Raw genomic sequence first — 57,671 nt, forward strand, 5'->3', positions numbered from 1 at the left:
TGGAATAGAAGATCGACCGCGCCAGTTCCGGAGACTCCAGCAACAGAATGTCGTTTGCCACGGCAATTTCGCGGATTTTCAGCGCGGTAAAGTCGCTGCCCTTAGCCAGCAACATCGGCGCGCCGCCCTTCTCCGGGTCGTACTTGAGCGCCACGGCGTAGTGGGTCGGGTTGGTGATGACCACGTCGGCGTCCGGCACCGCCGCCATCATCTTGCGCTGGGACATTTCCCGCTGCAGTTGGCGAATGCGTTGCTTGACCTCCGGGCGGCCCTCTTGGTCCTTGTGCTCATCGCGCACTTCCTGCTTGGTCATCAGCAGCTTCTTGTGGCTCTCCCACAGCTGGATCGGCGCATCCACAGCGGCAATCAGGATCAGCCCGAGGGCCATCCACAGCGCACTCCAGCCCACCACTTGCACGCTATGAATGATTGCTGACTCCAGCGGCTCATGAGCGATGCGCAGCAGGTCGTCGATGTCGGAGGTCAGCACCACCATGGCCACAAACAGAATCAGGATGAATTTGGCCAGCGCCTTGAGCAATTCCATCAGGGCCTTGGCCGAAAACATGCGCTTGAGGCCGGCGCCCGGGTTCATACGGCTGAATTTGGGCGCCATGCTACCCGCAGCAAACAGCCAGCCGCCAAGGGCGACCGGGCCGATCAGCGCCGCCAGCAGTAAGGTGATCAGGATCGGCTGTACCGCCAGGAGCGCTATTTTCCCCGAATGCAGCAGGTATTGACCCATGGCGTCGGGGTTGAGCAACACCTCACGCGGCAAGGCGAAGTTGTGTTTCATCAACTCCATCAGGTCCAGCGCCAGACCACCGCCATAAATCAGCAAGGCACCGGCACCGGCCATCATGGTCGCGAAGGTATTGAGTTCTTTAGAGCGCGCAATCTCGCCCTTTTCCCTGGAGTCCTTTTTACGTTTCTCCGTGGGGTCTTCTGTTTTGTCCTGACCACTCTCGCTCTCGGCCATGGCTTAGCGCGCCCGTGCCAGATCACGTAAGAACTGCAAGGCGTCGGTCGCCAGCGGTTGATACTGATTGAGAATGTCAGCCAAGCCGACCCAGAAAATCCCCATGCCCAACACCAGGGTCAACGGGAAACCAATCGAAAAAATGTTCAGCTGCGGCGCCGCACGGGTCATCACCCCGAACGCGATATTGACCACCAGCAGCGCGGTGATCGCCGGCAGCACCAGCAACAATGAGGCGCCCATGACCCAACTGAGACGCCCTACCAGTTCCCAGAAATGACTGACCACCAACCCTGAGCCGACCGGCAAGGTGGTGAAGCTTTCGGTCATCACCTCGAACGCCACCAAGTGGCCGTTCATGGCCAGGAACAGCAAGGTCACCAGCATGGTCAGGAATTGCCCGATCACCGCCGCCGACACGCCGTTGGTGGGGTCGACCATAGAGGCGAAGCCCATGCCCATCTGCACCGAGATGATTTGCCCGGCAATCACAAACGCCTGGAAGAACAACGTCAGCGAGAAGCCCAACAGCGCGCCGATCAGGATCTGCTCGGCAATCAGCAGCAATGCACTCAAGTCCAGGGCGTTCACCGGCGGCATCGGCGGCAGCCCGGGCACGATCACCACGGTAATCGCGAAGGCGAAATACAAGCGAATGCGCCGTGGCACCAAGGTTGTACCGAACACCGGCATGGTCATCAGCACCGCCGTGACGCGGAACATCGGCAGGATGAAAGACGCCACCCAGGTACTGATCTGGGTGTCGGTCAACGCCAACAAAGACTGCATCGGCTCAGCCGATCAACTGCGGAATACTGCCGTACAGCTGCAGGATGTATTCCATAAAGGTTTGCACCAGCCACGGGCCAGCGACAATAAGAGTGATCAGCATCACCAGCAAACGCGGAAGGAAGCTCAAGGTCTGTTCGTTGATCTGGGTGGCGGCCTGGAACATCGCCACCAGCAGGCCGACCAACAGGCTCGGCACCACCAGCACGGCGACCATCATGGTGGTCAGCCACAGCGCTTCACGGAACAGGTCGACGGCTACTTCGGGAGTCATGGCGCTACACTCCGCCGAAACTGCTGGCCAGCGTGCCGATAATCAGCGCCCAGCCGTCCACCAGCACAAACAGCATGATCTTGAACGGCAGCGAAATAATCAGCGGCGACAGCATCATCATACCCATGGCCATCAGCACGCTCGCCACCACCAAGTCGATGATCAGGAACGGGATGAAGATCATGAAGCCGATCTGGAACGCGGTCTTCAATTCGGAGGTGACAAACGCCGGCACCAGGGTGGTCAGCGGCGCCTGATCCGGGGTGGCGATGTCGGTGCGCTTGGACAGGCGCATAAACAGCTCAAGGTCGCTGGAACGGGTCTGCGACAGCATGAAGTCCTTGATCGGGCCTTGGGCCTTGTCGATCGCGTCCTGGGCGCTGAGTTTCTCGGCCAGGTACGGTTGCAGGGCTTGCTGGTTCACCTTATCGAACACCGGCGCCATGATGAACAGCGTCAAAAACAAGGCCATGCCAGTCAGGATCTGGTTCGACGGCGTCTGCTGCAGGCCCAAAGCCTGACGCAGAATCGAGAACACGATGATGATCCGCGTAAAGCTGGTCATCAGCATGACAAACGCCGGGATAAAACTCAGCGCGGTCATGATCAGCAGGATCTGCAGACTGACCGAGTATTCCTGAGCGCCGGCAGCGTTGGTACCCAGCGTGATCGCCGGGATCGACAACGGGTCGGCCGCAAACGCCAACGGCGCGGCCAGCAACAGCATGAGCGTCAATAAAACGCGCATTACTTCTTATCCTTCTGATCCTTGCCCAGCAATTCCATCAGGCGCTGAGCGAATTCTGGCGTGGCACCCTCGGTCTTGGCCATCTCCACCGGCGACTTGAGCACGTGCAGCGGGGTGATGCGGCCGGGCGTGATACCCAGCAGAATCTGTTCCTCACCGACTTGCACCAGCACCAGTCGATCACGCGGGCCAAGGGCACGCGAACCGATCATCTCGATGACCTGGCCATCGCCCGGGCCGATGCGCTGCACGCGACGCATCAACCAGGCCAGCACGAAAATCAATCCGACCACCAGCAACAGCCCCAGCACCAGCTGGGTCAGTTGCCCGCCAATGCCACTGCTGACGACAGGCGCCGCAGCCGTCGCTTGCGCAATCGGCTCAGCCGCCAGGGCGCTCAATGGCAGCGCCAGAAAAAGTCCCGCCATCGAATACTTCATATCAGCGCAGCTTCTTGATGCGTTCGCTCGGGCTGATCACGTCCGTCAGGCGGATGCCGAACTTCTCGTTGACCACCACCACCTCGCCATGGGCGATCAGCGTGCCGTTGACCAGCACGTCCAACGGCTCACCCGCCAGGCGATCCAGCTCGATCACCGAGCCTTGGTTGAGCTGCAACAGGTTGCGGATGTTGATGTCGGTGCTGCCCACTTCCATGGAAATCGACACCGGAATGTCGAGGATCACATCCAGGTTCGGGCCGTCGAGGGACACCGGGTCGTTGTTCTTCGGCACGCTGCCGAATTCTTCCATCGGCATGCGGTTACCGGCCGGCGCGGTGGCGGCATCGGCGGCCAACAGCGCGTCAATATCGTCTTGGCCGACATCGCCGGTTTCTTCCAGGGCCGCAGCCCATTCGTCAGCCAGGGCCTGGTCTTCGGCGGAAGTATTTTCGTGTTCGGTAGCCATTACATGTCCTCGGCGAAGCAGCTTTCATAAATAGGGGTGCAACAGTAGCGGCGTTTCAGCGACGGTTAATCGGTTCGATCACTTGCAACGCCAGGTTGCCTTTGTGCGAACCCAGCTTGACCTTGAACGACGGCACGCCGCTGGCACGCATGATCAGTTCTTCCGGCAACTCGACGGGAATGATGTCCCCCGGCTGCATATGCAAAATATCGCGCAAACGCAGCTGGCGACGGGCCACGGTGGCGCTCAGGGGTACGTCGACGTCGAGCAGGTCTTCGCGCAAGGCCTTGACCCAGCGTTCGTCCTGGTCGTCCAGGTCGGACTGGAAACCGGCGTCGAGCATCTCGCGCACCGGCTCGATCATCGAGTACGGCATGGTCACGTGCAGGTCGCCGCCGCCACCATCGAGTTCGATGTGGAAGGTGGACACCACAATGGCTTCGCTGGGGCCAACGATGTTGGCCATGGCCGGGTTCACTTCCGAGTTGATGTACTCGAAATTGACTTCCATGATCGCCTGCCAGGCTTCCTTCAAGTCGATGAAGGCCTGCTCCAGCACCATGCGCACCACCCGCAACTCGGTGGGGGTGAATTCACGGCCTTCGATCTTGGCGTGACGGCCGTCGCCGCCGAAGAAGTTGTCCACCAGCTTGAACACCAGCTTGGCGTCGAGGATGAACAGCGCGGTGCCGCGCAACGGCTTGATCTTGACCAGGTTGAGGCTGGTGGGCACGTACAGCGAGTGCACGTACTCGCCGAACTTCATCACCTGCACACCGCCCACCGCCACGTCCGCCGAGCGGCGCAGCATGTTGAACATGCTGATACGGGTGTAGCGGGCGAAACGTTCGTTGATCATCTCCAGCGTCGGCATGCGTCCACGGACGATGCGATCCTGGCTGGTCAGGTCATAACTTTTGACGCTGCCGGGCTCGGCAGCCATTTCGGTCTGTACCAGACCATCGTCGACACCATGCAACAGCGCGTCGATTTCATCCTGGGACAGCAGGTCTTGCACGGCCATGTCGTGATCCTACTGCAATACGAAGTTAGTGAAGAGCGCCTGCTCGACCACGACTTTGCCGAGCTCTTTCTGGGACACTTCCTGCACGCTGGCAGTGACCTTCTGGCGCAGCATTTCCTGGCCGACCGGGGTGGCCAGGCTGTCGAAGCTCTGCCCGGAGAACAGCATCACCAGGTTGTTGCGAATCACCGGCATGTGCACTTTGAGCGCATCCAGGTCCGCCTGGTTACGCGCCAGCAAGGTGATGCTCACCTGCAGGTAGCGTTGACGCCCATTTTGGTTGAAGTTGGCCACAAAGGCCGGAAGCATCGGCTCGAAGATTGCCGGTTGCTTGACGTTACTGGCGGTTTCGGCGGCGGGTGCCGGTTTGCTCGCGCTGCTGTGCATGATGTACCAGGTGCCGCCAACCGAGGCGCCGATGGCCAGGAGCAGGCCCAGCACAATCAACAGGATAAGCTTGAGCTTGCCCTTGCTTGCGGGTGGTGTTGCTGCGTCGTCGCTCTTCGCCATGCCAATAATCCGTCACTATTCGGGGATTCATAGATCTACGGAAAGGCAAGAGCAAGTGTTATGCCAGAGTTGTCTGGTAATTCGGGAAGAGCGAACACTACAAAACAAATGTGGGAGCTGGCTTGCCTGCGATAGCGGTGGGTCAGTTGGAATTTCTGTGACTGATACACCGGTATCGCAGCATAGGTATCTACGCAACTTTTTGTGTTGCGCTAAGCTTTTGGCGGGGTTTTAGGTAGATATGAGTACATATCCGTTGCTGCGGTAACGGCGGCTATTGGTTCCGCCCTTACGGCGGGTCACTTTGGAAAAGAGCCCCAAAAGTAACCAAAGGGCTCTTGCCCCACCACTCGGTGCCTCGCCTAGGCTCGGCATGCCCTCACTCCGGCTTGAATCCGTGGGCCGCCGCCATGGGCCATCCTTGGCCCATCGCGGCTAACCCGGCGTCCTGCCGGGTTACCCACGGATTCAAGCCTGCGTTCGGCCATCGTGGTTAACGGGGCGCCTAAGATCAAGATCAAGATCAAAAGCAAGAGCACGGCGGCCTAGTAGCCGACCTGAGTGGTAGAAGCAAAAGCAGGGCAAAAGCACAGCAGCACACTCTCTGTCTGATGTACCGAGATCCAACTGTCGGAGCGGGCTTGCTCGCGAAGGCGGTGGGTCAGTTACACATGAGCTGACTGACCCACCGCATTCGCGAGCAAGCCCGCTCCCACAATTTTGACCGAGTTTAGCTGCCAGCACCGCAGTGCTCTGCTTTTCTGTGGGAGCTGGCTTGCCTGCGATGGCATCAACTCGGTGTACTTGATGGACGGAGGTGTCTGCATCGCAGGCAAGCCAGCTCCCACATTAGATTGAGTTCAGTTTCAAATATCAGGTCGGCTGTCAGGCCGCCTCGGCTTTGCTTTTGATTTGCTTCAACCACTCAGGTCGGCTACTAGGCCGCCGTGCTTTTGCTTTTGATCTTGATCTTAGGCGCCCCGTTAAACCACGCTGGCCGAACGCAGGCTTTGGAGCGGGGTAAACCGGCAGGACGCCGGTTTAGCCGCGATGGGCCAAGGATGGCCCATGGCGGCGGCCCCCGCTCCAAAGCCGGAGTGAGGGCACACCGAGCCTAAGCGAGGTGCCGAGTGGTGGGGCAAGAGCCCTTTGGTTACTTTTGGGGCTCTTTTTCCAAAAGTGACCCGCTGTAAGAGCGGAACCCATAGCCGCCGTTACCCAAATAACGGATATGCACCCAGCGCCCCCGCGACAACCAAAGAACTCAACCCATAAAAAGATGTGTAAATACCTAAGGCCATCGCAGTCAAACCAACTCCCACATTTTGATCTTCATAAGGCTGAAATCAGGCGTAGTAATCAACCGCGCTGGAGCCCACGACGGTCTGGGTCACCGGCGCGACGGCCGCCGCCACTTCAGCATGATCACCGCCATCACCCCGCCCACCGCTACCACTCACACCGCGCGCCTGGTTCTGCTGCTGTTGCTCCTGACCTTGCCCCTGCCAGCCACGGGACTGGTCGGAGACGTTAACGTCCACCTGCCCCATGCCTTGCTGGGCAAACATCTCGCGCAGGCGGCCGGACTGGCTTTCCAGCGCTTCACGCACCACGGCGTGGCCACTCATGAAGGTGACCTGGGCCTGTTGGTCCGCCGCCATGTTGACCTTGATATCCAGGCGCCCCAGCTCAGCCGGCTGCAACTGGATCTCTGCCGACTTGAGGTTGGCGCTGGACAGGTACATCACGCGGTTGACCACTTCTTCGGTCCAGCCGCTCTGGTGCATGGCCAACGGCGCATTCGCCACCGGCGGCAAGGCATTCGCGGTTTTCGGCGTGGCGGCCTGTGTCAGCGCAGCCAGGCGGTTGGCGAAATCATCGACGCGGGTGTCACTCCTGGCGTCTTTCAGATCCTTGAGGCCGCCTTCGATCAGCCCGCTGAAGGCCTTGTCGCCGCCCTGGTCAGTACTGTCTTTGGTGGCTTGCTGGTCGACCATATTGGCAAGGCCGGCAGCGAAGCTCTGTGCAGCGGTCGGCTGGTCCTGAGACGTCGGGGCGGCCTTCTGCGGCGTCTGGCTGCTGGCCGAGACGTGACCGCCCTGCTCCATCGCCAGGCGCACGGCTGGCATCGAGTCCAGCGGATCGGCGTCAGGGTCGAAGGCAGGCTGCTTGACCTCATCCGTCGCCACAACAACCGGCAACGCCTTGTCGTCCTTGGCGGCTACAGGCGCCGGCGTTTCCACGGGGACAGGCACGGCAACCGGGGTGACGGTGGCAATCACTGCCGGGTCGACGACGGGGTCAACCGGGGGTTGTTGCGCCAGGGATGGGTCGGTGGGCTTGTCGTCGTCACTGCTGGCGTCGTCGGATTTAGTCGGCGGTTTGGCAGGCAAGGGATTGCCGCTATCGGCAACGGCTGGCTTACTGGCGGCAGGCTTGTCGTTGCTGGAAACGGGCTTGGAGTTGGTGTCCGGCGACTTGTCACGCGTGACTTTGGCCGGGGCGTCGTCGATCTTCAGCGTCGGTTTCGGGCTTTGATTTGCAAACACTTGAGCGAAGCCAGGCCCCTTGTCTCGCGGGCTCGCAGCCGCTACTGGGGGCGTAGAGACAGACGCTTGAGGCTTGGCCGCAGGGGCAGCCTGAAGGAGCGAATTCGGGGCGACTGGCATAGGTAAAGGTCTCCACTGCATTGGGGGTCGGGGATGCAGTATTGGGAGATAGAGCAAGAGTCGGGCCAGATTACACTTTGCAGGCAAATGACTCGCTTAATGTGGGAGCTGGCTTGCCTGCGATTGCGGTGTAACAGTGCCAGATGGGCTGACTGACTCACCGCTATCGCAGGCAAGTCAGCTCCCACAGTTGGGTCGCCATTAATAGCTGTTACGAAGGTGACTCAGAGACTGAACCGCTGCCGTTCCGACTCATACAACGGCCGCACCAAAGCAAACTCATGATCAATCTGATCAACCAACGCCCCAAGGTCCGCCGTCGACTGGCCCGATTCAGCTTCCAAGCGCTGACACAACTGTGCCAACCGCACCGCCCCAAGGTTGCCGCTGCTGCCTTTGAAGCTGTGCGCAATCTGCCCCAACGCCTTGGCATCATCGCGCGCTTTGCGCAACGCCTCGACACGCTTCTGCGAATCGTCCAGAAAGGTATCGAGCAGCTTGGGATACTCGCTCTCCATAACCTCCTGCAAACCCGACAACACATCAGGGTCCAAATGAATCTCTGCCACTTGTTCGCTCCTTGATCAAGAATCGGCGGATTATGCCAGAGCCCCCCAGCAAAACTCCACGCATACGCTACGCCCGCCATCCGACCAGCGTACATTGCTGCTCAACTGCCGCACCAGGCTCAAGCCCCGGCCAGACAGACGGTCGATATCCAGCGGTCGCGCCAACACCTGTTCCACGTCAAACCCAAGACCACTGTCCTCGATACGCAGCGTCATTGTGCCGCCAGTGCCCGTCGGCACGACCTGCACATGCACACGCACATAACCGCTGCTCAATTGCCCCAGCCGCTCATTGCGCTGGCGGTAATAGTCGGCGAACCCCTGTGCATCGCGCTTGAGCCGCGAATCCAACCCCAGTACCCCATGCTCCAGCGCATTGGAATACAACTCGGCCATCACACTGTAAAGCGCCCCGCTCTGCTCACGCATGCCATGAATTTCCAGCAACAATTGCAGCAGATACGGCAACGGGTTGTAGCTTTTGAGGGTCTGCGCGCGGAACTCGAAACTCACCGACCAGTCCAGCGGGCACGACTGCCCGCTGTCGGCATATATCGGCTCGGCCGCCCGCAACGGCTGGCCGGCCTGCAAGGTGATCTCGACCATGCTGACGTCATCCCGCGCCTGGCCACGAAACGCCGCCAGTGCCAGCTCGATATCTTCGAACAAGCGATCAGGCTCACGGTTGGCCGCGAACACCTGCTGCAAGCGCTCGGCGCCGAACAGCTGGTCATTGGCATTAGCGGTGTCCAGCACGCCATCGGAGAGCAAAAACACACGGTCGCCCAAGGCCATGGGCCAGACTTCGGTGCTGTCATCAAACCTCTCGGCCGAGAGCACACCTAACGGCAAGTGCCGCGACACCAACGGCGTACGCTTGCCCGTGGCGACTTCATGCACATAACCTTCGGGCATCCCGCCGTTCCACACCTCCACCACACGCCGCTGGGCACTCAGGCCTATCAGGGTGGCGCAGCAGAACATGTCCACCGGCAGGATGCGCTTGAGCTTGGCGTTCATCTCGCGCAGGGTCTGCGCCAGGCCGTAGCCCTTGGCGGTCATGCCGTAGAACACTTCCGCCAGGGGCATGGCACCGACGGCGGCAGGCAGGCCGTGCCCAGTAAAGTCACCAAGCAGCACGTGCATGTCACCGGAGGGCGTGTATGCCGCTAGCAGCAGGTCGCCGTTAAACAGCGCATAGGGCGATTGCAGGTAGCGAATGTTCGGCGCCGCGTTGATACAGCCCGAATGCGCCACCTTGTCGAACACCGCCTTAGCCGCGCGCTGCTCATGCAGCAGGTAATCGTGGTGCTTAGCGATCAGGTCACGCTGCTGCAACACCGTGGCTTGCAGGCGGCGCAGGCGGTCCATGGCGTTGATCTTCGCCGCCAGGATCACTTGGTTGTAGGGCTTGGGCAGGAAGTCATCGCCGCCGGCATCCAGGCATTGGGCCAGGGCTTCGCTCTCGCGCAGCGAGGTGAGGAAGATGATCGGCACCAGTGCTTCCCCCGCAAGCTGCTTGATGCGCCGCGCGGCTTCAAAGCCGTCCATCACCGGCATCAGCGCGTCCATCAACACCAGTTGCGGGCGCTCGCGGGTAAACACCTCGACGGCCTGCGCGCCGTCGGCGGCGGTGAGCACCTGATGACCCTGGCGCCGAATGATGGTCGACAGCAACAGCAAATCGGCAGCGCTGTCTTCGGCGATCAGGATCGTCAGCGGTTCGAGAACCGGGGCCAGGGTGCTCAACTGATGTCGAACAGTTTGTCGAAGTTAGAGATGGCGAGAATCTTGCGCACATCGGAGTTGCTGTTGATCACCTGCACTTCGGCATTATCGCCACCGGCATGGTCACGCAACAGCAGGAGCATGCCTAAGGCGGAGCTGTCCATGTAGGTGGTGTCTTTCAAGTCCACCACGTAGACCTCGGGCACCTTGTAGAACCGCTCGTAGGCATCACGAAAGGCTTGGTGGCTACCGAAATCGAACCGCCCCGTGACGGTGATCATCAACTTCGTCCCATCCAGGGATACTTCTGATTCGACTGACATACGACTGCTTCCTTGTCATTGGCAATATGCAACAAGGTTTAGCAGGTGAACCGGGTATGGGCAACACAGACGACCAAATGTGGGAGCTGGCTTGCCTGCGATAGCATCACTGCGGTGTGCCTGATCCACCTCGGTGCCTGTATCGCGGGCAAGCCCGACGCCCACAGTGGGCCGGTGGTGGCCGTTAGTACGGTGATTGGCGTGGAAGCCGCTGTGAGAGCTCGTCGAGCAGCTTTTGCTCGCGTTTATCTTCAATCGCCCGCGCTTCGTCGATATAGCGCTGCACCAGCTTGCGCAAGCCTTCGACTCGAGCAAACGCCGCTTGCCAGCTTTCACGGGCTTTATCGAGGTTGTTCTGGTGCCAGGCCAGGCTCTGGCGCTGTTGGCCGACAGCGGTTTCCAGCTGGTTGAGGAAGCCTTGGTAGCCCATCAGCCATTGGCCAGACACACCCTTGCTGCCGCGTTCGATCCACTGCTGCTGGTATTCACCACGAAAGCGCTCCAAGTCGCCGAGCTTGCTTTGCGCCAGGCGCACCTGGCCTTGGAAATAACCCAGGCGCTGGACCGCAGTTTTCTCGGCCTTTTCGGCCATGTCCACCACCGGTGCCAAGCGTGAAGAACGCGTACTGGCCATGGCTTAACCGCCTGGCGCCGGGGCGAAAATCGAACCCAGGTGCGCTTCGCTTTCGCCCATGCTGATCTTGTCGTTGAGGCCCTGGCGCAGGTAGGTCACCAACTGCGGTTGCAGGGCAATCGCCAGGTCGGTCTCGCGATCACCACCGGCCACATAGGCGCCGACGCTGATCAGGTCACGGCTCTGCTGATAACGCGACCACAGCTGCTTGAAATGCTGCGCGCGAGCCATGTGTTCCGGCGTGACCACCGCCGGCATTACCCGGCTGATCGACGCTTCGATGTCGATGGCCGGGTAGTGCCCTTCTTCGGCCAAGCGTCGCGACAGCACGATGTGGCCGTCGAGCACGCCCCGCGCCGAGTCGGCAATTGGGTCTTGCTGGTCATCGCCTTCGGACAACACGGTATAGAACGCGGTGATCGAACCGCCGCCGGCCTCGGCATTACCGGCGCGCTCCACCAGCTTGGGCAGCTTGGCGAACACTGACGGCGGGTAGCCTTTGGTGGCGGGCGGCTCGCCGATGGCCAGGGCGATTTCCCGCTGGGCCTGGGCGAAACGTGTGAGCGAGTCCATCAGCAACAGGACGTTCTTGCCCTTGTCGCGAAAATATTCGGCGATGCGCGTGCAATACATGGCGGCGCGTAAGCGCATCAGTGGCGCGTCATCGGCCGGGGACGCGACGACCACCGAGCGCTTGAGGCCTTCTTCACCGAGGCTGTGCTCGATGAACTCCTTAACCTCACGGCCCCGCTCACCGATCAGCCCGACCACGATGATGTCGGCCTCGGTGAAGCGCGTCATCATGCCCAGCAGCACGGATTTACCCACACCGGTACCGGCAAACAGGCCCAGACGCTGGCCGCGCCCGACCGTCAATAAACCGTTGATGCTGCGAATGCCCACGTCCAGCGGCACGCTGATGGGGTTGCGGTTAAGCGGGTTGATGGTCGGGCCGTCCATCGGCACCCAGTCTTCAGCCTTCATGCCGCCTTTGCCGTCCAGCGCGCGACCGGCACCGTCGAGCACGCGGCCGAGCATGCTCATGCCCATCGGCAGGCGGCCAGTATCGGCCAGCGGCACCACCCGGGCACCGGGCGCGATACCCGCCAGGCTGCCCACCGGCATCAGGAAAATCTTGCTGCCGGAAAAGCCCATCACTTCGGCTTCGACCTGCACCGGATGGTAGCTGTCGTCGTTGATCACCAGGCAACGGCTGCCCATGGCGGCGCGCAGGCCTTCGGCTTCGAGGGTCAGGCCGACCATGCGCAACAGGCGCCCTTCGAGGATGGGCTGGCCGGGCAGCTCAGTGGCCTCGGCGTAGCCGCTCAGGCGCTTGGCAAAGCTGGTGCGATCAAGGCGCATCAGGGGCGTCCAGGTCCACGCTCAGGTCGGGCTCGGCCGGGTGCAGGACTTGTTCGTGGAGCTGGTCAAACAGTTTGGCCATGATCTGGCTGATGCGGGTTTCGACGGTGGCATCGATACGGCTGTGTTCGGTTTCGACGCGGCAACCACCGGGCTGCAGCGCCGCGTCCTCGACGATGCGCCAGGTTTCTTCATGGCGCTCGCGCAGGGCTTTGACCTGTTCGAAATCCTGCGGGTTGATGTACAGCCGCACATTGCCAACGCCCAAAGGCAGCAGCTTGAGGGCTTCGCGCATCACGCTTTCGATATGGCTGGAATCGAGCGCCAGTTCGCGCTGGATCACCTGGCGGGCGATGTGCTCGACCAGGCCGACCATGGATTTTTCCAGTTGCGAATCTTGTTCGGCAATAGGGTCGAACAGGCTGCGCATCAAGCGTTCCAGGCTGCCCAGCTTGAGGCCCAGCGCCGCCTCGGATTCCTGGCGGACCTTGAGGGTGGTGCTGCGAAAACCGTCTTTTTCGCCCGCTGCGAAGCCTTCGTTGTAGGCCTCCTGGCGGATAGCTTCCAATTCTTCGAGGGTCAGTGGCTGGACTTCATCCAGCGGCACTTCTTCCATCTCAGCAGGCGTTTCAACCACCGGCTCAGGCTCAGGCTCCGGCACGTGCGGGTCGAAGCTGGGCAACGACCAGATGTCGAACCCGCCGACATCCCGTGCGCGAATCAGATCGCTGGGCGTCTCATCTTTGTTCGACATGGGCAGCGCCTTAGATCATTTCTTCGCCGCCCTTCCCGCCGAGAACGATTTCTCCGGCTTCGGCCATACGGCGGGCAATGGTGAGGATTTCCTTCTGGGCGGTTTCCACGTCGCTGACGCGCACTGGGCCTTTGGCTTCCAGGTCGTCGCGCAACAGTTCGGAAGCACGCTTGGACATGTTCTTGAAGATCTTTTCCTTGACGCCTTCGTCGGAGCCCTTGAGTGCCAGTACCAGCACATCGGAGGAGACTTCGCGCAACAACGCCTGGATGCCACGGTCGTCGACATCGGAGAGGTTGTTGAACACAAACATGAGGTCTTCGATCTGGCCGGACAGGGTGTCGTCGATCTCGCGGATCGAGTCCATCAACTGGCCTTCGACCGAGCTGTCGAGGAAGTTCATGATATCGGCCGCGCGCTTGATGCCACCCAAGGTGGTGCGCGAGGCGTTGGAATTACCCGAGAACTGCTTCTCGAGAATCGTGTTGAGTTCTTTCAGCGCCGCCGGCTGCACGGTGTTCAGCGACGACACGCGCAGGATGATGTCCAGGCGCACTTTATGGTCAAAGTGGCCGAGCACTTCACCGGCCTGGTCCGGGTCCAGATAAGCGACGACGATGGCCTGGATCTGCGGGTGCTCGTAGCGGATCACGTCGGCGACGGCGCGCGGCTCCATCCATTTCAGGCTGTCGAGGCCGCTGGTGTTGCCGCCCAACAGGATGCGGTCGATCAGGCCGTTGGCTTTGTCTTCGCCCAGGGCCGAGGTGAGCATCTTGCGGATATAGCTGTCGGAGCCGACGCCCAGGCTGGTCTGGTCGCCGACGATCTCGACGAACTCGCTCATCACCTGCTCGACTTGCTCACGGTGCACATTGCGCATTTGCGCCATGGCCACGCCTACGCGTTGAACCTCTTTGGGGCCCATGTGGCGCAGCACTTGTGCGGCGTCGGTCTCACCCAAAGACAGCAGCAACACTGCGGCTTTGTCGACTTTGGTGAGCTTGGCAACAGCGGCTCGATCATTCATCTGCGTTAATCCACTCTTTCACGACCTGGGCCACACGGCCCGGGTCTTCTGCCACCAGACTCTTGATTGCGTTCAACTGAGCGTCATAGCCTTCGCTCGGGCTTGGCAACAGAATGCTTTGCGGGCCGCCGAGGCTGACGCGGTCGTTGGCCAGTTCGCCATCCAGGCCGCCCATGCCACCCAACTCGACGTCGCTGCCGGCCAGGGCCAGCTGTTTCTTGCCATGCCCGGTGATGTTGTTGAGCACCGGGCGCAGCACGCCAAACACCAGCACCAGGATGAACAACACACCCAGCACTTGCTTGACGATGTCCCAGAACCACGGCTGGGTGTAGAACGCCGGGTCGGTGATGACTTCACCACGCTCGACGGAGAACGGCATGTTAATCACGCTGACGCTGTCACCGCGGCTGGCGTCAAAACCGACGGCGTCCTGCACCAGACGCGTGAAACGCGCCAATTCATCGGCGTTCCATGGCGCACGGGTCACTGCACCGTCAGCGGCATTGACCTTGACTTGGTCATCGACCACCACCGACACCGACAGGCGATTGATTTTGCCCTGTTGCTGCTTGGTGTGGCTGATGGAGCGATCGAGCTCGAAGTTCTTGGTCGACTGGTTACGCTTGTCGGCTGGGTACGGCGCGAGCATCGGCTGGCCGGTGGCCGGGTCCATGATCTGCTGACCGTTGGCGTCCAACAGTGGCTGGCCAGGCTGAATCGCGCCTGCGGCCGCGGCGGCGCCACCGGTGGTTTGCGGCGCCGAGGCCGGGGCTGGTGGCTGGTTGCTCAGGGCACCCGGCACACCTTGCGGGCCATTGCTGGCGGTGCGTTGTTCGCTGGTCGACTGTTCGCTGCGCAGGGCCGGCTGGTCCGGGTTGAACTGCTCGGACGTTGACTCGACGGCGCTGAAGTCCACGTCGGCGGACACTTCAGCTTTGTAGCGGTCATTGCCCAATACCGGTTGCAGGATGTTGTGCACGCGCTGGGTGAGCATGCTTTCCATACGGCGGCTGTAGTCGAACTGCTTGCCGGCCTGGGTCAGCGCGGAGTTTTCCGCCATGTCGGACAGCAGGTTGCCCTTCTGGTCGACCACGGTGATTTGCGACTTGCTCAATTCGGGAACGCTGGTGGCCACCAGGTTGATGATCGCCAGGACCTGGCCAGGCTCCAGGGAGCGGCCGGAAAACAGCTCGACCAATACCGAGGCGCTTGGCTTGCGTTCGTCACGCACGAACACCGAGCTTTTCGGAATCGCCAGGTGCACGCGGGCGCCTTTGACGTTATTCAAACTGGAGATGGTGCGCGCCAGTTCGCCTTCCAGGCCACGACGGTAGCGGGTGGCTTCCATGAACTGGCTCGTGCCCAGGCCTTGGTCCTTGTCGAGGATTTCAAAACCGATATTGCTGTCGGACGGCGTTACGCCGGCGGCGGCCAGTTTCATCCGTGCACGGGCCACATCATCGGCCTTGACCAGCAAGGCACCGGAGTTGGGTTCCACGGTGTAGGCGATGTCGGCGGCTGCCAGGGTTTCCATGATCTGCTTGGAATCCATGCCGGCCAGGCTGCCGTACAGCGGGCGGTAATCAGGTTGCTGCGACCACAGCACCACGGCAAAACCAATCGCCACGCTGGCAGCCAGGCCGACCATCAGGCCCACCTGACGCAACATGGTCATTTCGGAAAGGTTTTCCAGGAACGACAGGCCAAACAGCGGCGGCTTGCCGTCTGCCTTGGCGGGTACGTTGTCCACGACTGCTTCTGCCATGACTTAAATCTCGTCCTTAAACCGGCATCTGCATGATGTCTTGATAAGCCTGAACCAGCTTGTTACGCACTTGGGTCAAGGCCTGAAAGGAAACACTGGCCTTTTGCGAGGCCACCATCACATCGGTGAGGTCCACGCCGCTTTTGCCGATCTCGAAGGCGGTGGCCAACTGACTCGAGGCTTGCTGGGTATCACTGACTTTGTTGATTGCCTGACCGAGCATGTCGGCAAAACTGCTTTGGCCCAATTCCGGCGCTGGCGCGACGGATTTCGGTTGAGCCATGGCATCCATTTGCATGGAGCGCATATCCAACATCAACCGATTGAACTCAATACCCTGGCTCATGACCTTCTCTCTCCGACGACCCGCAATTTTTTGACACTACGCAACGATTACTGGGGGTAGTAGCAACAAGGGTGCCAGCTCCATGGCAGCTTGTAAGAAAAGGCGACAAACCCTGTCGGCCTACACATTTTTTAGGTGGCGAAAAGGTAGGCTTCCACATCCATTCCCGCGTCGCGCATCTGCGCCAGCTTGTAGCGCAAGGTGCGCGGACTGATGCCTAAGCGTTCGGCGGCCTCTTTGCGGCGGCCGCGCTCGGCGCGCAGGGTGTCGATGATCATCTGGAATTCGCGGCGGCGCAGGTCGTCGCCCAAGGCGCCAGCGGACTCGGCTTCGGCGACCACCACAGGCGCCGGCGCCAGGCTCGGCAACGGTGCTGCGCCACTGCCAACGGCCAGGCAGAAGTCTTGCGGCTGGATCAGCCCGCCTTGCTGCAAAATCAGCGCGCGCTGGATGGCGTTATCCAATTCACGCACGTTGCCGGGCCATGGGTAGCTGATCAGGCAGGCCTGAGCCTCAGCCGACAGCCGCGCCTGGGCATGCTTCATTTTCTTGACGTGGTTGTTCAACAGGCGCTCGGCCAGCGGGATGATGTCCGCCGGGCGCTCGCGCAAGGGGCGCCAGGCCAGCGGGAACACCGAGAGTCGGTAGAACAAGTCTTCACGGAAGCGCCCCGCCGCCACTTCGCCCGCCAAATCACGGTTGGTGGTGGCGACCACGCGAATGTCCAACTGGATCGGCTTGCGCGCGCCCACGCGCTCGACTTCGCGCTCCTGCAATACCCGCAGCAGCTTGGCTTGCAGGCCCAAGGGCATTTCCGAGATTTCGTCGAGCAGGATGGTGCCGCCGTCGGCCTGTTCGAACTTGCCGGCCTGGGCGGCGATGGCGCCAGTGAACGAGCCTTTTTCATGGCCGAACAGCGTGGCTTCGAGCATGTTGTCGGGAATCGCCGCGCAGTTGATCGCGATAAACGGTTGTTTGGCACGGCCGGATTGCTGGTGGATATACCGCGCCAGCACTTCTTTACCGGTGCCGGACTCGCCGGAAATCAACACAGTGGAATCACTGCGCGCCACACGGGCCGCTAGGTCCAGCAGTTGCGCGCTGGCCGGCTCGAAGGCAATCGGACCCTCGCCTTCGACGCTCGAAATCACGCCGAGTGCGTGACGGGCGACCAGCTCGATCAAGGCTTTGGGCTCGAACGGTTTAACCAGGTAATCCGCCGCCCCTTGGCGCATGGCGTCCACCGCACGCTCCACGGCGCCATGGGCGGTCATCAGCAGCACCGGCAGTTGCGGCTGGCGCGCACGCAGCAGGCTGAGCAACTGATGGCCGTCCATGCCGGGCATGTTCACGTCGCTGACCACCAGGCTGAAGGGCTCCTGCTCCACGGCCTCCAAGGCGTCCTCGGCAGAACCGACCGCCCGGTAGTCATGGCCCGCCAACAGCAGCGTGTCAGCCAATGCTTCACGCAGGGCGCGATCGTCTTCCACCAATAAAACCTTGATAGCCATAGTCGTTTTACTCCGCGCTTGCCGCGCCGAAAAACAGCGGCAAGGTCATCAATGCACAGGTGCCACGCCCCAATCGGGAATGCAGTTGCAATTCTCCCTGATGAGCACGCGCCACTGCCTTGACTACGGTCAGGCCCAGGCCAGTGCCGTTAGTCTTGGTGGTAAAAAAAGGTTCGCCCAGGCGCTGCAACACCGCCGGGTCGATGCCGCTGCCGTTGTCGCTGATGCACAGGCGCAGGGTTTGCTCACGGCGGTACAGGTGCACTTTAAGCTGTGCACCTGGGCCGCTGGCCTGGGTGGCGTTTTCGATCAGGTTGAGCAAGGCGCCGACCAGCGTGTCGCGGTTGCACAGCAACTCGCCTTGGTGGCTGTCGCACTGCCAGCGCACATTCGCCTCTTGAATATGCGTGGCGGCGGCCGCTTGCAGCGACTGCATCAGTGCGCACGGCGTGACGCGATCGGTCAGCGGTAATTCGCCGCGGGCAAACACCAACATGTCGCGCACCTGGTGCTCCAATTCATGCAGGCGCTCCTTGAGGCGGCCAGCAAATCGTTGGTGGGTGGCCGCGGGCAATTGCTCATCAGTCAAATGACTGGCGTAGATCAGTGCCGCCGATAACGGCGTGCGGATCTGATGCGCCAAAGAAGCGACCATCCGCCCCAGTGACGACAACCGTTCATGGCGCGCCAGTTGGTCTTGCAGGTGACGGGTTTCAGTCAAGTCATTGAGCAGCACCAGTTGGCCGGGCTCAGCGTCCAGGGAACGGGTGGCGATCGAAAGTCGGCGGCCGTCCTTGAGGGAAATTTCGTGGCCATCGTCTTCGCGCGGCGCAAAGCAGCGGGTAATGACATGGCGCCACAGCTCGCCTTCAAGCGGTTCGCCGAGCAAGTCGCTCGCGGCCGGGTTGGCTTCACGGACACGGCCCATTTCATCGATGACGATCACGCCACCGGGCAACAGGTCGAGGAGGTTTTGCAGGCGGTTGGCCAGGCGCTCTTTCTCGGCCAGCTCTTCCATGCGCTGGGCACTGACCACCGCCAGCTCGCCTTTAAGCTCGGAAACCCGCGCTTCGAGCAGGCTGTAAGAGTCGGTGAGCTGGTTCGACATCTGGCTGAACTGCGAGAACGCCTGTTCAAGACCTTGCCGGGTAAGCGGCTCTGCGGACGGAACGAGCCCTGGGATAGCAGGGCCTAAAGAAAGTTGGGCGGCGTGGGGCATCATGCTCTCTCGCTTGGCTGACCGTCAGTTAAACGGAACGTTGCGAGGGCTGTAGCAATACCCGTGCCGAAAAAAAACTATCCAGATTTCAGTGACTTAAAAAACAGGCGTCAATCATCTGCCTGTTCATCACCTTCTCGACGGCTCATGCCGTACTTGCGCATCTTCTCAACCAGGGTGGTTCGGCGGATACGCAAGCGTTCGGCGGCACGCGCAACGATGCCATTGGCATCGTCCAGCGCCTGCTGGATCAAGCCTTGTTCGAGGCTACCGAGGTAGTCTTTCAAGTCCAGGCCTTCGGGCGGCAGCATGGCGGTGGAACCGAAGTCCGGCGTATGGCCGTTGATGGCCACGCGTTCTTCCAGGTCACTGCGCAGGCTGTCTACCAACTGCTCATCTTCGTCATCGACGTAGCGGAATTTCTTCGGCAGCTCGACCACGCCGATCACACCGTAGGGGTGCATGATCGCCATGCGCTCCACCAGGTTGGCCAGCTCGCGGACGTTGCCCGGCCAGCCGTGGCGGCACAGGGACATGATTGCAGCGGAGTTGAAGCGAATCGAGCCGCGCTTTTCGTGTTCCATGCGCGAAATCAGTTCGTTCATCAGCAACGGGATGTCTTCCACGCGCTCACGCAGCGGGGCCATCTCGATGGGGAATACGTTGAGGCGGTAGTATAAATCTTCGCGGAAAGTGCCGACCTCGATCATGCTTTCGAGGTTCTTGTGCGTGGCCGCGATGATGCGCACGTCGACGCTCTGGGTCTTGTTGCTGCCCACGCGCTCGAAGGTGCGCTCCTGCAATACGCGCAGCAGCTTAACCTGCATCGGCAGCGGCATGTCGCCGATTTCGTCGAGAAACAAGGTGCCGCCGTTGGCCAGCTCGAAACGCCCGGCACGGCTGGTGATCGCCCCGGTAAAGGCGCCCTTCTCATGGCCGAACAATTCGCTTTCGAGCAGCTCTGCCGGGATCGCCCCGCAGTTGACCGGCACAAAAGGCCCGTCGCGGCGCTTGGAGTGATAGTGCAGGTTGCGCGCAACCACTTCCTTGCCGGTGCCCGACTCGCCAAGGATCAGCACGCTGGCGTCGGTGTCGGCCACTTGCTGCATCATCTGGCGCACGTGCTGGATCGCACGGCTGGTGCCGACAAGGCTGCGGAACAGGTTGGGTTCACGGTGACGGCCGCGCTCGCGGGCCTGGTCGTACATCTCGCGGTAGACCTGGGCACGGTGCAGCGAGTCGAGCAATTTGCTATAGCTGGGCGGCATTTCCAAGGTGGAAAGCACGCGGCGGCGCTGGTCTTCCGGCAGGTCCACGGAAGAAATATCGCCCATCAGCAACACGGGAAGGAACTCATCCCAGGTCGCCAGTGTCTTTAACAGGCCTTGAACTGCGCCAGGAGCGTTTACCGTCCCGATCAGCACACAAATGACTTCACGGCTCGATGACAAAGAGCTGACCGCCTGCTGCCAATCATGGCTGCCGCAGGGCAAATTTTCTTCACCAAGAAAATTTAAAATCACCGCCAAATCGCGGCGGCGGACGCTATCGTCATCGATCAGCAGAATTTTGGTTTCACGCCACATGCAATAGCAACTTCCCTAGTAAAACTTCCTGCCCCAGAGTGAGGGCAATCAAGACGCCCGTAAGACTTATTACCTTACTAGACGTCTGAAATCTGAAAACAGCACTAGTTAAGTCAAAAATGCGAACACAGTCAAATATATGACGCGCCGTTCGGATTAACTGAGCCCATTCAGCCGAACAGATGGTAAACCTTTGACGCATTTTTAGCTTGGTTGATCTGCGACATCTCTTCGAAAATCGCCTGACGCTCGCCGGTGGTTACCTCAAGCAACTGCTGATAAACCGCCAGCAGGCTTTCCAGCTTTTCCCGCAGCGCGTCTTCATCTTCCGGCGCCTCGCTGAGCGCCTCATCAATCACTGCGCGGCAACCCAGGTCCAACTCGCCAACGGCTTCCCAGTTGCGCTCCGCCAGCGCGCCGATCAGGGCTTCGCGGGTTTCGTCGATGCGTTGCAGTGCGTGGCTCATGATGTGTACCTCAAGGCGATCCGCCTTATTGTGGAGCGATGGCATCCCAGCCGGTTTTGACGGTGATCAGCAGACGGGCGACTTCGTCGATCATCTCGACATCATTCACGTGGTTGGCCTCGACCAAACGATTGCTCATGTACTCATACAAGGCGTCCAACCGTTGCACTGCCGCCGGATCCTCGGCCTTTTCCGGCTCCAGACCGTCGCGCAGGCCAGAAATAATTTCAATCGCCTTGCCCAGCATCAACCCTTTCTGGGCGATATCCCCACGAGCTAATGCGCCCTTGGCTTGCGCCATGCGATCGAGGCCACCCTCCATCAGCATCTGCACCAGGCGGTGCGGGCTGGCTTCGGAGACCTGAGCATGGGAACTGACCTTCTGGTACTGGCGAAGGGCTCTCATCGGGTTCATGTTGCTACCTCGTAACTGGCGACAATCGAATAGGTTTGCTTAACCAGTTTTTCGACCGTGGCGATAAAAACTTTAATCCAGAACCCTGCGCCAAGGCCCTGAAGCAGGGCCTGCGCGCGCTCCGTCTATCAGTCCGACTTCGGATTGTTCAGCGAGTTGAGGGTGGTCATGATGCTTTTGCTGCTGGCGTTGATCTGCGCGATCATGGTGTCCATCGCCGTGTACTTGGCCATCAGGGATTTTTGCAATGCATCCATACGCTGCTTCAGATCATCCGTCTGCTTGGTCAAGTCAGTCAGTTTGTTATTGAGATCTGTAGCACGTGTCGCCAGGGTGCCAGTGGTGCCCACATAGCTCTTGGTCGCCTTGTTCATGCGCGTGATCAAGCCAGTGTCGCCGGTGAACAGCTTGGCGATATCACCCGCCCCCTTGACCACAGCCTTGTCCCACGTCTTGTCATCCAGGCTCAGCAGGCCGGTTTTCTGGTCGGTGGTTATACCCATCTGCGCCAGGCTGCTCATGCTGCCTGCACCGGAACCGTTGATCAGCTCGGAGCGTAGGCTGTTCACCAACTGCCGCATCGATGCATCACCAGTCAAGGCACCCGCGGTGGTGGTCGACGCATCGCCGGTTGCAGTGACTTTAGTCTGGGTATTGATGGCGGTCATCAGCGTGTTGTATGAGCTGACAAAGGACTGCACCGAGGTTTTCAACGTGTCAGTGTTGCTGGCCACGGTAATGGTCGTTGGCTTGTTGCGGTCAATGGTGTCCAATAGCTCCAGCGTCACGCCACTGATCGCCGACGTGATTTTGTTACTGTTAGATGACATATCGATGTCATCAATGGAGTACTTGGCATTGGTCGGCGCCGCGCCCTTGTCATACCCGGTGGCCAGTTGCGAATCGCCGCTGAGGGTAATGTCGGTGCCTTCGCCCATATTGGTCGAGGTCAATACCAGTCGCGCGCCATTGGAGTCGCTCAATACGTTGGCACTGATACCTTGGGACGAGAGCTGGGTATTAATTGACTCGCGTACCTGTTGAAGGGTCGCGCCGCCAGGGATCACCACATCGTAGCTTTTGCCCGACTGGTTGATGGTCAGCGTCTGGTCTTCGTCCGTGCTGTTAGCCTTGCCCGACGCGCCATCAACATTCACCGCCGTGGTGACTTTCGAAGCGGTCGCCAGGTTAGCGACTTTCAACACATACTTGCCACTGGATGCGCCGTCACCCAACGTGACCTTGGCGTTTTTCTCTTCCGAGGAAGTCGCCGCCAAGCCGTTGAACGCGGAGGCGTTGTTCAACTTGGTGATCGCCGCCTGGTAGGCTTCCAACGCCGTCTTGATCGAACCAACTGCCGACAACTGGACGGTGGCCGTTTTTTGCTCGTTGGTGATCTGCTGTTGTTTGGGCGCTTGCTCAGCCCCCACCAACGCCTTGACGATAGCTTGCGTATCGTAGCCCGAACCTGGGCCGGAAATCGTTGAACTAGCCATTTGCCTTTCTCCTTGTCCTGCGGCGGCCGTTTTTTTGGCGCTTATACGCCCTGACCGCTATCAGAGACATGTTTCGTGCCAACTCAAGCCTTGCTATCAAACAACAGGCTGCTGGCATCGCTCAGGTTTTGCGCCAACTTCAGCGCTGTCTCCGATGGTATCTGTCGAATCACTTCACCACTGTCAGTGGCGATCACCTTGACGACCACTTTGCCAGTGCTGTCGTCGATGGAAAAATCCAGGTTGCGCTGTGAAGCCTGCACAAACTCTCGTATATCGGTTACCGCTTTTTCCAGCGCGACGCGTTGTGGCTCTTCGCCCTGGACGGGTTCACTGCTGGTGCTGGCTATAGTCTTTGCCTGAGCCACCGGTGCGGGGCTAGGCTGGGCTGTACCAGAGGCGTAAGGCGTGTTCAGCTTAATGCTCATGTCCATGTCACCACCTCCAAACTGAAAAAACGGAAGGGCACGTCGTTAAACGCACCCTCCCGTTATTTAACCGCTAGCCGATATTACTGAAGCAGCTTCAGTACAGCGGATGGCAGTTGGTTGGCCTGGGACAGGATCGCAGTGGAAGCCTGTTGCAGGGTTTGTTGCTTGGTCAGTTCAGCCGCTTCAGAAGCAAAGTCAGCGTCTTCTACGCGGCCTTTGGCAGCGGAGGAGTTCTGCGAAATGCTCTGCAGGTTGGCCACGGTGCTGGTAAAGCGGTTTTGTACGGCACCCAGCTGCGAACGCTGGCTGTCGATCTGCTGCATGGCATCGTCCAGAGCCTGGGTAGCCTGCTGCGAAGAAGCGGCAGTCAGGATGCTCAGGTCGGAAACGCTGGTTTCCATGGTGACGGCGGTTTTGGTACCGGCCGTTGCAACAGCGGTCAGACCCAGTGCAGCCAGGCCAGTGCCGGCGCTGCCATCCTTGATGGTGATGTCTTTGTCAGCGAACAGGTTCAGGGTGCCGTCAGCGTTTTTACTGGCTTGAACACCGGTGCTGGCGCTGTTGATCGAAGAAACGATCGCGTCAGCGGTATCACCTTTCTTGAACTTGACTTCAACACCGTTCACATCGATGGAGGTGTCAGCGGTCAATTTGGCTTGGGTAGTACCAGCCGACAGACCCAGTTGGGACAGGGAACCGGCGGAGGTGTTGGCCAGTTTGATGTCAGCACCGTTACCCGAAGTTACTTTGAAGCGACCGTCTGCACCGAAAGTGGCGGAAGCACCAGTGGCGGTGCCACCAGCTGCGGTTTCAAGCTTGGTCAGCAGGGATGCTTTGGTATCGCCAACAGCCCACGCTACAGCGTTGCCATTTACAGTAACCGAACCGGCAGCAGTCATGTTGGTGGAGACAGCCTTGGTACCAGCAGTCAACCCAAGAGCGCCCAGACCGTCAGTACCGGCAGTCGGTGCTGCCAGAACGATAGCCTTGTCGGAAACCAGGCTTACTTTACCTGCAGCATCGGCACTGGCAGTTACGCCGGTGGTTGCAGTTTGTGCGTTGATGGCGGCTATAGCAGAGGCAGCAGCGGCGGTACCATCAGCACCAGAACCGAGAGTAATATCGGTGCCATTGATGTTGATAGCTTCACCAGCCAGAACAGTGGCATCAGCAGTACCCGTGGTGACAGCTTTGTCAGTCACAACCGAACCAGTAGCAGTAGCAGCCAGGCCAGTCATTGCAGTGCCGTTTACAGCAGCTTCTTTGTAGTTGCCCTTCAGCGCAGTCGAGCTGATGTCGGTCATGCCGAACGAGATAGTCTCGTTGGCGTTGGCGCCGATCTGGAATGCTACGTTGTTGAACGAGCCGTCCAGCAGGTTACGACCACCGAAGGTGGTGGTGCTGGCGATACGGTTCAGTTCGCCCACTTTAGCGGTGAATTCTTGCTGCAGGGACACACGGTCAGCGTCGCTTTTATCACCGTTGGATGCTTGCAGGGCGAGTTCACGCAGACGCTGCAGGGTGTTGGTGGATTCTTGCATCGCGCCTTCAGCGGTCTGGGCGATCGAAACACCGTTGTTGGCGTTGGCGATGGCAACGTTCAGGCCTTTGACCTGGTTGTTCAGACGGTTGGCGATCTGCATGCCGGCAGCGTCGTCTTTGGCGCTGTTGATTTTCAGGCCGGAGGACAGACGGTTCATCGACTGGCTCAGAGCGTCGGAAGCTTTGTTCAGGTTCTTCTGGACACCCAGGGAAGTGATGTTGGTGTTTACTGATAATGCCATGACGAAATCCTCGTGAGTTGGATACTGCGGCTTCCGGCCCTGGCAACCGCCGGGTGTGGCCTAGAGAACCTTCGTAATAGTTATCGTCGTGGTAGCCGGTTGCTTGAGGATTTTTTTGAAATTTTTTACTAGCACCGTGCCACCCCTTGCAATTCAAGGCTTTAGCGCGGCTTAAAACCCCGGTTTCATTGGCTTTTCTGGCGCCAATAAAAAAACGCCGATGATCGTTTGATCATCGGCGTTTTGTTGTTCAGCCTATTAAGGTGTCACGGACGATAGAGAATCGCCGAGCCCCACGACAGGCCCACACCAAAACCACTGATTGCCACGCGCTTCCAGGTCGCGCCCATCACGTGCTTTTCCAGCAGCAGCGGAATGCTCGACGACACGGTGTTACCAGTCTCGACCATGTCCTTGATGAACTTGTCCACCGGCGCATCTTCGAAACGGCGCGCCACGGCGTCGACAATCGCCGCACTGCCCTGGTGAATGCAGAACGCATCGATGTCGTCAGCCTTGAGGTCCGACTCATTGAGCAGTTCGTGCAAATGCGCCGGCACCTTGAGCAAGGCGAAGTTGAACACCTGGCGGCCGTTCATGAAGAACACGCCGTCGCTGACCTTAAGGTGCGGCGCGCCGGAACCGTCGGTGCCGAACTTGGCTTTGCCGAGCAACCACGGCGCGTCCTCGCCCATCCAGGTGGCGGTGGCGGCGTCGCCGAACAGCATGGTGGTGTTGCGATCTTCCGGGTCGACGATCTTCGAATACGGGTCGGCGGTGATCAGCAGGCCGTTTTTCAGGCCCGTGGCTTCCATGAAGCCCTTCATCGCGTAGATGCCGTAGACGTAGCCGGAGCAGCCCAGGGAAATATCGAACGCCGCGACGTGGGTCGGCAGGCCCAGCTTGTCCTGGACGATGGCGGCGGTGTGGGGCAAACCCTCTTCATCGCCGTTCTGGGTGACGACGATCAGCGCGTCAATCGACTCGCGCTTCAAATTCGGGTTGTTGGCAAACAAAGCGTTGACCGCCTCGACACACAGATCAGAGGTTTCCTGTGCAGCTTCCTTGCGCGGCAGGAACGCCGATCCGATCTTGCCAATGATGAATTCTTCATCCTTGGCGAATTTGGCACCCTGGGCGTAGTTATCGATCCCGTCTGCCGGCACGTAACTGGCGATGCTTTTTATGCCAATCATTGTGGCTTCCCAATACTAAATAGCTGGAGAACACCCCGCGAACTGCCTCGGGGGCGCTGACAATAAAGGGGATAACCCCGCAAAAATCTCGCTGAAAGCCTGCGCGCAACGACCTGGCGACGACTTATCCTTTTCACACGATACAGTGAAGATGCGCTTTATGACTCACAGGTCACTCAATTTTGTGTGCTTTATGCAAAACCTTCAAACAATTAAGTCGCAGAAACGACAACGGCCCACCGTGTTTCCAGGGTGGGCCGTTTGGGGTGACGCCGATTACATCTTGTTGAACAGGCTCAACTGGGAGATTTTCACGAAGGCCAGCTGTGAGGCCTGCAGCATGGTTTGCTGCAGGCTCAAGTTGATAGCGGCTTCTGCGAAGTCGACATTGCCCAGCGCGTTCATGGTCGTGGTGTTTGCCAGATCCAAGCTAGTGTTTTCCTGGCTTTGGATGCTCAGGGTATTCAGGCGCGCACCAATGGAGCCCCGCGCCTGGTCGATCTGAGTGTAAGCATTGGTCAGGTTGCCAATGGACCTGGCCACCACATCCTTAAGTTCCTTCTGCGCCGCCGGGTTGCCGTCTGACGGCGTTTCCAGGGTTTTGCGCAAATGGCTCAGGGTGTCGAGTACGTTCTCGTTCTTGTTGCTGGTGGCACCAATCGAAAACTGGTCGCCGGCTGCCGGCGCCGGCGCGGTAGTGACATCAAACGTCACACCTGCCGCCGTAATCGACGTGGCGCCAGCAGCCAAGGTACCGCTGGCGATGGATTTGCTGTCTGCCGTGTAAGGCTGCGCATAAAGATCGTAGGCGCCGGCTGCGCCAAACTTGACGATGACACCAGAGTTGGGAAAGGTGCTGGCATAAGCCGCCGGATCGCTCACCGTGCCGTTGCTCAGCTGTGCCGTGCTCGGATTGCTCGGGGTGCGCGAGACACTGAAGCTGTCAGGCTTGACCGACAGGCTGAACTCGCGGTCTTTGACGATGGCATCCGCTGGCGCACCGGGCAGGATGTCTTTGCCCAGCGCATCTTTGCCCAGGTTCAGCCCGATGTCGAACTTGACCCCGCGCAGATTGACCGTTGACGCGCCTTCCTTGGTAGAGTCAAAAGTGCCGTTGCCCGGAATCTCGGAAGTGATGTCCTTGCCAGCGTTGTCGGTCACCACGTACTGGGTGCTGCTGGTAAACGTCAGCTTATAAGGCTGACCGTCCGAAAAGCTGCTGTTATAGCTGGTGTTGGCAGCAATCAGACCGGCCGATAGGGTGACTTTGCCATCATCGACCGCTGGCGGTACAAGAATAGGTGCCGTTTGTGTACGGCCCGTGTTCGCCGAGCCTTCAAGCATACTTTTTGCGGTATTGCCCATGGCGATCGACAAATTCTCCGCAACCTTCAGGCTCAACGGCGTGTCATCGCCTTGATAGCTGTAGGTACCATCGTTGTTGCGCGCGTAAGGAGGGGTGTCGGTCTTGCTCCCCGAGAACAAATAGTTACCGCTGGCATCCTTGGTATTGAGCAAACCCAGGACTTGGTCCTCAATGGCGCCAACCTCGGCGGCAATCGATTTGCGGTCAGCGTCACTGATGCCAACGTTACCCGCCTTCAGCGCCAGCTCACTGGCCCTCTGAATCGCAATATTGATGTTTTCCATCACGCTTTCTTGCGTGGTCAGCGAGTTTTTCAGCGTGTCGATATTGCCGTTGAACTGCCCCAACATGTCTTTCTGCTGCTGGAGCATCAACAACCGCGCCGCCGCGACCGGATCATCCGCAGCCGTTTGCACGCGTACACCGGTGGTTGCCTGATCCTGGGCTTTCACCACACTGGAATAGTTACTCTGATACTTGGCGGAGCTGGTCTCGAAATATTGCTGTGTAGAAATACGCATCGTCCCAGCCTCCTTTAAAGGGCATTAATCAGTGTGGTGAAGGTTTCCTGCGCAGCCTTGATGATCTGCGACGACGCGGTGTAGTACTGCTGGAACTTGATCATGTCGCCCGCCTCGTCATCCAGGTTGACGCCCGACACTGAGTTGCGCGCCTCTTTGTTCGCACTCAGTAAAGCGCCGGTGGCCGCACTGTCGACGTTAGCCTGGCTAGTCTTGGAGCCCACGGTCGAAACCAGTTTGCTATTAGCCCCCACCAGGCTGACACCCGCGTTGCCGTCGCTCATGCCCACGCTGGCCTTGGTCTGCAGGTTCAGCAGTTCCTGGGCATTGCGGCCATCGGATTTGCCGCCACTGTTAAAGGCAAAGGTCGTGTTGTCGCCGTCAGCCGGGGAGCCGTTGACGGTGGTGTCGAAACTGAAGCTCTTGCCGGGGATGACCGCACCGCTGGCATCACGCATCGGCACATTGACGGTGATCTTGTTGCCCTGCCCCGGAATGATGCTGCCGGTGCCGATCGGGTTACCCTGCGCATCGTTGAGGGTATAAGGCTGCGTGCCGTCAGCAGCCGCTTTGCCGAAGACCATTTTCACCGGCATCGAGTTTTCGATGCCCGTGCGCAGTTGGGCCGTGTCGGCACCGCCATGAATATCCAGTGGCACGGTCAAGGACGGCTGGGTAAAGGTGCCCGTACCGCTGTTGGTCTTGCCGCTGGTACCCGCCAACGGGCCGGCAAACGCTAGTTTGTTCGGATCAGTGATCGCCACGCCAATACCGCTGGCCCCGGTCGCGGTCGGGCTGACCTTGAAGCTGTCGCCAAACGCCATTGTGCCTTTACCATCCAGCGCGAGGGTAAAGCCATCCATCGTCGGCGGGGGTGTGGAGCTCATATCAAAGGTGCCCATGGCCTTGCCATCCGAGCGCAGTACCGTGACCTTGTTAGGGTTGGCGCTATCGCTGAAGGTCACCTTGTAGTCGAAGGTCGTCAGCTTGCTGCTGTCGCTGATCGACACATTAAGGTTGCCCGCACCGCTGCTGTTACCCGCCGCACCCTGGCTGCGCGAGGCAATGGCGGCGGCACTGTTGATGTCTTTGAACAGCGAAATACCAAAGTCGCCATTCAGGTCCAGGCCTTGGCCCAGCTGATTATTGATCGTGTCTGCGGTCGCGATAGCGATGCGCCCCAGATCATTGATGGCGGGCATCAAGGCATCACTGCGATAACGCAACAGGCCACCAATGCTACCGCCACTGATCACCCCGCCCAGGTCCATGGTAGTACCGTTCATGTCCAACTGGATGGTGTACTGGCTGTTATCGGTCTTGCTCGGCACTGCGGAAATGGTGTTGGAAATCCCGCCTTCGACCAAAGACTGACCGCTGCCGGTAGTCACGCTGAACTGCCCATTCTTCTCGGTAGCCGTCACGCCGATCAATTCATTGAGCGAGCGTACGGCCTCGGTACGCGAGTCCAACAGGTTGGCCGGGGCATTGCCCGAAGCGCCCTGCACCTGGGAAATCTGCTTATTGAGCGAGGCAATCGAGGCGGTCAATTGATTGACCTGCTCACTCATGCTGCCCAACTGGTTATTGATGGTCTCTTTCTGCTGAGTCAACTGCGTCGAGATCGCGTTAAACCGGCTGCTCAAGGTCTGGGCGTTGGTCACCAGTAATTGGCGGGCCGACAGATCACTGGGGTTGGACGCCGATGTCTGCAAGGTAGCGAAGAAAGAACTGAGCACCGAGGACAGGCCCGTGGTCTTGTCCGACAGCACCTTATCGACCGCACTGATCTGATCCTGATAAGCCTTGGCGTCGTTATTCAGCGCCGTGCTGTTCTGGTACGCCGTGTCCAAGTATTCGTTGTACACCCGGCGAACGTCCGCCAGCGTGGTGCCAGTGCCGATAAACACACCACCGTACTGGTTATTGGCGCTGGCGTTCTGGGTGGTCTGCTGACGCGAGTATCCCGGGGTGTTGACGTTGGCAATGTTGTTACTCAGGACCGACAACGATCCTTGAGCGGCGTTAAGCCCCGACATCCCGATATTGAGCAAACTCATGGTTCAGACCTTATAAATGAGTGGTCGCGCCAGCGGCAGCGTAGTTCTGGTAACTGTTCATCGTTTTGGCGATCTGCGAAATCTTGCTGGCGTAGTCCGGGTCGGTTGCATATCCGGCTTTTTGCAACTCGCGTACAAACTGCTCCGGGTTATCGGCTGATTTCACAACTTCTTTATAGCGATCATTGCTTTGCAGCAATGTCACGAGGTCGTGGAAGCTGTCCTGATAGGAGTTATAGGAGCGGAAGTGCGCCGTCTCCTTGACCATCGACCCATCACGAAACTCGCTGGTGATTGCACGCGCCTGGCCGCCCTGCCAACTCTGCCCGGCCTTGATGCCGAACAGGTTGTGGCTGCTGCTGCCGTCTTCGGCGCGCATCACCGATTTACCCCAACCGGTTTCCAGGGCGGCCTGGGCCACCAGGTACTTCGGATCGACGCCGATACGCGCTGCGGCGGCCTTGGCCATCGGCAACATGGTGGCAACGAACTCATCCTGCGAGCTGAAGGCTTTCTTCGCCGGTGCCAGCGGTGGCTGGGCGATGGCGCGGCCATACACCTGCATGCGCCCGCTCGGCACGGCAAAGCTGTGCGCGGTGCTGTTGATCACGTTGTCGGCGGCGGCGCTATTACGCAGCGGCGCACTCTTGGCATCGATGGCGACCGGTGCGTTAGGCACAATGCCGGCCAACAGACGGTCAGTCAGCTTGCTTGGCAAAGCGATACGGCGCTGGTTCATCAGCTCCATATCGTTGGCGTGAGCACTGGCGCCTTCAGGCACGGCCACGCGGTAAGCCCACAGCGGGCGCTGGCCATTGGAGCGGCCCAACGGCCCTTCGGCTGTGGTGCCTGCAGCAATTTCAGTCGGCACATCGACTTTTTTCGCGGGCGCCTGCGCCGCCTCTGGGCCTTGCAAGGTGGCCGCCTGGGCGTCCACCGGTTTGTTCTTCTGCATCTGGCGCATCAGCACGTCGGCCAAGCCGATACCGCCGCCCTCGCGGGACATCGAGACCGCCAACTGCTGGTCGTACATTTCCTGGTACTGCTTGGCGGCCGGAGTGTTCATCGGGTTGTCCTTGCCCAGCGCCTCGGTGGCCGAGCGCATGGACTTGAGCATCTCGCTCAAAAACAGCGACTCAAACTCCTGCGCCACTTTGCGCATGTTGCCTTCGCTGTTCTTGTCGGCACCGACCTTGAGCTGGTTAAGCCGATTCAGGTCGGAGTAAGACCCCGAGTCCGCCGTGCTGCTGATCCCGCTCTTGCGCATATCCATGGCCATGGCCTCAGATCACAATCAGGTCGGCTTGCAAGGCGCCGGCCTGTTTCAGAGCTTCGAGGATCGCCATCAAGTCGCCTGGGGCGGCGCCCACCTGGTTCACCGCGCGGACAATCTCATCCAGCGTGGTGCCGGGGCCGAACTTGAACATCGGCTTGGCTTCTTGCTGAGCATTCACACGCGAGCGTGGAACCACCGCCGTCTGGCCGTTGGACAATGGCCCAGGCTGGCTGACGATCGGGTCTTCGGTGATGGTCACGGTCAGGCTGCCGTGGGTCACCGCTGCCGGCGACACCTTGACGTTCTGGCCGATCACGATGGTGCCGGTACGCGAATTGATGATGACCTTGGCCACCGCCTGGCCTGGGTCGACCTCAAGGTTCTCCAGGATCGACAGGTAGTCGACGCGCTGGCTTGGGTCCAATGGCGCAGTAACACGGATCGAACCGCCGTCGATGGCCTGGGCCACGCCAGGGCCGAGCATGTCGTTGATCTTGTCGACCACGCGCTTGGCGGTGGTGAAGTCCGAACGGTTGAGGTTCAAGGTCAGGCTGTTGCCTTGGTTGAAACCGCTGGGCACGGTCCGTTCCACCATGGCACCGCCCGGAATACGCCCGGCCGATGGCACGTTAACGGTGATTTTCGAGCCGTCGCGGCCCTCGGCGTCAAAACCGCCCACCACCAGGTTGCCCTGGGCGATGGCGTAGACGTTGCCGTCGATACCTTTAAGAGGCGTCATCAACAGCGTACCGCCACGCAGGCTTTTGGAGTTACCGATCGACGACACGGTGATGTCCACCACCTGGCCCGGCTTGGAGAACGCTGGCAAGTCGGCACTGATCGACACGGCCGCGACGTTCTTCAACTGCACGTTGCCCGAACCCGCCGGCACTTTGATGCCGAACTGCGAGAGCATGTTGTTGAACGTCTGCAGGGTGAACGGGGTCTGGGTTGTCTGGTCACCCGTACCGTTGAGCCCCACCACCAGGCCGTACCCGATCAATTGGTTGGAGCGCACGCCGGAAATACTGGCGATGTCTTTCAACCGCTCAGCAAAGGCCCCTGCGCTCAAGGCCAGCAATAACGCGGCAGCCATCAGCTGTTTGAGTTTCAAAGTGGCCACCTAGAAAGGGAACAGCGGGCTAAGGAAGAAACGGTCGAACCAGCCTGGCTGACTCGCATCAGCAAACGAACCCGTACCCGAGTAGGTAATGCGCGCATCGGCAATCCGCGTCGACGGTACGGTGTTGTCAGTCGCAATGTCATCGGCCCGCACCATCCCGGCAATACGCACCAACTCATCACCGGTATTGAGGGTCATCCACTTTTCACCGCGTATCGCGATGATGCCGTTGGGCAATACATCGGCCACGGTTACGGTGATCGAACCGGTCAGGCTGTTGCCCTGCCCCGCCGCGCTCTTGCCGTTGGTGGCACGGTCGCCGCTGTAGCCGGCATTCAAGCTCAGATCACCATTGCCCAGCGGGTTGTTGACATTGGGTACAGCACCAAACAACGAGGTCAAGCCAATGCCGGCCTTACTGGTCTTGCCCACTTGGGAGTTGGCGTTCTTGCTGGCCTGGGTCTTTTCGTTCAGGGTGATGGTGATGATGTCACCCACTCGGAACGCCTTACGGTCGCTGTACAGGTTCTGTTCGAAACCGGCCTGGTAGATCGAGCCATTGTTGGCCGCCGCAGGCAGCGGCGTGCGTGGCAACACCGGCGCGTAGTACGGGTCATTGGGTTTTGGCGTCGGGGCGACACAGCCCGCGAGCACGGCGATCCCACTCAATGCCAGAACAGAAACATAGCGATTCATGACCCTTACCTCACGGTGCTGCAGGCGCCGTCAACGGCGCCCCATAGACTTGATTACAGATTCTGCGTTACGAACGAAAGCATCTGGTCGGCGGTGGAAATCACCTTGGAGTTCATCTCATAGGCGCGCTGGGTGGTGATCATGTTGACCATCTCCTCAACCGTGCTCACGTTGGACGTTTCCAGGGTGCTTTGCAGGGTGGTACCGAAACCGTTCAGGCCAGGGGTGCCGATCTGCGGCGCGCCGCTGGAGGCGGTTTCCAGGAACAGGTTGTTACCCATGGCCTGCAAGCCGGCCGGGTTGATGAAGTCAGCGGTTTGCAGGTTGCCGATCACTTGCGACGCCGGGCTGCCGGCCACGGTGATCGACACGGTGCCGTCGTTGCCGACGGTGAAGGTCTTAGCATCCGCAGGCACGACGACAGCCGGTTCCAGGGCGAAACCGTTGGCCGTGACGATTTGGCCATTGGAGTCGAGGTGGAAAGTACCGTCACGGGTGTAGGACGTAGTCCCATCCGGTTGCAGGATCTGGAAGAAACCACGGCCGTTGATGGCCATGTCCAACGGCTGGCCGGTTTGCTGCAGGTTACCGGCGCTGAAGTTCTTCTGGGTGCCGACGATCTGCACACCGGTACCCAATTGCAGGCCCGACGGCAGTTCACTGTCCTGGGTCGACTGCGCGCCAGGCTGCTTCTTGATCTGATAGAGCAAGTCCTGGAACTCAGCGCGGTCACGTTTGAAACCCGTGGTCGACACGTTCGCCAAGTTGTTGGAAATGGTGGTCAGGTTAGTGTCCTGGGCGGACAAACCTGTTTTGGCAACCCATAGAGCCGGAAGCATGCTGTTCTCCTTCGTGCGCCTGTTTGTTGGCGCCGTGTTGCAAAATTAGTGTTGGTTCAGTGAGGCCGCTATCAGCTCATCGACAGAACGCGAGTCATAGCCTGATCGTCTTCTTTGGCGCTGTTCATCATCTTGATGTGCAGCTCGAACTGCTTGGAAAGCGACAGCACTGCGGTCATTTCTTCCACGGCGTTGACGTTGCTCGCCTGCAGGAAGCCCGAGGTCAGCTTGACGTTCGCATCCGCCTGGGCGGGCTGGCCATCCTTGGTGTGGATGGTGCCGTCCAACCCTTTGTTCATGTTCTTGAGGTCCGGCTGGACCATCTTGATGCGGTCCACTTCAGCCATCACCCGTGGGCCTTCGCCCATGGCGCGGATGCTGATGGTACCGTCGGCGCCCACTTCGATTTTCTGCTGGGGCGGCACGGCAATCGGGCCACCGTTGCCCATCACCGGCATGCCGTTGCCGGCGCGCAGCACACCCAGCGCGTCAACGTTCATGCTGGCGCTGCGCACGTAGGCCTCGCTGCCATCGGGGGTTTGCACGGCGATCCAACCGTTGCCGTTGACCGCCACATCCAGGTCACGACCGGTTTCGATCATGGCGCCCGGGGAAAAATCAGTACCCGGCCGCTCAGTCATGGCAAAGGCACGCGCCGGAAAGCTGTCACCGAACACCGGCATCGAACGCGCCTGCTCCAGGTCACGCTGGAAACCGTTGGTGGAGATGTTCGCCAGATTGTTGGCATGGGCCTTCTGCGCCAGTGCATTCTGGCTGGCGCCGGTCATTGCCACATAAAGGTACTTGTCCACGCTCTATCCTCTTTCTGACGGACGCTTGCCGCCCACCGTTGTACTGATGAGGCTTAAGCAATTTGCGAACCAACTTTTTAAAAGAGGGCAAAATCCAGGCGGGGCGGGGGTTTGCTGACAGGCGCGAGGATTTAAGGGATGGGTAAGAGTCGAAAAAACGGCGGACTACTGCCGCCTGCGGCAAGCATCGGTCTTGAAAATGACAAAGATCAAATGTGGGAGCGCGCTTGCTCGCTCCCACAGTTTTAACTGCAGTGTGTCTGTGATTATTTATCGCCCTTGAGAATCTCGTAATCACGCAACTTATTGGCGATGGTGGTATGCGACACCCCCAGCCGCTTACCCAGCTGTCGGCTGCTCGGGTGCTCGGCATACAAGCTCTCCAGCACCGCCTTCTCAAACCGACCGACGATCGCCTCCAACCCACCCTCCAGAGAAAAATCGCCAAGCGGCTGACGCACGCCGTAGTCCGGCAGACGAATATGCTCAACCTTGACCGTCCCGCCCTCGCACAACGACACCGCCTGAAACAGCACGTTTTCCAACTGCCGCACATTGCCCGGCCAGTGATAGTGGCTAAGCCGATCCATCGCCGCGGGCGCCAATTTGGGCAATGGGCAACCAATCTGCCGGCTGGCCTGATCAAGAAAGTGCTCAACCAACGGCGCCAAACCATCCAGGCATTCGCGCAGCGGCGGTATATGCAACGACAACACATTCAGCCGGTGATAAAGGTCCTGGCGAAATTCCCCTCGGGCGCAAAGCTCCGACAAGTCCACTTGGGTCGCACAGATCACCCGCACATCCAAGTAGACCTCTTCATCACTGCCCACCCGGCGAAAGCAACCGTCCTGCAGAAACCGCAGCAACTTCACCTGCAAGCGCGCGCTCATTTCCCCAACGCCATCGAGAAACAACGTACCGCCCGCCGTCAGTTCCAGCAGGCCCAATTTGCCTTCGGCCCGCGCGCCTTCAAACGCGCCTGGGCCGTAGCCGAACAGCTCGGTCTCGGCCATCGATTCCGGCAGGCCTGCGCAGTTAAGCGCCATCAACGGCGATTGCCCGCGCGGGCTGGCCAGGTGACAAGCACGCGCCAACAGCTCCTTACCGGTGCCGGTTTCGCCTTCTATTAATAGAGGCGCATCCAGCGGCGCCATGCGGCGAGCCTCGCGCACCACCGCCGCCATCACCTTGGAGCTCTGGAAGATACTGTCGAAGCCGCGCAGTTCCTGCTTGCGCACATTGTAGATGCGCTCACCGACGCGGTCGGCGCGGTGCAGGGTCAACACGGCGCCGGCCATGGCTTCGCTGTCGTCGTGCTCGGAGGATTGCAGCGGCGCAATATCCGCCAGGAACACGTCGCCCTTAACCTTGACCCGCAAGCCGTTGATCCGCGACTTGCTCGCGCGCACCAACTCCGGCAAGTCGAAATCCTCGGCATACCGCGACAACGGAATGCCCGGCACTTCGTCCACGCGCACCCCGAGCAACTGCGCCGCCGCCCGGTTCGCGGCGACGATGGAGCCGCCCATGTCGATCGACAGCACCGGAAACTCCAGCGCGCCAAGCAGCGCATTCAGCTCCATATGCCGACGTTCGCTGGGCATCAGCCCTACCCGCTTGACGCCAAACACACCGGCAATTGCTTCAAATTGCGGGCGCAGCGCCTGGAATTGCATGTTCACCAGGTTCGGGCAAAACAGGTAAATCGCGTTGCCATGTTCGCCGCCGACCTCGCCCTTGGCGACGTTGACGCCGTACTCCACCAACAGGTTGAGAATGTCCCGCAGGATGCCGATGCGGTTCTGGCAGTGCACTTTGATACGCATGAAAAGGCCCGAAAAGTGGGAAAGCGCCGCGTCTTTTTGCCGCTGGGCGCAGATAGTCGTCAAGATTATGTGACAGTACGTGACCTTTTCACAGCCCAATACATCGCAGAGCCGCAGGATCGTAACGAATACTTTACGAATATCGGTAATTTTTCCTACAAGTCCAAGCCAAGGCCCGATGGAATCCTCCGCCTTCCGGGTTATCAATAGGCCATACGCCGCACATAACAAGAACGAATGCCTAGCAGGAGAGCCGTATGAAGCAGACGCACTACGTGGCCCGCGAGCCCGATGCGCAAGGTTTTATCCACTACCCGCCGGAAGAACACGCGGTGTGGAACACGCTGATCACGCGCCAGCTGAAAGTGATCGAGGGTCGCGCCTGCCAGGAATACCTGGACGGCATCGACAAGCTCGGCCTGCCCCTGGACCGCATTCCGCAACTGGGCGAAATCAACCAGGTGCTGGCTGAAACTACCGGCTGGCAAGTCGCCCGTGTACCCGCACTCATCCCCTTCCAGACCTTCTTCGAATTACTCGCCAGCAAGCAGTTTCCGGTGGCGACCTTTATTCGTACTCGAGAAGAACTGGACTACCTGCAAGAACCGGATATTTTCCACGAGATCTTCGGCCACTGCCCGCTGCTGACCAACCCGTGGTTCGCCGAATTTACCCACACCTATGGCAAGCTCGGCCTGGCCGCGACCAAGGAACAGCGCGTGTACCTGGCGCGTTTGTACTGGATGACCATCGAGTTTGGCTTGGTGGACACGCCACAAGGTCGGCGCATCTACGGTGGCGGCATTTTGTCGTCGCCCAAAGAGAGCGTGTACTGCCTGTCGGATGAGCCCAAGCACCAAGCCTTCGACCCGCTGGAAGCGATGCGCACGCCGTACCGCATCGACATCCTGCAACCGCTGTATTTCGTCCTGCCTGAGCTCAAGCGCCTGTTCGACGTGGCGCAGGAAGACATCATGGGCATGGTCGAGCGCGGTATGCAGCTGGGTCTGCACGCGCCGACGTTTCCACCCAAACCCAAAGCCGCGTGACACTTACGTTTTGAGGCCAGGTGAGTCTGTTCCCTGGCCGCGCGTTGCTTTAGGGTAACGCCCACTGATCTTCAATCATTCGAATTCAGGACACCCCACATGACCACCTTGAACCAAGCCCACTGCGAAGCCTGCCGCGCCGATGCCCCGCAAGTCAGCGACGAAGAGCTGCCGGTACTGATCAAGCAGATTCCCGACTGGAACATCGAAGTACGCGATGGCGTGATGCAGCTGGAAAAGGTTTTCCTGTTCAAGAACTTCAAATTCGCCCTGGCCTTTACCAATGCCATGGGTGAAATCTCCGAAGCCGAAGGCCATCACCCAGGCCTGCTCACCGAGTGGGGCAAAGTCACGGTGACCTGGTGGAGCCACTCGATCAAAGGCTTGCATCGCAACGACTTCATCATGGCCGCGCGCACTGACGAAGTGGCCAAGGACGCCGAGGGCCGCAAGTAATGCATTTCGATGCTATTGGCCGCGTGCCCGGCGACCCGATTCTCGGGCTGATGGACCTGTATGCCCAGGACAGCAACCCGAACAAGTTCGACCTCGGCGTGGGCGTCTATAAGGATGACCAAGGCCTGACGCCGATTCCGTACTCGGTGAAGCTGGCCGAGCAGCGCCTGGTGGACACTCAGACCACCAAGACCTACATCGGCGGCCACGGCGATGCAGCGTTCGGTGCGTTGATCAGCGAACTGGTGCTCGGCGCCGACTCCACCTTGATCCGCGACCGCCGTGCCGGCGCGACGCAAACCCCAGGCGGCACCGGCGCCCTGCGCCTTAGCGCCGACTTTATCGCCCACACCCTGCCCGGCCGTGGCGTATGGCTGAGCAACCCAACCTGGCCGATCCACGAAACCATCTTCGCCAAGGCTGGGCTCACGGTCAGCCACTACCCTTATGTGGGTACTGATAACCGCCTGGACGTGGCCGCGATGCTGGCAACACTCGCCAACGTGCCCAAGGGCGACGTGGTATTGCTGCATGCCTGCTGCCACAACCCGACCGGGTTCGACCTGTCCCAGGATGACTGGCGCCAGGTGCTGAAGATCGTCCGCGAACGCCAACTGCTGCCGCTGATCGACTTCGCCTACCAGGGCTTTGGCGACGGCCTGGAGCAAGACGCTTGGGCGGTGCGGCTGTTTGCAGCCGAACTGCCGGAGGTGCTGATCACCAGCTCCTGCTCGAAGAATTTCGGCCTGTACCGTGATCGTGTCGGCGCGTTGATCGTGTGCGCGGCGGATGCCGAGAAGCTCATCGATGTGCGCAGCCAGCTTGCAAACACGGCGCGTAATTTGTGGTCGACCCCGCCGGATCATGGCGCAGCCGTGGTTGCGACCATCCTCGGCGATGCCGAGCTGAAAAAGCGCTGGAGCGACGAAGTCGAAGCCATGCGTTCGCGGATTGCGCAACTGCGCTCCGGGCTGGTGGAAGCGCTTACGCCCCACGGGCTGGCCGAACGGTTTGCGCATATTGGTGCGCAGCGTGGGATGTTTTCCTATACCGGCCTAAGTGCCGAGCAGGTCAAGCAACTGCGCGAGAAGCACAGCGTGTACATGGTCAGTTCGGGGCGGGCTAACGTGGCTGGCATTGATGCCACGCGCTTGACGCTGTTGGCCCAAGCCATCGCTGACGTCTGCAACTGAAGAAACCGAATCAAACTGTGGGAGCTGGCTTGCCTGCTCCCACAGTTGGAGTGTGTTGGCGGCTAGCCTGCGACCATCTCGGCTTTCAACTGCGCCTCTTTGGCTTGCGCATCTGCCAACCGATACAACTCGATATGCCCATCCCAGTGCTCGATCAACGCCGTGCACGACTCCACCCAATCCCCGCAGTTGAGGTAGTCCACCTCGCCCACCTTGCGAATCTCCGCATGGTGAATATGCCCGCAGACCACGCCGTGCAACTCGCGCTTGGTCACTTCGTGGGCGATCGCCTCTTCGAAATCGCTGATAAAACTCACCGCCGTCTTCACCTTGTGCTTCAAGTACGCCGACAGCGACCAGTAGCCATAGCCATACCGCGCTCGCCAGTGGTTGAGCCAGCGGTTCAGCGTGAGGGTGAACTCGTAGGCCGAGTCGCCGAGGAACGCCAGCCAGCGGTGGTAACGGGTGATCACATCAAACTGGTCGCCGTGGATCACCAGCAGGTGACGGCCATCGGCGGTGACGTGCACGGCTTCGTCCACCAGTTGGATATTGCCCAGAATCAGCTTGGAATAGCGCCGTAGAAACTCGTCATGGTTGCCAGTGACGTAGATCACCTCGGTGCCGCGCTTGGCCATGGTCAGCAGGCGGCGAATCACGTTGGTGTGGGCCTGGGGCCAATACATGCCGCCGCGCATTTTCCAACCGTCGATAATATCGCCAACCAAGTACACCTTGTCGGCGTGGTAGCCCTTGAGGAACTGCGACAAGTGTTCGGCCTGGCAATCGCGCGTGCCTAGGTGCACGTCGGAAATCCACAGGGTACGAACCCGTTGTTTACGGCTGGGTTTGGCGAACTCGGCACGGGTCATGGGCATCCCTCAACGGTGTTTTCGCGAGCTTGCGCCCTGGCGGTTAATAGCCCATGACAACTGTGCGTCAATCTGATGACAGCGCCTGGCGCCCTTGAAGCGTTGTAGACTGGCGCGACTAGGCCAGGAGCCTGCTCGCCCAGGAGACCGCGATGAGCCCAACCCTCACGCTGCGCCACTACCTCGAAGAACCCCTCGCCCACAGCCATGACCACGCACAACTGGTGTTCGGCCTGTCGGGGCATTTGGATCTGGAAGTGGATGGCCGTGGCAGCCAGGTGCGCGAGAACAGCGTGATGGTGCTGCCCTTCTCTGCCCACCACGCCTGTGGCAGTCGCGATGGCAGCCGTTGCCTGGTGCTGGATGTGCCCACCGAGCACTGGGTGCTGCAATCCTTGGGCGAGCATGCCGAGGCCAGCCGGCGCTTGCTCGACCAACCGGCGCGCCTGGCCCTGGATTCGCGGCAGAGCCAGTTGGTGCAATGGCTGGCCCACAGCCCGGTGGATGACCCGTTGATCGTGCAGCAAGGTGCGGTGCTGTTATTGGCCAGCCTTAATCACCCGATTACCCAACCGGTGCCGGGCCGGCGCCTGCCGTATGCGGCGTTCAATGCACATATCGAGCGGCATGTTGCGCACCCGTTACAGGTCGCGGACCTCGCGCGCATTGCCGACTTGTCGGTAGCGCGCTTGCATGCGCGCTTTATCGCTGAGTGGGGGCAGACGCCGATGGACTATATCCGCAGCCGTCGCCTGCAGATGGCCTTGGGCATGTTGCGCGAAACGCCGCTGCCCATCGGTGAAATCGCCGAGCGCGTCGGCTACAGTTCGCAAAGTGCGTTTGCCGCTGCGATGTTGCGCGAATTTGGCGCATCCCCCGGCGCATTGCGGCGCTCGTCGTAAGAACCGCAAGAAGAGCCCTGCGATAAAAATCGCGAGCCGGGCGACAGACGCCCGCACCTTCCACCCTCTAGACTGCGATTCTGTCACTCCCGTTGGTTCAAGGATCGCAATGACTCCCCGCTCAGCTCTCGGCGCCCTGCATATCGGCGCATTGATGTTTGGCCTCACCGGCGTATTCGGCAAGCTGGCGGCCGCCTCGCCCGCCATCATCGTATTTGGCCGCGCCGCTTTTGCCGTGCTGGCCCTCGCCGTATTCGCGCGATTCGCCAGCAACACCACTTGGAAAAAACTCGAGATGCGCGACTGGCGTCGCCTGCTAATCAGCGGCGTGCTGCTCGCGGCGCATTGGGTAACCTTCTTCATTGCCGTCAAGGTCGCCGGGGTCGCCGTCGCCACTCTGGGGTTTACTGCGTTCCCGGCGTTTACCGTGATTCTCGAAGGCCTGATCTTCCGCGAGCGCATTCGCGCCAATGAAGTGCTGCTGGTGGTGCTGGTCAGCATCGGCCTGATACTGGTGACGCCAGACTTCGACCTCGCCAGCGCGGCTACGGGCGGCCTGCTCTGGGGCATTGTTTCCGGCCTGCTGTTTTCGTTGTTATCGCTGAACAATCGCGCCAGTTCCGGGCGGATTCCAGCAGTGCAGGCCGCACTGTGCCAAAACGTGGTGGTCGCGGCCTGCCTGTTGCCCGTGGCGGCGCCCGGGCTGGCAGAGGTGCGCGCCATCGACTGGTTGTGGATCGGCCTGTTGGGGGTGTTCTGCACCGGCCTGGCCCACAGCCTGTTTGTCGCCAGCCTCGCAGTGATCAAGGCGCGCACCGCCTCGGTGGTGTTCGCCATGGAGCCGGTCTATGGCATCACCGTGGCCTGGCTGCTGTTTGCCGAAACCCCAACCTTGCGCATGCTGCTGGGTGGCGCGCTGATTATCGTCGCCATCGTGCTCTCCGGCTTGATGGGCAGCGCCAGCCAGGCCAAAGTGCCTGCGGCAGCGGCGTGATCTACACTTTAAACATCCGCAACAGTCTGTCGTCGTTCAACGGATAAAGACCCCTCGACGACAGCCATGCGCCTTGAAGTTGCTGCAAGCGAGTGGTCATTCCATTAACGCTACGCAGGGGCTTTACCATGGAAACACTCATCAGTTTGGTGGTTCAGATCATCAGCGGTGCCATCGGCGGTAACGTGGCCGGTATGAGCAAACAAAGCCTGGGGACTGGGCTCAATACGCTGGTTGGCGGCGTGGGTGGGCTGGTGCTGGGGCAGATCGTCTCGGTACTCACCGGGGCTTCAGGCGGCGAAGCGCTGGATGTGGCTGCGGTTGGCAGCAATATCGTCGGCGGTGGTATCGGCGGCCTGGTGCTGACGTGGGTTGCGGGGTTCATCAAGCAAAAGTTGGCCGACAAGTAGCGCCTTACGGGCCACCGTCAAGCGGCGGTGGCCTTTATTGCGTCCGATCGTTGTGGCCCAAATCCCGCTGTGGGTCGATCTGATCACGCACGCGCTGTTTAAGCACCTTGGCTTCCGGAAAACCACCGTCGACCTTACGCTCCCAGATCTGCACACCGTCGCAAGTGATGCGAAACGTGCCCCCGGTGGCTGGCTCCAGCGCCACACGGCCCACGTCGTCGGCAAACGTACTCAACAATTCCTGGGCCAGCCACGCGGCGCGCAACAGCCACTGGCACTGGGTGCAATAGGTGATGACGATCTCGGGTTTGCTCGGCGACATAATTTGAGAGGTTCCAGGTATGACGGGCTCGGAGGTTCGAGTGGCTATAATACCGACCTTTATCGCCCAGCCCCGAGATTCGTGATGCGCCGCCTGTTGTCCTGCCTGTTCCTGTGCCTGCTCCCTCTCCTCGCCGACGCCGCTGAAACACCGCGCCCCAAAATCGGCCTGGTGCTGTCTGGCGGCGCCGCGCGTGGCCTGGCGCATATAGGTGTGCTCAAGGCTTTGGAAGAACAAGGCATTCACATCGATGCGATTGCCGGCACCAGCATGGGCGCGGTGATTGGCGGGCTGTACGCGTCGGGCTACAAGATCGATGAGCTGGAAAAGCTCGCGCTGGATATTGATTGGCAACAGGCCCTGTCCGACGCACCGCCACGCGAAGACGTGCCGTTTCGGCGCAAGCAGGATGACCGCGATTTCCTGGTCAAGCAGAAGCTCAGTTTTCGCGACGACGGCAGCCTCGGCTTGCCGCTCGGTGTGATCCAGGGCCAGAACCTGGCACTGCTGCTGGAAAGCATGTTCGCCCACAGCAGTAACACGCGTAACTTCGACAAGCTGCCGATCCCGTTCCGCGCGGTCGCCACCGATATCACCACCGGCGAAAAAGTGGTGTTCAACAAAGGCCACCTGCCCCAGGTGATCCGCGCCAGCATGTCGATCCCGGCGGTGTTCGCCCCGGTGGAAATAGACGGCCGGCTGCTGGTGGACGGCGGCATGACCGACAACATCCCGCTGGATGTGGCGCGCGAGATGGGCGTCGACATTGCCATCGTCGTCGACATCGGCACCCCGCTGCGCACGCGCAAACAACTGGCCACCGTGGTCGACGTGCTCAACCAGTCCATCACCCTGATGACCCGGCGCAATTCCGAGGAGCAACTCAAGGCCCTGCACCCCAAAGACGTACTGATCCAGCCACCGCTGGCCGCCTACGGCGTGACGGATTTCGGCCGCGCCAAGGACATGATCGACGCCGGCTACCGCGCCACCCGCGCCCTCGATGTGCGCCTGGCGCATCTGCGCCCCGCGGAACCGGTAGACCCGCAACTGCTCGCCGCGCGTACGCCGGGCGAACGTACCCCGGTGATCACTGCGATCAAGGTGGAGAACGATTCGAAAGTCAACGATGACGTGATCCGTTACTACATCCGCCAAAACCTGGGCGAGCCGTTGAACCTGGATCGCCTGCAAACCGACATGGGCACCCTGTACGGCCTGGATTACTTCGAGCAGGTGCAATACCGCGTGGTGAAAAAGGGCCAGGACAACACCTTGGTGATCAGCGCACGCGGCAAGCGCAGCGGCACCGATTACTTACGCCTGGGCTTGAACCTGTCGGATGACATGCGCGGCGAGAGCGCCTTCAACCTCGGCGCCAGCTACCGCATGAACGGCATCAACCGCCTCGGCGCCGAATGGCTGACGCGGGTGCAGATCGGTGATCGCCAAGAGCTGTACAGCGAGTTCTACCAACCGCTGGATGTCGGCTCTCGCTACTTCGTCGCGCCCTATATCAGTGCCCAGGCGCAGAACGTTGACCTGGTTCTGGACAACGACCCTATCGCCGAGTATCGGCTGGAGCGCTACGGTTTTGGCTTGAATGTGGGGCGCCAGATCGGCAACAGCGGCGAGATCCGCTTCGGCGTGGGCGAAGCCTGGGGCAAGGCGGACGTGCGCATTGGCGAGCGCGACCTGCCAAGCGTGAACTTCAATGAAGGCTTCTATGAGCTGAAGTACTCCTTCGACTCCCTGGACAACGTGTACTTCCCCCATACCGGCGAAGACATCAGCCTGGCCTTCCGCGAATTCGAACCTGGCCTAGGCTCGGACCAGCGCTACCGGCAGTGGGAGTTCAAGCTGGACAAGGCCATGAGCCACGGCCCGGACACACTCATACTGGGCGGGCGTTACGGACGCACCCTGGATAAATCCGACGTGGTGATTTCCAGCTTCCTGCTGGGCGGTGCGCGGCAGCTGTCGGGCTTTCGCGAAGATTCGATCTCGGGGCAAAACATTGCTTTGATGCGCGCGGTGTACTATCGCCGCCTGACGCCGCGCTCGTACCTGCCGCTGGATTTTCCGCTGTACCTGGGCGCCTCGTTAGAACGCGGCCGGGCGTGGAACAACGACAATCAATTCGACAGTGGCTACATCAACGCCGCGAGTGTTTTCCTGGGGTTTGATACGCCGCTGGGGCCGCTGAATTTCAGCTATGGGTTCAATGATGATAAGCAGCAGGCGGTGTACCTGAACCTGGGCCAAACCTTCTAGACAGTACACAAAACAACTGTGGGGGCTGGCTTTTGTGGCGAGGGAGCAAGCTCCCTCGCCACAACAACCCGCTCGACATTAATCAGGCGCTACCTTAGGGCTTTTCCAGATTCGCCAAAATATGCCCGTGCACACGCATGCACACGCGCAAATCTTCTTCATCCACGCCCACAAACAGCTCATGGCGCAACGCCGTGGCGATGGTTTCGATCTGCTCGATCAAAGGGCAGGCGGTGTCGCACAGCAAGATACGCTTGGCACGCCGGTCTTCCAGCACGGCCTGGCGTTGCACCAGGCCTTGGCCTTCGAGGCTGTCGAGCAAACGCGCCAGCGTCGGCCCTTCTACCCCGACGCTTTGCGCCAGCTCACGCTGGGTGGGCGCTTCGGTGAAACGGGCCAGGTGCAACAGCACCAGCCAACGCGCCTGGGACAAACCCAGCCCCGCCAAACGGCGGTCCAGCTCGGCGCGCCAACCTCGGGACATTTGCGCCAATTGCATGCCAAAGCGGTGTTGATCGGTTAACGGCATAAAAAACTCGTGGTTTAGACTGAAAATAAAGTGTGGCTAATTATTAGTCAGCTAAGCATGAGCCATGCCATGAGGCAAGCACCGCTATGTACTGATTCGTTACATTGGCGCAATTAGCACACTAAATTTCGAATTCAGACTGCAAAGCGGCACGCACACAGTACAAAACGCCCTCTGGAACACGCCCGGTAAACAGCGGCGCGATCTCCGCAACCGGTGGCAATTCGCCTTCCCCGTCGAGGAATGCGTCCTGGATTTCACCGAGCAGATCTTCCGGCAAATCAAGGGCCTGCTCTAAAGACAGCTGCTGCTTGCCGATGGATTCAGCCAGCAAGGTGTAGACGTTTTTTTCCGAGCATTGCAGCTGGCCAGCGATCTGGATCGGGGTCATGCCCGCACGCGCCAGGCTGATCAGTTCGTGGCGAATATCGGCGACTTCCTTCGGCGCTTCGACCTGGCCGCCGAGCACTTCGAGGAAGGCCTGCCCGTAGCGTTCCAGCTTGCGCGCACCGACGCCACTGACCCGGGCCATTTCGGCCATGGTGGTGGGCTGCTCGCGCAGCATCTCCAGCAAGGTGGAGTCGGGGAAAATAACGTAAGGCGGCACGCTGTGTTCCTGCGCGAGCTTGCGGCGCAGGGTGCGCAAGGCTTCCCACTGCTCGCGTTCTTCGCCACGCACCAACTGGCTGGCCTGGCTGGTGCTGCTCTTGGCCGTGGTTTGCGGCTTAAGGTCACGGCGCAACTCCAGGCTCACTTCGCCTTTGAGCAATGGCCGGCAGCTGTCGTTCAGGCGCAGGCCGCCATACCCTTCAAGGTCGATGTCCACCAGGCCGCGCGCGACCATCTGGCGAAACAATGAACGCCACTCGCCTTCGGCGCGGGCTTTACCGACGCCATAGACCGAGAGCTTCTGATGGCCGAAGCTGCGCACTTTTTCGTTGTCCTTGCCCAGCAACACATCCACCAGATGGCCCACGCCATAACGCTGGCCGGTGCGGTAGATGGCCGACAACGCCTGGCGCGCCGGCTCGGTGGCATCCCAGGTCTGCACGCCGTCGACGCAGTTGTCGCAGTGGCCGCACGGCTCGGGCATGTCCTCGTCGAAATACGCCAGCAGGGTCTGACGGCGGCAGCGGGTCTCTTCACACAGCGACAGCATGGCGTCGAGCTTGTGTTGTTCCAACCGCTTGTGGCGCTCGTCACCTTCGGAGTTCTGCAGCATCTGCTTGAGCATCACCACATCTTGCAGGCCGTAGACCATCCAGGCATCCGCCGGTAGACCATCACGGCCGGCGCGACCGGTTTCCTGGTAATACGCCTCGAGGGACTTGGGCAGGTCCATGTGCGCCACAAAGCGCACGTTGGATTTGTCGATGCCCATGCCGAACGCAATGGTGGCCACCATAATCAGGCCTTCCTCGTTGAGGAAGCGTTTCTGGTGGGCAGAGCGCGTTTCATTGGGCAGGCCGGCGTGGTACGGCAGCGCCGGGTAGCCCTGCTCGCAGAGGAACGCGGCGACTTCATCGACCTTCTTGCGTGACAGGCAATAGACAATGCCCGCGTCGCTGCGCCGCTCGGACAGGAATGCCAGCAACTGCTTGCGCGGCTGCTCCTTGGGCACGATGCGGTAGAAAATATTCGGCCGGTCGAAGCTCGACAGGAAGCGCTCGGCGTTCTGCAAATGCAGGCGCTCGACGATTTCTTCACGGGTGCGTTTGTCGGCGGTGGCGGTCAAGGCGATACGCGGTACGTCGGGGAACAATTCCGCCAACTGGCCCAACTGTAAATATTCGCGACGGAAGTCGTGGCCCCATTGCGACACACAGTGGGCTTCGTCGATGGCGAACAATGCGATTTCCAGGCTCTGCAAAAACGCCAGCATGCGCGGCTGCACCAGGCGCTCGGGGGCGAGGTAGAGCATCTTCACTTCACCGCGCTTGATGCGTGCGGCCAGGTCGCGTTGCTGCTCGGCGCTGAGGGTGGAGTTCAACGCCGCGGCGGCAACGCCGAGCTCTTCAAGGGTGGCGACCTGGTCGTCCATCAGCGCGATCAGCGGCGACACCACCACGGCCAGGCCGTTGCGCAACAGCGCCGGCACCTGGAAGCACAGGGATTTGCCGCCGCCGGTAGGCATCAATACCAGGGCGTCGCCGCCATTGGCCACGCGCTCAATGATCGCACCCTGGCGGCCACGAAAACTGTCGTAGCCGAAGATGTCCTTGAGGACGCGTTGAGCCTGCTCGAGCATGTAAAACTCCAAAATGGTGCCGAAATCCCTCTGTACAGGCTGGCCGAAAAAACCCGGCTTCACGGGAAATAATCCGTAAGCGAAGTTTTCACGGGTTGGCGCTTGGCCTGCAGGGGCATCACAAAACGCGGCAGTATACCCGAGCGTTACTGTGCAAAGGGCGCCACCGACGAATTGCGAGCGCTATCTAAAACCTGGCAAATATGCCGTGTGGCTGGCCTGGGCGCTCAAGAAAGCCTAGAATTGCGCATCGTTTATTCCCAAGGTATCCCGTAATGTCCTTCGCTGAGCAACTAACCCGCCTGCAAGCCTTCCTCGACGCCGATGAGCTGCATGACGAGGCGCTGGACTACGTGGCCGCCCACGGCTACCTGACCGCCCTGTCGATCTCTTCCGACATCGTGCCGGACCGTGAGTGGATCGACGCCTTGTTCGCCGAAGAACCTCATTACGCCGATGCCGCCCAGCGCGAAGAAATCGAATCCACCCTGCTGGCCCTCAAAGCCCACATCGGTCGCCAACTGGCCTCCGATGAGGAATTCGAGCTGCCGTGCGACCTGGACCTCGGCGAAGAGCCGGATGACTCCGACCTGCGCGGCTGGTGCATCGGCTTCATGGAAGGCGTGTTCCTGCGCGAAGCCGCCTGGTTTGAGACCGCCGAGGAAGAAGTCAGCGAAATGCTGCTGCCGATCATGGTCGGCTCGGGCCTGTTCGACGACCAGCCGGAGTTTTCCGACATCGCTGCCGATGCCAACCTGATGGATGACATGATCGTACAGATACCGGAAGCCCTGACTGCGCTGTACCTGCTGTGCAACGCGCCTGACGAAAAACCGGCGATCCTCAAGCCACGTCACCACTGAGTCGTTTGCCCGTGACACCCATGGGCAACCGCTCGCCGCTCCTGCGTTACGCACTCCTGGCCATCGGCTGGCTGAGCGTGGCGCTGGGGGTGATCGGCATTTTCCTACCGGTGTTGCCGACCACACCCTTCCTGCTTCTCGCCGCCGCCTGCTTCGCTCGAAGCTCCCCGCGTTTCTACCACTGGCTGGTGGAACACCCGCGCCTGGGCCCGTGGATCAAAGACTACCTGGACGGCAACGGCATTCCGCTCAAGGGCAAGGTTTATGCAATTGGCTTGATGTGGCTGAGTATTGGCGTCTCCTGCTACTTGGTGCCGCTGCCGTGGGCACGCGGGTTTATGCTGACCAGTGCGGTGCTGGTGACGATCTATATCTTGCGTCAGAAGACCTTGCCACCGAGGTAGCGGTGGAGGCTGAATTCTGCGGGAGCTGGCTTGCCTGCGATCGCATCAACCGGGTGCCACTGATAGACCGCGCTGCCCGCATCGCAGCATAGGTATCTACACATCTTTTTATGGGTTGGGTTCTTTGGTTGTCGTGGGGGCGCTGGGTGCATATCCGTTATTTGGGCCATGGCCTCTATTGGTTCCGCTCTTACAGCGGGTCACTTTTGGAAAAGAGCCCCAAAGTAACCAAAGGGCTCTTGCCCCACCACTCGGTGCCTCGCCTAGGCTCGGCATGCCCTCACTCCGGCTTGAATCCGTGGGCCGCCGCCATGGGCCATCCTTGGCCCATCGCGGCTAACCCGGCGTCCTGCCGGGTTACCCACGGATTCAAACCTGCGTTCGGCCATCGTGGTTTAACGGGGCGCCTCAGATCAAGATCAAGATCAAAAGCAAGAGCACGGCGGCCTAGTAGCCGACCTGAGTGGTAGAAGCAAAAGCAGGGCAAAAGCACAGCAGAAGCACAGCAGAAGCACAGCAGAAGCACAGCAGAAGCACAGCAGAAGCACAGCAGAAGCACAGCAGAAGCACAGCAGAAGCACAGCAGAAGCACAGCAGAAGCACAGCAGAAGCAGATCTGCTTTTCTGTGGGAGCTGGCTTGCCTGCGATGCAGGCACCTCGGTGTATCAGGTACACAGAGTTGATGCCATCGCAGGCAAGCCAGCTCCCACATTGGATTGAGTTCAGCTTCCACTATCAGGTCGGCTGTCAGGCCGCCTCGGCTTCGCTTTTGATTTAACCACTCAGGTCGGCTACTAGGCCGCCGTGCTCTTGCTTTTGATCTTGATCTTAGGCGCCCCGTTAAACCACGCTGGCCGAACGCAGGCTTTGAGCGTGGGTAAACCGGCAGGACGCCGGTTTAGCCGCGATGGGCCAAGGATGGCCCATGGCGGCGGCCCACGGTCCAAAGCCGGAGTGAGGGCATGCCGAGCCTAGGCGAGGCACCGAGTGGTGGGGCAAGAGCCCTTTGGTTACTTTTGGGGCTCTTTTCCAAAGTGACCCGCCGTAAGGGCGGAACCAATAGCCGCCGTTACCACAGCAACGGATATGTACTCATACCTACCTAAAAACCCCGTCAAAAACTCAGCGCAACACAAAAATTTGCGTAGATACCCATGCGCATCGCAGGAAAGCCAGCTCCCACACGACCTTAGTCGACACTGACTAACCCCAAGCATCATGCGAGACTGTCTCACCGGGCCTGGAATGCCTGGGTGTTCTTATGCTCGGAGTTACCATGACGCTGTCCAGCGGGCTGATCGCCGCCGTTGCCCTGGCCTATATGGCCATTATGTTTGCCATCGCCTTTTACGGTGACCGCCGCCACGCGCCGTTGCCGCCGAAGGTGCGTGCGTGGGTGTACAGCCTGTCGCTGGCCGTCTACTGCACCAGCTGGACGTTCTTCGGCGCGGTAGGCCAGGCCGCCGAACAACTGTGGGCATTTTTACCGATCTACTTAGGACCGGTACTGCTGCTGGTGTTGGCACCTTGGGTGCTGCAGAAGATGATTCTGATCAGCAAGCAGGAAAACATCACCTCGATCGCCGACTTTATCGCCGCGCGCTACGGCAAATCCCAGTCCCTGGCGGTGGTGGTGGCGCTAATCTGCCTGGTCGGCGTGCTGCCCTACATCGCGCTGCAGCTCAAAGGCATCGTGCTGGGCGTGAACCTGCTGATCGGCTCCGGCCCCGACACCACCGGCACCCGCGCCCAGGACACCGCGCTGATCGTGTCGCTGGTACTGGCGCTGTTCACCATCGTGTTCGGTACACGCAACCTCGACGCCACTGAACACCACCGCGGCATGGTGCTGGCGATTGCGTTTGAATCACTGGTCAAGCTGTTCGCCTTTCTCGCCGTCGGTGCGTTCGTGACCTACGGCCTGTACGACGGTTTCGGTGACCTGTTCAGCCAGGCGATGCTGGCGCCGCGCCTTGAGGAGTACTGGAAAGAAACCATCAACTGGCCGTCGATGGTGGTGCAAACCGGCGTGGCAATGATGGCGATTATCTGCCTGCCTCGCCAGTTTCACGTCACCGTAGTAGAAAACATCGACCCGCAGGATTTGCGCCTGGCCAAGTGGGTATTCCCGGCCTACCTGATCCTGGCCGCGCTGTTCGTCGTACCCATTGCCCTGGGCGGCAAAATGCTGCTGCCCGGTTCGGTATTGCCCGACTCCTACGTGATCAGCCTGCCCATGGCCCAATCGCATCCGGCCCTCGCCGTGCTGGCGTTTATCGGCGGCGCGTCGGCGGCAACCGGTATGGTGATCGTGGCCAGCATTGCCTTGTCGACCATGGTGTCCAACGACATGTTGCTGCCGTGGTTGCTGCGCCGCTCCGGCGCCGAGCGGCCGTTCGAAGTGTTCCGCCACTGGATGCTGTCGGTACGCCGGGTCAGCATTGTGATCATCCTGCTGCTGGCCTACGTGAGTTATCGGCTGCTCGGTTCCACCGCAAGCCTGGCGACCATCGGCCAGATTGCCTTCGCCGCCGTCACCCAACTAGCCCCGGCGATGCTCGGCGCACTGTACTGGAAGCAGGCCAACCGGCGGGGTGTATTTGCTGGGTTAGCGGCAGGCACCTTTTTGTGGTTCTACACCTTGGTCCTACCAGTGACCGCGAAAAGTCTTGGCTGGTCGCTCAGCCTTTTCCCCGGCCTGACGTGGATGCATTCACACCCCTTTGGCTTTTCCGTCACCTCGCTGACCCTGGGCACCGTGTTCTCGCTGGCGGGTAACTTCACGCTGTTCGTGTGGGTCTCGATGCTGTCGCGCACAAGGGTTTCCGAGCATTGGCAGGCCGGACGTTTTATCGGTCAAGAGACCAGCCAACGCGCCAGCGCGCGCTCAATGTTGTCGGTACAGATCAGCGACCTGCTCAGCCTGGCCGCACGCTTTGTCGGTGAAGAGCGCGCGCAGCAGAGCTTTATCCGCTTCGCCTATCGTCAGGGCAAAGGCTTTAACCCGAATCAGAATGCCGATAACGACTGGATCGCCCACACCGAACGCCTGCTGGCCGGTGTGCTCGGCGCTTCTTCGACGCGCGCTGTAGTAAAAGCCGCGATTGAAGGGCGGGAAATGCAGTTGGAGGACGTCGTACGCATCGCCGACGAAGCCTCCGAGGTGCTGCAGTTCAACCGCGCGCTGCTGCAAGGCGCGATTGAAAACATCACCCAGGGCATCAGCGTGGTCGACCAGTCGCTGAAACTGGTGGCCTGGAACCGGCGCTACCTGGAACTGTTCAACTACCCCGACGGCTTGATCAGCGTCGGCCGGCCGATTGCCGACATCATTCGCTACAACGCCGAGCGCGGCCTGTGCGGGCCGGGCGAAGCTGAAGTGCACGTGGCACGGCGCCTGCACTGGATGCGCCAGGGCCGCGCACACACCTCCGAACGTTTGTTCCCGAATGGACGCGTGATCGAGCTGATCGGCAACCCGATGCCCGGCGGTGGGTTTGTCATGAGCTTCACCGATATCACCGCGTTCCGTGAAGCCGAGCAGGCGCTGACCGAGGCCAACGAGGGCCTTGAGCAACGGGTGACCGAGCGCACCCATGAACTGTCGCAACTGAATGTGGCGCTCACCGATGCCAAAGGCGTGGCCGAGTCCGCCAGCCAGTCGAAAACGCGCTTTCTGGCAGCGGTGAGCCATGACCTGATGCAACCGCTGAACGCGGCACGGCTGTTCTCCGCCGCCCTCTCCCACCAGAACGACGGCCTGTCTGCCGAAGCCCGCCAGTTGGTGCAGCACTTGGACAGCTCGCTGCGTTCCGCCGAAGACCTGATCAGCGACCTGCTGGATATCTCGCGCCTGGAAAACGGCAAGATCAACCCACAGCGCCAGCCCTTTGTGCTTAACGAGCTGTTCGACACCCTGGGCGCCGAATTCAAGGCTTTGGCCCACGAACAAGGCCTGCGTTTCCGCCTGCGTGGCAGCCGTTTACGGGTGGACAGTGACATCAAGTTGCTGCGGCGAGTCCTGCAGAACTTTCTGACCAACGCCTTCCGCTATGCCGACGGCCCAGTGCTACTTGGCGTACGCCGGCGCAAGGGTGAGCTGTGCCTGGAAGTGTGGGACCGCGGCCCGGGCATTCCACTGGATAAACAGCAGGTAATCTTCGAAGAGTTCAAGCGCCTCGACAGCCACCAGACCCGCGCCGAAAAAGGCCTGGGCCTGGGACTGGCGATCGCCGATGGCTTGTGCCGAGTGCTGGGCCATAGCTTAAGCGTACGTTCGTGGCCGGGCAAAGGCAGCGTGTTCAGCGTGCGCGTGCCGTTGGCGCGCAACCAGGCCAGCCCAAGGGTCAAGCCGACGCTAGACAATGGGCTGCCATTGAGTGGCGCGCAGGTGCTGTGCGTAGACAATGAAGAGAGCATCCTGATCGGCATGCGCAGCCTGCTGACGCGCTGGGGCTGCGAGGTGTGGACCGCCACCGATCAGGCGCAGTGCGCAGCATTGCTGGCCGAAGGCATGCGCCCGCAACTGGCGCTGGTGGATTACCACCTGGACCATGGCGAAACGGGTACTGAGCTGATGGGCTGGCTGCGGGCGCAATTGGCCGAGCCGATTCCCGGGGTGGTGATCAGCGCCGATGGCCGGCCGGAGATGGTGGCCGAGGTGCATGCGGCGGGGTTGGATTATTTGGCCAAGCCGGTGAAGCCTGCGGCGTTGCGGGCGCTGTTGAGTCGGCATTTGCCGCTGTAGGACGGCTGAGCACAATGCCTTGTGGGAGCTGGCTTGTCAGCTCCCATATTTTGGATTGCGTTTAGTCCGGTAGATGCGCCACACCGTCTGAATCGGTCATGGCACGCTCAAGCAAATCCGCCGGCAGGCTTTTACTGGCGCGCGCACCCAGCAACTTTAATTGCTCGGTACGACTGACCAGATTTCCGCGTCCATCCGTCAGCTTGTTGCGTGCCGCGCTGTAAGCCTTATCCAGCTGTTGCAGACGGTTGCCCACCTCATCCAGGTCCTGGATAAACAGCACAAACTTGTCATACAGCCAACCGGCGCGCTCGGCGATTTCCCGCGCGTTCTGGCTCTGGCGCTCCTGCTTCCACAGGCTGTCGATCACCCGTAGGGTGGCCAGCAAGGTGGTGGGGCTGACGATGACGATATGGCGGTCGAACGCCTCCTGAAACAGGTTCGGCTCAGCCTGCAACGCGGCGGAAAACGCCGCCTCTATCGGCACGAACAACAGTACGAAATCGAGGCTGTGCAAGCCTTCCAGGCGTTTGTAATCCTTACCGGCCAGGCCTTTGACGTGATTGCGCAGGGACAGCACATGCTGCTTGAGCGCCGCCTGGCCTATCACGTCATCATCCGCCGCCACGTATTGTTGATAGGCCGTGAGGCTGACCTTGGAGTCGACCACCACCTGTTTGTCGCCGGGCAACATGATCAACACGTCAGGCTGGAAGCGCTCGCCGTCCGGCCCTTTAAGGCTCACCTGAGTTTGATACTCGCGGCCCTTCTCCAGCCCGGCATGTTCCAGCACGCGCTCAAGGATCAGTTCACCCCAGTTGCCCTGGGTTTTCTGGCCTTTGAGCGCGCGGGTGAGGTTGGTGGCTTCGTCCGACAGGCGCAGGTTAAGTTGCTGCAGGCGTTCAAGCTCCTTGGCCAGGGAAAAGCGTTCGCGCGCTTCGTTCTGGTAGCTTTCTTCAACGCGCTTTTCAAAGGACTGGATGCGTTCTTTGAGCGGGTCGAGCAACTGGCCCAGGCGTTCCTGGCTGGTTTCGGCAAAACGCTGTTCACGCTCGTCGAAGATCTTCCCGGCCAGCTCGGCGAATTGCGCGCGCAGCTCGTCCCGCGAGCCTTGCAGGTCGGCGAGGCGTTGTTGATGGCTTTCCTGCTGCTCACGCAGTTCGGCACGCAGTGACGCCGACAGCGCATCAAGGCGGCGCAGCTCGGTTTCTTTGGCGCTGCGGTCGAGGTTCCAGGCGTGGGCGGCGTCGCGGGCGTTATCGCGGTCGATCTGCAGCAGTTCGACTTCACGGCGCACCGCGGCCAGGTCCGCTTGCTTGGCGGCGTTGGCCTGGCTCAGGTCACTGATTTCATCGCGGCTGGCATCCAGTTGCGCGGCCAAGCCTTCCTGGGCCAGTTGCGCGGTGGCCAGGCGCTCTTCCAGCAGCTCCCAACCGCTCATGCGCGCACTCAGCCGCCGTTGGATCTGCCAGCACACGGCCAATAACGGCACTGCAGCGCCAGCGAGGCCCAAGGCAATGCTGGTCCAGTCAAACACCATAGCCATTTCTGCCATCACCGAAAAAGAGCAAGGTTAACCAAGCATAGGGCTTGAGGACAGCTCAGTCTTCGACCTGCCCCAATTCGCGCTGGGCGCGGTGGTCACCGGCACGGGCGGCCAGGCGCAACAGGTCGTGGCCGATACGGCGGTCGCGGGCGTTGCCGCACTCACGGCACATCAACTGGCCCAGGCGGCTCTGCGCGGCGACCACGCCTTCACGGGCCGGCTGCTTGAGTAAACGCCCGGCGAAATGCTTGATGTTGGTGTTGTGCCCCAGGTGCGGGCTGTCGAGCAGCCACAAGGCGACTTTTAAGGAGAAACGCTTGGGTGCGGTAACAGTTTGAGGGGTGTCGGTAACAGAAGGTGGTACTGAGCGAAACTTCATAAAGCACTGCGGGACAGAACGGAAGGCGCGCCACTCTACTCTTTTTTTCCTACAGGTAAAGCTGAAAAATCTCAGCACGCCCGTCCTAGAGCAAGCGCTTGGGACAATCCACAGAAGCTGTGGATAACTCAGTGGACAACCCGCCTTTAACTCGCGCAAAGCCCCATGGAACGGGGGCTGCAGTCAAACTGACGATTTTTTCACCAATAAAAAAAAGCGATATTTTTCATTGACTTAAATTTTCATCGCAGGCAAACAGCGCTGCTTCCAGGCGGTTGCCGGCGGGGTTACACACCTCGCAACTAATGTGCACAAGTACCCATCCACTGGTTATATCTCCGCCGTTTTTTACTTCAATGCGTCCGAAAAATGTTACCGGCGGTACAAACCGGGGGCCTTTTCAAAATTGCTTCGGCTCGCCACACTGCCTGACCTCCACGCAACCTTGTAAGGCTCGATGAAAGGAATTCTCTTATTCGCCATGTTGCTGCTGGCCATCTGTGCGATCTCATTGGGCATCAACGCAGCGCTGCCCTCACCCGACGGTGCACTGTTTGCCATCGCGATCCTGCTATCGGCAGCGTTTACCGCCGTGAGCCTGTGCATCGAACTGGGCGATGGCCGCATCAATGACATGCGCGACGTGATGAAGGTAATCGAAACCGGCCGTTCCTGGCGCCTGACCCTGGCGGCCTACGGGCTGGGCTGCTCACTGGTGGCGGCCGCGACGGTGCTGGTGTATCGCGGGCTGCTGGGCGGCTGATTGAAGTTTTTTGGTTAGCACACTTCCCTTGCGTGCTTCAATCCGTTACTATCCGCAACGTTAGTACCAAGCTGAAAGTCAATTCTGGTCGAACAACTCCCCTGAACAACACGGGATCGACCACCTCGATGGTTTCCAGGTATTTCTTGCGACGACACTGCCTTTGAACAAGCAAAGGGTGTCGCGAAGTTTCAATACTCTGACCGAACCAGCCTGCAAATTGATCAGGATCTTCACCCCGGGCCCAGAACCTTTGCCCATGTTGTGTTGCCTGCCCTCCTAAGTACCTACCTGCCAGCCAAAGCGCGCCTAACTTATTAGCGCTTCAAACTGGCTGCTTTGTTCCAGTCGGGTTCTTCGTTTGATCAATGGTGATCAGCGTCACTGGAACGTTTTAACGTTGCACGGTTCTTATCCGTGTCATTTGTAGGAACACCAATAATATGTCCACTCAAATCCACACTCAGGATGCCATTCGCACCCTCACTAACGCTTTTGCACCAATGAACTGCCTGATCATGGCCGCTCGCAAAGGCTGCTTCAGCTTCACCCTGGTCAACGAACACGGCATCGCTCGTCACAGCGAACGCCTGTACCCCGATCAATACTCCAGCGCAGAACCGCTGCAGGCCGTGATCGAGCGTACCCGTCAGGCATTGACTGCCTGATCGACCCGAGT

53 protein-coding genes (1 of these 53 only partly in view) are annotated in these 57,671 nt (G+C 60.1%); 12 read left to right on the forward strand and 41 right to left on the reverse strand.

The genetic code is table 11. The features are described 5' to 3' along the window. From flhB to KZH41_RS22220, 35 genes are all read right to left on the reverse strand, one after another. Positions 1-979 carry the 5' portion of a flagellar biosynthesis protein FlhB gene (gene flhB, locus KZH41_RS22050; RefSeq protein WP_094950753.1) on the reverse strand. 158 nt of this gene lie to the left of the window's left edge, so 979 of the gene's 1,137 nt are visible here — the first part of the coding sequence; its start codon is at positions 977-979; its stop codon lies off the left edge, out of view. Between the two features lie 3 nt (positions 980-982). Continuing rightward, complete coding sequence (gene fliR / locus KZH41_RS22055) at positions 983-1,768, reverse strand: flagellar biosynthetic protein FliR (RefSeq protein WP_094950752.1); 786 nt, start codon at positions 1,766-1,768, stop codon at positions 983-985. Between the two features lie 4 nt (positions 1,769-1,772). Then, positions 1,773-2,042, reverse strand: coding sequence for a flagellar biosynthesis protein FliQ (gene fliQ / locus KZH41_RS22060; protein WP_003214552.1), 270 nt, complete (start codon positions 2,040-2,042; stop codon positions 1,773-1,775). A gap of 4 nt (positions 2,043-2,046) precedes the next feature. Further along, on the reverse strand, positions 2,047-2,790 hold the full coding sequence (gene fliP, locus KZH41_RS22065) for a flagellar type III secretion system pore protein FliP (RefSeq protein WP_263273704.1): 744 nt from the start codon (positions 2,788-2,790) through the stop codon (positions 2,047-2,049). Continuing rightward, on the reverse strand, positions 2,790-3,230 hold the full coding sequence (gene fliO, locus KZH41_RS22070; RefSeq protein ID WP_263273705.1) for a flagellar biosynthetic protein FliO: 441 nt from the start codon (positions 3,228-3,230) through the stop codon (positions 2,790-2,792). The genes fliP and fliO overlap by 1 nt, the downstream gene beginning before the upstream one ends. Before the next feature lies 1 nt (position 3,231). Beyond that, positions 3,232-3,699: a flagellar motor switch protein FliN gene (gene fliN / locus KZH41_RS22075; RefSeq protein WP_094950749.1), complete on the reverse strand. Its 468-nt coding sequence runs from the start codon at positions 3,697-3,699 to the stop codon at positions 3,232-3,234. A 55-nt stretch (positions 3,700-3,754) separates the two neighbouring features. After that, positions 3,755-4,723, reverse strand: a complete 969-nt coding sequence (fliM, locus tag KZH41_RS22080; RefSeq protein ID WP_094950748.1) for a flagellar motor switch protein FliM — start codon at positions 4,721-4,723, stop codon at positions 3,755-3,757. A 9-nt stretch (positions 4,724-4,732) separates the two neighbouring features. Continuing rightward, positions 4,733-5,233, reverse strand: a complete 501-nt coding sequence (fliL, locus tag KZH41_RS22085) for a flagellar basal body-associated protein FliL (protein WP_094950747.1) — start codon at positions 5,231-5,233, stop codon at positions 4,733-4,735. Between the two features lie 1,346 nt (positions 5,234-6,579). Further along, positions 6,580-7,902, reverse strand: coding sequence for a flagellar hook-length control protein FliK (locus tag KZH41_RS22090; RefSeq protein ID WP_263273706.1), 1,323 nt, complete (start codon positions 7,900-7,902; stop codon positions 6,580-6,582). A 224-nt stretch (positions 7,903-8,126) separates the two neighbouring features. After that, a complete protein-coding gene (locus tag KZH41_RS22095; RefSeq protein ID WP_094951620.1) occupies positions 8,127-8,471 on the reverse strand; it encodes an Hpt domain-containing protein in 345 nt (114 codons plus the stop codon). Positions 8,472-8,501: 30 nt separating this feature from the next. Beyond that, positions 8,502-10,220 (reverse strand): fused response regulator/phosphatase, encoded by a 1,719-nt coding sequence (locus KZH41_RS22100; RefSeq protein WP_094951619.1) that lies wholly within the window; start codon positions 10,218-10,220, stop codon positions 8,502-8,504. Continuing rightward, positions 10,217-10,522, reverse strand: a complete 306-nt coding sequence (locus KZH41_RS22105; protein WP_094951618.1) for an STAS domain-containing protein — start codon at positions 10,520-10,522, stop codon at positions 10,217-10,219. Before KZH41_RS22105 ends, KZH41_RS22100 begins: the two co-directional genes overlap by 4 nt. Positions 10,523-10,706: 184 nt before the next feature. Beyond that, on the reverse strand, positions 10,707-11,156 hold the full coding sequence (gene fliJ, locus KZH41_RS22110) for a flagellar export protein FliJ (RefSeq protein ID WP_094951617.1): 450 nt from the start codon (positions 11,154-11,156) through the stop codon (positions 10,707-10,709). Positions 11,157-11,159: 3 nt separating this feature from the next. Continuing rightward, complete coding sequence (gene fliI / locus KZH41_RS22115) at positions 11,160-12,518, reverse strand: flagellar protein export ATPase FliI (RefSeq protein ID WP_094951616.1); 1,359 nt, start codon at positions 12,516-12,518, stop codon at positions 11,160-11,162. After that, positions 12,508-13,272 (reverse strand): flagellar assembly protein FliH, encoded by a 765-nt coding sequence (gene fliH, locus KZH41_RS22120; RefSeq protein ID WP_094951615.1) that lies wholly within the window; start codon positions 13,270-13,272, stop codon positions 12,508-12,510. The genes fliI and fliH overlap by 11 nt, the downstream gene beginning before the upstream one ends. Before the next feature lie 10 nt (positions 13,273-13,282). Next, on the reverse strand, positions 13,283-14,299 hold the full coding sequence (gene fliG, locus KZH41_RS22125; RefSeq protein ID WP_053257308.1) for a flagellar motor switch protein FliG: 1,017 nt from the start codon (positions 14,297-14,299) through the stop codon (positions 13,283-13,285). After that, positions 14,292-16,067, reverse strand: a complete 1,776-nt coding sequence (gene fliF, locus KZH41_RS22130; protein WP_094951613.1) for a flagellar basal-body MS-ring/collar protein FliF — start codon at positions 16,065-16,067, stop codon at positions 14,292-14,294. The genes fliG and fliF overlap by 8 nt, the downstream gene beginning before the upstream one ends. Positions 16,068-16,083: 16 nt before the next feature. Next, a complete protein-coding gene (gene fliE, locus KZH41_RS22135) occupies positions 16,084-16,413 on the reverse strand; it encodes a flagellar hook-basal body complex protein FliE (protein WP_017134937.1) in 330 nt (109 codons plus the stop codon). 131 nt (positions 16,414-16,544) lie between these two features. Then, the gene (locus KZH41_RS22140) at positions 16,545-17,924 is read right to left on the reverse strand and encodes a sigma-54-dependent transcriptional regulator (RefSeq protein ID WP_094951612.1); all 1,380 of its coding nucleotides are present in this window, start codon (positions 17,922-17,924) and stop codon (positions 16,545-16,547) included. A 7-nt stretch (positions 17,925-17,931) separates the two neighbouring features. Further along, entirely contained in the window at positions 17,932-19,143 is a 1,212-nt protein-coding gene (locus KZH41_RS22145; RefSeq protein WP_263275127.1) for a sensor histidine kinase, read from the reverse strand. Between the two features lie 110 nt (positions 19,144-19,253). After that, complete coding sequence (locus tag KZH41_RS22150) at positions 19,254-20,729, reverse strand: sigma-54 dependent transcriptional regulator (protein WP_263273707.1); 1,476 nt, start codon at positions 20,727-20,729, stop codon at positions 19,254-19,256. A 170-nt stretch (positions 20,730-20,899) separates the two neighbouring features. Beyond that, positions 20,900-21,196: a flagellar protein FliT gene (locus KZH41_RS22155; protein WP_263273708.1), complete on the reverse strand. Its 297-nt coding sequence runs from the start codon at positions 21,194-21,196 to the stop codon at positions 20,900-20,902. A gap of 25 nt (positions 21,197-21,221) precedes the next feature. Beyond that, positions 21,222-21,611 (reverse strand): flagellar export chaperone FliS, encoded by a 390-nt coding sequence (gene fliS, locus KZH41_RS22160; RefSeq protein ID WP_263273709.1) that lies wholly within the window; start codon positions 21,609-21,611, stop codon positions 21,222-21,224. A 128-nt stretch (positions 21,612-21,739) separates the two neighbouring features. Next, positions 21,740-23,107, reverse strand: coding sequence for a flagellar filament capping protein FliD (fliD, locus tag KZH41_RS22165; RefSeq protein ID WP_263273710.1), 1,368 nt, complete (start codon positions 23,105-23,107; stop codon positions 21,740-21,742). An 83-nt stretch (positions 23,108-23,190) separates the two neighbouring features. Beyond that, positions 23,191-23,541: a flagellar protein FlaG gene (locus KZH41_RS22170; protein ID WP_263273711.1), complete on the reverse strand. Its 351-nt coding sequence runs from the start codon at positions 23,539-23,541 to the stop codon at positions 23,191-23,193. Positions 23,542-23,618: 77 nt separating this feature from the next. Further along, positions 23,619-25,322, reverse strand: coding sequence for a flagellin (locus tag KZH41_RS22175; protein ID WP_263273712.1), 1,704 nt, complete (start codon positions 25,320-25,322; stop codon positions 23,619-23,621). 266 nt (positions 25,323-25,588) lie between these two features. Further along, the gene (locus KZH41_RS22180; protein ID WP_263273713.1) at positions 25,589-26,518 is read right to left on the reverse strand and encodes a ketoacyl-ACP synthase III; all 930 of its coding nucleotides are present in this window, start codon (positions 26,516-26,518) and stop codon (positions 25,589-25,591) included. Between the two features lie 276 nt (positions 26,519-26,794). Next, entirely contained in the window at positions 26,795-28,405 is a 1,611-nt protein-coding gene (locus KZH41_RS22185) for a flagellar hook-associated protein 3 (RefSeq protein WP_263273714.1), read from the reverse strand. Positions 28,406-28,419: 14 nt separating this feature from the next. Next, positions 28,420-30,465 carry a flagellar hook-associated protein FlgK gene (flgK, locus tag KZH41_RS22190; protein ID WP_094951603.1) on the reverse strand — a complete coding sequence of 682 codons (2,046 nt, stop codon included), beginning with the start codon at positions 30,463-30,465 and terminating at the stop codon, positions 28,420-28,422. A gap of 10 nt (positions 30,466-30,475) precedes the next feature. Further along, the gene (flgJ, locus tag KZH41_RS22195) at positions 30,476-31,744 is read right to left on the reverse strand and encodes a flagellar assembly peptidoglycan hydrolase FlgJ (protein ID WP_094951602.1); all 1,269 of its coding nucleotides are present in this window, start codon (positions 31,742-31,744) and stop codon (positions 30,476-30,478) included. Positions 31,745-31,748: 4 nt separating this feature from the next. Next, positions 31,749-32,837 carry a flagellar basal body P-ring protein FlgI gene (locus tag KZH41_RS22200; protein WP_094951622.1) on the reverse strand — a complete coding sequence of 363 codons (1,089 nt, stop codon included), beginning with the start codon at positions 32,835-32,837 and terminating at the stop codon, positions 31,749-31,751. Positions 32,838-32,864: 27 nt separating this feature from the next. Continuing rightward, positions 32,865-33,560 (reverse strand): flagellar basal body L-ring protein FlgH, encoded by a 696-nt coding sequence (flgH, locus tag KZH41_RS22205; protein WP_094951601.1) that lies wholly within the window; start codon positions 33,558-33,560, stop codon positions 32,865-32,867. Positions 33,561-33,613: 53 nt separating this feature from the next. After that, positions 33,614-34,399, reverse strand: a complete 786-nt coding sequence (flgG, locus tag KZH41_RS22210; protein ID WP_094951600.1) for a flagellar basal-body rod protein FlgG — start codon at positions 34,397-34,399, stop codon at positions 33,614-33,616. 71 nt (positions 34,400-34,470) lie between these two features. Continuing rightward, the gene (locus KZH41_RS22215; protein ID WP_094951599.1) at positions 34,471-35,211 is read right to left on the reverse strand and encodes a flagellar basal body rod protein FlgF; all 741 of its coding nucleotides are present in this window, start codon (positions 35,209-35,211) and stop codon (positions 34,471-34,473) included. A 266-nt stretch (positions 35,212-35,477) separates the two neighbouring features. Continuing rightward, the gene (locus KZH41_RS22220; RefSeq protein WP_094951598.1) at positions 35,478-37,040 is read right to left on the reverse strand and encodes a sigma-54-dependent transcriptional regulator; all 1,563 of its coding nucleotides are present in this window, start codon (positions 37,038-37,040) and stop codon (positions 35,478-35,480) included. A gap of 257 nt (positions 37,041-37,297) precedes the next feature. Here KZH41_RS22220 and phhA point away from each other — a divergent pair, with 257 nt between their 5' ends. The 3 genes from phhA (at position 37,298) to KZH41_RS22235 (ending at position 39,738) form a co-directional block, all read left to right on the forward strand. Then, a complete protein-coding gene (gene phhA / locus KZH41_RS22225) occupies positions 37,298-38,089 on the forward strand; it encodes a phenylalanine 4-monooxygenase (RefSeq protein ID WP_094951597.1) in 792 nt (263 codons plus the stop codon). A gap of 99 nt (positions 38,090-38,188) precedes the next feature. Continuing rightward, on the forward strand, positions 38,189-38,545 hold the full coding sequence (locus KZH41_RS22230) for a 4a-hydroxytetrahydrobiopterin dehydratase (protein WP_017134918.1): 357 nt from the start codon (positions 38,189-38,191) through the stop codon (positions 38,543-38,545). Beyond that, positions 38,545-39,738 carry an amino acid aminotransferase gene (locus KZH41_RS22235; protein WP_263273716.1) on the forward strand — a complete coding sequence of 398 codons (1,194 nt, stop codon included), beginning with the start codon at positions 38,545-38,547 and terminating at the stop codon, positions 39,736-39,738. Before KZH41_RS22230 ends, KZH41_RS22235 begins: the two co-directional genes overlap by 1 nt. Positions 39,739-39,800: 62 nt before the next feature. On the opposite strand, the gene KZH41_RS22240 is transcribed toward KZH41_RS22235, so the two are convergent. Beyond that, a complete protein-coding gene (locus KZH41_RS22240) occupies positions 39,801-40,610 on the reverse strand; it encodes a UDP-2,3-diacylglucosamine diphosphatase (protein ID WP_094951595.1) in 810 nt (269 codons plus the stop codon). A gap of 152 nt (positions 40,611-40,762) precedes the next feature. Here KZH41_RS22240 and KZH41_RS22245 point away from each other — a divergent pair, with 152 nt between their 5' ends. The 3 genes from KZH41_RS22245 to KZH41_RS22255 all read left to right on the forward strand — a co-directional run bounded on the left by KZH41_RS22245 (position 40,763) and on the right by KZH41_RS22255 (position 42,916). Beyond that, positions 40,763-41,512 carry an AraC family transcriptional regulator gene (locus KZH41_RS22245; RefSeq protein ID WP_263273717.1) on the forward strand — a complete coding sequence of 250 codons (750 nt, stop codon included), beginning with the start codon at positions 40,763-40,765 and terminating at the stop codon, positions 41,510-41,512. 109 nt (positions 41,513-41,621) lie between these two features. Beyond that, positions 41,622-42,506: a DMT family transporter gene (locus tag KZH41_RS22250; protein ID WP_094951593.1), complete on the forward strand. Its 885-nt coding sequence runs from the start codon at positions 41,622-41,624 to the stop codon at positions 42,504-42,506. A 128-nt stretch (positions 42,507-42,634) separates the two neighbouring features. Continuing rightward, complete coding sequence (locus tag KZH41_RS22255; protein WP_263273718.1) at positions 42,635-42,916, forward strand: hypothetical protein; 282 nt, start codon at positions 42,635-42,637, stop codon at positions 42,914-42,916. A gap of 34 nt (positions 42,917-42,950) precedes the next feature. Here the strand turns inward: KZH41_RS22255 and KZH41_RS22260 are convergent, their stop codons facing one another. Continuing rightward, positions 42,951-43,238: a SelT/SelW/SelH family protein gene (locus tag KZH41_RS22260; protein WP_263273719.1), complete on the reverse strand. Its 288-nt coding sequence runs from the start codon at positions 43,236-43,238 to the stop codon at positions 42,951-42,953. An 84-nt stretch (positions 43,239-43,322) separates the two neighbouring features. Here KZH41_RS22260 and KZH41_RS22265 point away from each other — a divergent pair, with 84 nt between their 5' ends. Beyond that, positions 43,323-45,512, forward strand: coding sequence for a patatin-like phospholipase family protein (locus KZH41_RS22265; protein ID WP_263273720.1), 2,190 nt, complete (start codon positions 43,323-43,325; stop codon positions 45,510-45,512). 94 nt (positions 45,513-45,606) lie between these two features. Here KZH41_RS22265 and KZH41_RS22270 read toward each other — a convergent pair whose 3' ends face one another. Continuing rightward, complete coding sequence (locus KZH41_RS22270; RefSeq protein WP_094951589.1) at positions 45,607-46,041, reverse strand: MarR family transcriptional regulator; 435 nt, start codon at positions 46,039-46,041, stop codon at positions 45,607-45,609. Between the two features lie 121 nt (positions 46,042-46,162). Then, entirely contained in the window at positions 46,163-48,289 is a 2,127-nt protein-coding gene (gene recQ / locus KZH41_RS22275) for a DNA helicase RecQ (RefSeq protein WP_094951621.1), read from the reverse strand. Between the two features lie 275 nt (positions 48,290-48,564). On the opposite strand from recQ, the gene KZH41_RS22280 reads away from it, so the two are divergent. From KZH41_RS22280 to KZH41_RS22290, 3 genes are all read left to right on the forward strand, one after another. Beyond that, the gene (locus KZH41_RS22280; RefSeq protein WP_094951588.1) at positions 48,565-49,152 is read left to right on the forward strand and encodes a YecA family protein; all 588 of its coding nucleotides are present in this window, start codon (positions 48,565-48,567) and stop codon (positions 49,150-49,152) included. A gap of 20 nt (positions 49,153-49,172) precedes the next feature. Next, positions 49,173-49,556, forward strand: a complete 384-nt coding sequence (locus KZH41_RS22285; RefSeq protein WP_094951587.1) for a YbaN family protein — start codon at positions 49,173-49,175, stop codon at positions 49,554-49,556. A gap of 1,277 nt (positions 49,557-50,833) precedes the next feature. Continuing rightward, a complete protein-coding gene (locus tag KZH41_RS22290) occupies positions 50,834-54,304 on the forward strand; it encodes a PAS domain-containing hybrid sensor histidine kinase/response regulator (protein ID WP_263273721.1) in 3,471 nt (1,156 codons plus the stop codon). A gap of 61 nt (positions 54,305-54,365) precedes the next feature. Here the strand turns inward: KZH41_RS22290 and rmuC are convergent, their stop codons facing one another. Both rmuC and KZH41_RS22300 read right to left on the reverse strand, forming a co-directional pair. Then, positions 54,366-55,730 carry a DNA recombination protein RmuC gene (gene rmuC, locus KZH41_RS22295; RefSeq protein ID WP_263275128.1) on the reverse strand — a complete coding sequence of 455 codons (1,365 nt, stop codon included), beginning with the start codon at positions 55,728-55,730 and terminating at the stop codon, positions 54,366-54,368. 175 nt (positions 55,731-55,905) lie between these two features. Then, positions 55,906-56,229: a sel1 repeat family protein gene (locus KZH41_RS22300; protein WP_094950298.1), complete on the reverse strand. Its 324-nt coding sequence runs from the start codon at positions 56,227-56,229 to the stop codon at positions 55,906-55,908. 457 nt (positions 56,230-56,686) lie between these two features. Here KZH41_RS22300 and KZH41_RS22305 point away from each other — a divergent pair, with 457 nt between their 5' ends. After that, complete coding sequence (locus KZH41_RS22305) at positions 56,687-56,992, forward strand: hypothetical protein (RefSeq protein WP_094950297.1); 306 nt, start codon at positions 56,687-56,689, stop codon at positions 56,990-56,992. A 443-nt stretch (positions 56,993-57,435) separates the two neighbouring features. Then, entirely contained in the window at positions 57,436-57,660 is a 225-nt protein-coding gene (locus KZH41_RS22310; protein WP_071482924.1) for a hypothetical protein, read from the forward strand. The last annotated feature ends 11 nt before the right edge of the window (positions 57,661-57,671 follow it).

The organism is Pseudomonas sp. YeP6b, from assembly GCF_025642995.1.
GTDB lineage: Bacteria > Pseudomonadota > Gammaproteobacteria > Pseudomonadales > Pseudomonadaceae > Aquipseudomonas.

Coding starts and splice junctions, on each gene's coding strand:
- fliR (WP_094950752.1), bottom strand. CDS start 1,768: ATGCAGTCTTTGTTGGCGTTGACCGACACCCAGATCAGTACCTGGGTG.
- fliQ (WP_003214552.1), bottom strand. CDS start 2,042: ATGACTCCCGAAGTAGCCGTCGACCTGTTCCGTGAAGCGCTGTGGCTG.
- fliP (WP_263273704.1), bottom strand. CDS start 2,790: ATGCGCGTTTTATTGACGCTCATGCTGTTGCTGGCCGCGCCGTTGGCG.
- fliO (WP_263273705.1), bottom strand. CDS start 3,230: ATGAAGTATTCGATGGCGGGACTTTTTCTGGCGCTGCCATTGAGCGCC.
- fliN (WP_094950749.1), bottom strand. CDS start 3,699: ATGGCTACCGAACACGAAAATACTTCCGCCGAAGACCAGGCCCTGGCT.
- fliM (WP_094950748.1), bottom strand. CDS start 4,723: ATGGCCGTGCAAGACCTGCTGTCCCAGGATGAAATCGACGCGCTGTTG.
- fliL (WP_094950747.1), bottom strand. CDS start 5,233: ATGGCGAAGAGCGACGACGCAGCAACACCACCCGCAAGCAAGGGCAAG.
- KZH41_RS22090 (WP_263273706.1), bottom strand. CDS start 7,902: ATGCCAGTCGCCCCGAATTCGCTCCTTCAGGCTGCCCCTGCGGCCAAG.
- KZH41_RS22105 (WP_094951618.1), bottom strand. CDS start 10,522: ATGTCAGTCGAATCAGAAGTATCCCTGGATGGGACGAAGTTGATGATC.
- fliJ (WP_094951617.1), bottom strand. CDS start 11,156: ATGGCCAGTACGCGTTCTTCACGCTTGGCACCGGTGGTGGACATGGCC.
- fliI (WP_094951616.1), bottom strand. CDS start 12,518: ATGCGCCTTGATCGCACCAGCTTTGCCAAGCGCCTGAGCGGCTACGCC.
- fliH (WP_094951615.1), bottom strand. CDS start 13,272: ATGTCGAACAAAGATGAGACGCCCAGCGATCTGATTCGCGCACGGGAT.
- fliG (WP_053257308.1), bottom strand. CDS start 14,299: ATGAATGATCGAGCCGCTGTTGCCAAGCTCACCAAAGTCGACAAAGCC.
- fliF (WP_094951613.1), bottom strand. CDS start 16,067: ATGGCAGAAGCAGTCGTGGACAACGTACCCGCCAAGGCAGACGGCAAG.
- fliE (WP_017134937.1), bottom strand. CDS start 16,413: ATGAGCCAGGGTATTGAGTTCAATCGGTTGATGTTGGATATGCGCTCC.
- KZH41_RS22140 (WP_094951612.1), bottom strand. CDS start 17,924: ATGGCTATCAAGGTTTTATTGGTGGAAGACGATCGCGCCCTGCGTGAA.
- KZH41_RS22145 (WP_263275127.1), bottom strand. CDS start 19,143: ATGCCCCACGCCGCCCAACTTTCTTTAGGCCCTGCTATCCCAGGGCTC.
- KZH41_RS22150 (WP_263273707.1), bottom strand. CDS start 20,729: ATGTGGCGTGAAACCAAAATTCTGCTGATCGATGACGATAGCGTCCGC.
- KZH41_RS22155 (WP_263273708.1), bottom strand. CDS start 21,196: ATGAGCCACGCACTGCAACGCATCGACGAAACCCGCGAAGCCCTGATC.
- fliS (WP_263273709.1), bottom strand. CDS start 21,611: ATGAACCCGATGAGAGCCCTTCGCCAGTACCAGAAGGTCAGTTCCCAT.
- fliD (WP_263273710.1), bottom strand. CDS start 23,107: ATGGCTAGTTCAACGATTTCCGGCCCAGGTTCGGGCTACGATACGCAA.
- KZH41_RS22170 (WP_263273711.1), bottom strand. CDS start 23,541: ATGGACATGAGCATTAAGCTGAACACGCCTTACGCCTCTGGTACAGCC.
- KZH41_RS22175 (WP_263273712.1), bottom strand. CDS start 25,322: ATGGCATTATCAGTAAACACCAACATCACTTCCCTGGGTGTCCAGAAG.
- KZH41_RS22180 (WP_263273713.1), bottom strand. CDS start 26,518: ATGATTGGCATAAAAAGCATCGCCAGTTACGTGCCGGCAGACGGGATC.
- KZH41_RS22185 (WP_263273714.1), bottom strand. CDS start 28,405: ATGCGTATTTCTACACAGCAATATTTCGAGACCAGCTCCGCCAAGTAT.
- flgK (WP_094951603.1), bottom strand. CDS start 30,465: ATGAGTTTGCTCAATATCGGGATGTCGGGGCTTAACGCCGCTCAAGGA.
- flgJ (WP_094951602.1), bottom strand. CDS start 31,744: ATGGCCATGGATATGCGCAAGAGCGGGATCAGCAGCACGGCGGACTCG.
- KZH41_RS22200 (WP_094951622.1), bottom strand. CDS start 32,837: ATGGCTGCCGCGTTATTGCTGGCCTTGAGCGCAGGGGCCTTTGCTGAG.
- flgH (WP_094951601.1), bottom strand. CDS start 33,560: ATGAATCGCTATGTTTCTGTTCTGGCATTGAGTGGGATCGCCGTGCTC.
- flgG (WP_094951600.1), bottom strand. CDS start 34,399: ATGCTTCCGGCTCTATGGGTTGCCAAAACAGGTTTGTCCGCCCAGGAC.
- KZH41_RS22220 (WP_094951598.1), bottom strand. CDS start 37,040: ATGCGTATCAAAGTGCACTGCCAGAACCGCATCGGCATCCTGCGGGAC.
- phhA (WP_094951597.1), top strand. CDS start 37,298: ATGAAGCAGACGCACTACGTGGCCCGCGAGCCCGATGCGCAAGGTTTT.
- KZH41_RS22230 (WP_017134918.1), top strand. CDS start 38,189: ATGACCACCTTGAACCAAGCCCACTGCGAAGCCTGCCGCGCCGATGCC.
- KZH41_RS22235 (WP_263273716.1), top strand. CDS start 38,545: ATGCATTTCGATGCTATTGGCCGCGTGCCCGGCGACCCGATTCTCGGG.
- KZH41_RS22240 (WP_094951595.1), bottom strand. CDS start 40,610: ATGACCCGTGCCGAGTTCGCCAAACCCAGCCGTAAACAACGGGTTCGT.
- KZH41_RS22245 (WP_263273717.1), top strand. CDS start 40,763: ATGAGCCCAACCCTCACGCTGCGCCACTACCTCGAAGAACCCCTCGCC.
- KZH41_RS22250 (WP_094951593.1), top strand. CDS start 41,622: ATGACTCCCCGCTCAGCTCTCGGCGCCCTGCATATCGGCGCATTGATG.
- KZH41_RS22255 (WP_263273718.1), top strand. CDS start 42,635: ATGGAAACACTCATCAGTTTGGTGGTTCAGATCATCAGCGGTGCCATC.
- KZH41_RS22260 (WP_263273719.1), bottom strand. CDS start 43,238: ATGTCGCCGAGCAAACCCGAGATCGTCATCACCTATTGCACCCAGTGC.
- KZH41_RS22265 (WP_263273720.1), top strand. CDS start 43,323: ATGCGCCGCCTGTTGTCCTGCCTGTTCCTGTGCCTGCTCCCTCTCCTC.
- KZH41_RS22270 (WP_094951589.1), bottom strand. CDS start 46,041: ATGCCGTTAACCGATCAACACCGCTTTGGCATGCAATTGGCGCAAATG.
- recQ (WP_094951621.1), bottom strand. CDS start 48,289: ATGCTCGAGCAGGCTCAACGCGTCCTCAAGGACATCTTCGGCTACGAC.
- KZH41_RS22280 (WP_094951588.1), top strand. CDS start 48,565: ATGTCCTTCGCTGAGCAACTAACCCGCCTGCAAGCCTTCCTCGACGCC.
- KZH41_RS22285 (WP_094951587.1), top strand. CDS start 49,173: ATGGGCAACCGCTCGCCGCTCCTGCGTTACGCACTCCTGGCCATCGGC.
- KZH41_RS22290 (WP_263273721.1), top strand. CDS start 50,834: ATGACGCTGTCCAGCGGGCTGATCGCCGCCGTTGCCCTGGCCTATATG.
- KZH41_RS22300 (WP_094950298.1), bottom strand. CDS start 56,229: ATGAAGTTTCGCTCAGTACCACCTTCTGTTACCGACACCCCTCAAACT.
- KZH41_RS22305 (WP_094950297.1), top strand. CDS start 56,687: ATGAAAGGAATTCTCTTATTCGCCATGTTGCTGCTGGCCATCTGTGCG.
- KZH41_RS22310 (WP_071482924.1), top strand. CDS start 57,436: ATGTCCACTCAAATCCACACTCAGGATGCCATTCGCACCCTCACTAAC.